The sequence below is a fragment of the Thioclava atlantica genome, from assembly GCF_000737065.1.
GTDB lineage: Bacteria > Pseudomonadota > Alphaproteobacteria > Rhodobacterales > Rhodobacteraceae > Thioclava > Thioclava atlantica.
Genome location: NZ_AQRC01000013.1, coordinates 55,753 through 111,916 on the forward strand (window position 1 = coordinate 55,753; position 56,164 = coordinate 111,916).

At 66.0% G+C, this 56,164-nt stretch carries 56 protein-coding genes (2 of these 56 running past the window's edge); 29 read left to right on the forward strand and 27 right to left on the reverse strand.

Annotated features, from left to right (window positions below; all coding sequences use genetic code 11):
- From DW2_RS14810 to DW2_RS14830, 5 genes are all read right to left on the reverse strand, one after another.
- Positions 1-122 carry the 5' portion of a Trm112 family protein gene (locus DW2_RS14810; protein ID WP_038147851.1) on the reverse strand. The gene continues 85 nt to the left of window position 1, outside the view, so 122 of the gene's 207 nt are visible here — the first part of the coding sequence; its start codon is at positions 120-122; its stop codon lies beyond the left edge, outside the window.
- Positions 119-757 carry an LON peptidase substrate-binding domain-containing protein gene (locus tag DW2_RS14815; RefSeq protein WP_038147852.1) on the reverse strand — a complete coding sequence of 213 codons (639 nt, stop codon included), beginning with the start codon at positions 755-757 and terminating at the stop codon, positions 119-121. Before DW2_RS14815 ends, DW2_RS14810 begins: the two co-directional genes overlap by 4 nt.
- Positions 758-784: 27 nt before the next feature.
- Complete coding sequence (locus DW2_RS14820) at positions 785-1,702, reverse strand: thioredoxin family protein (RefSeq protein ID WP_038147853.1); 918 nt, start codon at positions 1,700-1,702, stop codon at positions 785-787.
- A 94-nt stretch (positions 1,703-1,796) separates the two neighbouring features.
- Positions 1,797-2,585, reverse strand: a complete 789-nt coding sequence (locus DW2_RS14825; RefSeq protein WP_038147854.1) for an exodeoxyribonuclease III — start codon at positions 2,583-2,585, stop codon at positions 1,797-1,799.
- Between the two features lie 121 nt (positions 2,586-2,706).
- Complete coding sequence (locus tag DW2_RS14830) at positions 2,707-4,143, reverse strand: aldehyde dehydrogenase family protein (protein ID WP_038147855.1); 1,437 nt, start codon at positions 4,141-4,143, stop codon at positions 2,707-2,709.
- A gap of 163 nt (positions 4,144-4,306) precedes the next feature.
- On the opposite strand from DW2_RS14830, the gene DW2_RS14835 reads away from it, so the two are divergent.
- Both DW2_RS14835 and DW2_RS14840 read left to right on the forward strand, forming a co-directional pair.
- Positions 4,307-4,960 (forward strand): peroxiredoxin, encoded by a 654-nt coding sequence (locus DW2_RS14835; RefSeq protein WP_038147856.1) that lies wholly within the window; start codon positions 4,307-4,309, stop codon positions 4,958-4,960.
- A gap of 77 nt (positions 4,961-5,037) precedes the next feature.
- Positions 5,038-5,676 (forward strand): O-methyltransferase, encoded by a 639-nt coding sequence (locus tag DW2_RS14840; RefSeq protein ID WP_202900122.1) that lies wholly within the window; start codon positions 5,038-5,040, stop codon positions 5,674-5,676.
- A gap of 454 nt (positions 5,677-6,130) precedes the next feature.
- On the opposite strand, the gene DW2_RS14845 is transcribed toward DW2_RS14840, so the two are convergent.
- Positions 6,131-6,994: a glycosyltransferase family 2 protein gene (locus tag DW2_RS14845; protein WP_038147857.1), complete on the reverse strand. Its 864-nt coding sequence runs from the start codon at positions 6,992-6,994 to the stop codon at positions 6,131-6,133.
- Between the two features lie 78 nt (positions 6,995-7,072).
- A complete protein-coding gene (gene pnp / locus DW2_RS14850; RefSeq protein ID WP_038147858.1) occupies positions 7,073-9,217 on the reverse strand; it encodes a polyribonucleotide nucleotidyltransferase in 2,145 nt (714 codons plus the stop codon).
- A gap of 262 nt (positions 9,218-9,479) precedes the next feature.
- On the opposite strand from pnp, the gene DW2_RS14855 reads away from it, so the two are divergent.
- On the forward strand, positions 9,480-10,100 hold the full coding sequence (locus DW2_RS14855; protein WP_038147859.1) for an NYN domain-containing protein: 621 nt from the start codon (positions 9,480-9,482) through the stop codon (positions 10,098-10,100).
- 59 nt (positions 10,101-10,159) lie between these two features.
- Here DW2_RS14855 and putP read toward each other — a convergent pair whose 3' ends face one another.
- From putP to rbfA, 6 genes are all read right to left on the reverse strand, one after another.
- Positions 10,160-11,623, reverse strand: a complete 1,464-nt coding sequence (gene putP / locus DW2_RS14860; protein ID WP_038147860.1) for a sodium/proline symporter PutP — start codon at positions 11,621-11,623, stop codon at positions 10,160-10,162.
- A gap of 259 nt (positions 11,624-11,882) precedes the next feature.
- Positions 11,883-12,152 carry a 30S ribosomal protein S15 gene (gene rpsO, locus DW2_RS14865; protein WP_038147861.1) on the reverse strand — a complete coding sequence of 90 codons (270 nt, stop codon included), beginning with the start codon at positions 12,150-12,152 and terminating at the stop codon, positions 11,883-11,885.
- A gap of 253 nt (positions 12,153-12,405) precedes the next feature.
- Positions 12,406-12,936 carry a DUF1643 domain-containing protein gene (locus DW2_RS14870; protein ID WP_038147862.1) on the reverse strand — a complete coding sequence of 177 codons (531 nt, stop codon included), beginning with the start codon at positions 12,934-12,936 and terminating at the stop codon, positions 12,406-12,408.
- A gap of 81 nt (positions 12,937-13,017) precedes the next feature.
- Complete coding sequence (gene truB / locus DW2_RS14875; RefSeq protein ID WP_038147863.1) at positions 13,018-13,920, reverse strand: tRNA pseudouridine(55) synthase TruB; 903 nt, start codon at positions 13,918-13,920, stop codon at positions 13,018-13,020.
- A gap of 53 nt (positions 13,921-13,973) precedes the next feature.
- Entirely contained in the window at positions 13,974-14,738 is a 765-nt protein-coding gene (locus tag DW2_RS14880; protein ID WP_038147864.1) for a phosphodiester glycosidase family protein, read from the reverse strand.
- The gene (gene rbfA, locus DW2_RS14885; RefSeq protein ID WP_038147933.1) at positions 14,719-15,141 is read right to left on the reverse strand and encodes a 30S ribosome-binding factor RbfA; all 423 of its coding nucleotides are present in this window, start codon (positions 15,139-15,141) and stop codon (positions 14,719-14,721) included. Before rbfA ends, DW2_RS14880 begins: the two co-directional genes overlap by 20 nt.
- A gap of 124 nt (positions 15,142-15,265) precedes the next feature.
- Here rbfA and dapB point away from each other — a divergent pair, with 124 nt between their 5' ends.
- Positions 15,266-16,075, forward strand: coding sequence for a 4-hydroxy-tetrahydrodipicolinate reductase (dapB, locus tag DW2_RS14890; protein WP_038147865.1), 810 nt, complete (start codon positions 15,266-15,268; stop codon positions 16,073-16,075).
- Positions 16,076-16,171: 96 nt separating this feature from the next.
- On the opposite strand, the gene DW2_RS14895 is transcribed toward dapB, so the two are convergent.
- Positions 16,172-16,366 carry a DUF1674 domain-containing protein gene (locus DW2_RS14895; protein ID WP_038147866.1) on the reverse strand — a complete coding sequence of 65 codons (195 nt, stop codon included), beginning with the start codon at positions 16,364-16,366 and terminating at the stop codon, positions 16,172-16,174.
- An 80-nt stretch (positions 16,367-16,446) separates the two neighbouring features.
- Between DW2_RS14895 and DW2_RS14900 the strand changes: the two genes are divergently transcribed.
- The 10 genes from DW2_RS14900 (at position 16,447) to DW2_RS14945 (ending at position 28,937) form a co-directional block, all read left to right on the forward strand.
- Positions 16,447-17,718: an RsmB/NOP family class I SAM-dependent RNA methyltransferase gene (locus DW2_RS14900; RefSeq protein ID WP_038147867.1), complete on the forward strand. Its 1,272-nt coding sequence runs from the start codon at positions 16,447-16,449 to the stop codon at positions 17,716-17,718.
- Positions 17,719-17,804: 86 nt separating this feature from the next.
- Positions 17,805-19,526 (forward strand): heparinase II/III family protein, encoded by a 1,722-nt coding sequence (locus DW2_RS14905; RefSeq protein ID WP_051856143.1) that lies wholly within the window; start codon positions 17,805-17,807, stop codon positions 19,524-19,526.
- Between the two features lie 66 nt (positions 19,527-19,592).
- On the forward strand, positions 19,593-21,179 hold the full coding sequence (purH, locus tag DW2_RS14910; RefSeq protein ID WP_038147868.1) for a bifunctional phosphoribosylaminoimidazolecarboxamide formyltransferase/IMP cyclohydrolase: 1,587 nt from the start codon (positions 19,593-19,595) through the stop codon (positions 21,177-21,179).
- Between the two features lie 83 nt (positions 21,180-21,262).
- Entirely contained in the window at positions 21,263-21,742 is a 480-nt protein-coding gene (gene lspA, locus DW2_RS14915) for a signal peptidase II (RefSeq protein WP_038147869.1), read from the forward strand.
- Between the two features lie 71 nt (positions 21,743-21,813).
- Positions 21,814-22,365: a DUF3035 domain-containing protein gene (locus DW2_RS14920; RefSeq protein WP_038147870.1), complete on the forward strand. Its 552-nt coding sequence runs from the start codon at positions 21,814-21,816 to the stop codon at positions 22,363-22,365.
- Between the two features lie 89 nt (positions 22,366-22,454).
- On the forward strand, positions 22,455-23,837 hold the full coding sequence (locus tag DW2_RS14925) for a M16 family metallopeptidase (RefSeq protein WP_420340844.1): 1,383 nt from the start codon (positions 22,455-22,457) through the stop codon (positions 23,835-23,837).
- Positions 23,834-25,159 (forward strand): M16 family metallopeptidase, encoded by a 1,326-nt coding sequence (locus DW2_RS14930; protein WP_038147871.1) that lies wholly within the window; start codon positions 23,834-23,836, stop codon positions 25,157-25,159. Before DW2_RS14925 ends, DW2_RS14930 begins: the two co-directional genes overlap by 4 nt.
- Before the next feature lie 65 nt (positions 25,160-25,224).
- Positions 25,225-27,090, forward strand: a complete 1,866-nt coding sequence (gene mutL / locus DW2_RS14935; RefSeq protein ID WP_038147872.1) for a DNA mismatch repair endonuclease MutL — start codon at positions 25,225-25,227, stop codon at positions 27,088-27,090.
- Entirely contained in the window at positions 27,087-28,535 is a 1,449-nt protein-coding gene (locus tag DW2_RS14940) for a DNA recombination protein RmuC (RefSeq protein WP_238321341.1), read from the forward strand. The genes mutL and DW2_RS14940 overlap by 4 nt, the downstream gene beginning before the upstream one ends.
- A gap of 57 nt (positions 28,536-28,592) precedes the next feature.
- Complete coding sequence (locus DW2_RS14945; RefSeq protein ID WP_038147873.1) at positions 28,593-28,937, forward strand: DUF3775 domain-containing protein; 345 nt, start codon at positions 28,593-28,595, stop codon at positions 28,935-28,937.
- Positions 28,938-29,021: 84 nt separating this feature from the next.
- On the opposite strand, the gene DW2_RS14950 is transcribed toward DW2_RS14945, so the two are convergent.
- Positions 29,022-29,708 (reverse strand): response regulator transcription factor, encoded by a 687-nt coding sequence (locus DW2_RS14950; RefSeq protein WP_038147874.1) that lies wholly within the window; start codon positions 29,706-29,708, stop codon positions 29,022-29,024.
- Between the two features lie 141 nt (positions 29,709-29,849).
- On the opposite strand from DW2_RS14950, the gene ribA reads away from it, so the two are divergent.
- The 3 genes from ribA to DW2_RS14965 all read left to right on the forward strand — a co-directional run bounded on the left by ribA (position 29,850) and on the right by DW2_RS14965 (position 32,426).
- Positions 29,850-30,926: a GTP cyclohydrolase II gene (gene ribA / locus DW2_RS14955; RefSeq protein WP_038147875.1), complete on the forward strand. Its 1,077-nt coding sequence runs from the start codon at positions 29,850-29,852 to the stop codon at positions 30,924-30,926.
- On the forward strand, positions 30,926-31,444 hold the full coding sequence (locus DW2_RS14960) for a L,D-transpeptidase family protein (protein WP_038147876.1): 519 nt from the start codon (positions 30,926-30,928) through the stop codon (positions 31,442-31,444). The genes ribA and DW2_RS14960 overlap by 1 nt, the downstream gene beginning before the upstream one ends.
- Positions 31,445-31,691: 247 nt before the next feature.
- Positions 31,692-32,426, forward strand: a complete 735-nt coding sequence (locus DW2_RS14965; RefSeq protein ID WP_038147877.1) for a hypothetical protein — start codon at positions 31,692-31,694, stop codon at positions 32,424-32,426.
- Between the two features lie 165 nt (positions 32,427-32,591).
- On the opposite strand, the gene DW2_RS14970 is transcribed toward DW2_RS14965, so the two are convergent.
- The gene (locus tag DW2_RS14970) at positions 32,592-33,251 is read right to left on the reverse strand and encodes a YggS family pyridoxal phosphate-dependent enzyme (protein WP_038147878.1); all 660 of its coding nucleotides are present in this window, start codon (positions 33,249-33,251) and stop codon (positions 32,592-32,594) included.
- 97 nt (positions 33,252-33,348) lie between these two features.
- Positions 33,349-34,311 (reverse strand): porin, encoded by a 963-nt coding sequence (locus DW2_RS14975; RefSeq protein WP_038147879.1) that lies wholly within the window; start codon positions 34,309-34,311, stop codon positions 33,349-33,351.
- Positions 34,312-34,614: 303 nt separating this feature from the next.
- On the opposite strand from DW2_RS14975, the gene DW2_RS14980 reads away from it, so the two are divergent.
- The 5 genes from DW2_RS14980 (at position 34,615) to DW2_RS15000 (ending at position 40,577) form a co-directional block, all read left to right on the forward strand.
- On the forward strand, positions 34,615-35,169 hold the full coding sequence (locus DW2_RS14980) for a DUF3576 domain-containing protein (RefSeq protein WP_038147880.1): 555 nt from the start codon (positions 34,615-34,617) through the stop codon (positions 35,167-35,169).
- A 156-nt stretch (positions 35,170-35,325) separates the two neighbouring features.
- Positions 35,326-37,890 (forward strand): leucine--tRNA ligase, encoded by a 2,565-nt coding sequence (leuS, locus tag DW2_RS14985; protein ID WP_038147881.1) that lies wholly within the window; start codon positions 35,326-35,328, stop codon positions 37,888-37,890.
- Positions 37,877-38,371: an LPS assembly lipoprotein LptE gene (gene lptE, locus DW2_RS14990; protein WP_038147882.1), complete on the forward strand. Its 495-nt coding sequence runs from the start codon at positions 37,877-37,879 to the stop codon at positions 38,369-38,371. Before leuS ends, lptE begins: the two co-directional genes overlap by 14 nt.
- Positions 38,368-39,390 (forward strand): DNA polymerase III subunit delta, encoded by a 1,023-nt coding sequence (gene holA / locus DW2_RS14995; protein ID WP_038147883.1) that lies wholly within the window; start codon positions 38,368-38,370, stop codon positions 39,388-39,390. The genes lptE and holA overlap by 4 nt, the downstream gene beginning before the upstream one ends.
- Positions 39,387-40,577 (forward strand): TIGR03862 family flavoprotein, encoded by a 1,191-nt coding sequence (locus tag DW2_RS15000; protein WP_081875012.1) that lies wholly within the window; start codon positions 39,387-39,389, stop codon positions 40,575-40,577. Before holA ends, DW2_RS15000 begins: the two co-directional genes overlap by 4 nt.
- Positions 40,578-40,679: 102 nt before the next feature.
- Here the strand turns inward: DW2_RS15000 and DW2_RS15005 are convergent, their stop codons facing one another.
- On the reverse strand, positions 40,680-41,276 hold the full coding sequence (locus DW2_RS15005) for a glutathione S-transferase family protein (protein WP_038147884.1): 597 nt from the start codon (positions 41,274-41,276) through the stop codon (positions 40,680-40,682).
- A 157-nt stretch (positions 41,277-41,433) separates the two neighbouring features.
- Here DW2_RS15005 and DW2_RS15010 point away from each other — a divergent pair, with 157 nt between their 5' ends.
- Entirely contained in the window at positions 41,434-42,669 is a 1,236-nt protein-coding gene (locus tag DW2_RS15010) for an MFS transporter (protein WP_038147885.1), read from the forward strand.
- Here the strand turns inward: DW2_RS15010 and DW2_RS15015 are convergent.
- Positions 42,657-43,508, reverse strand: coding sequence for an SDR family oxidoreductase (locus DW2_RS15015; RefSeq protein WP_038147886.1), 852 nt, complete (start codon positions 43,506-43,508; stop codon positions 42,657-42,659). The two genes, DW2_RS15010 and DW2_RS15015, sit on opposite strands and share 13 nt — an antisense overlap.
- On the reverse strand, positions 43,505-43,798 hold the full coding sequence (locus DW2_RS15020; protein ID WP_038147887.1) for an Rdx family protein: 294 nt from the start codon (positions 43,796-43,798) through the stop codon (positions 43,505-43,507). Before DW2_RS15020 ends, DW2_RS15015 begins: the two co-directional genes overlap by 4 nt.
- Before the next feature lie 75 nt (positions 43,799-43,873).
- Between DW2_RS15020 and ade the strand changes: the two genes are divergently transcribed.
- From ade to DW2_RS15045, 5 genes are all read left to right on the forward strand, one after another.
- Positions 43,874-45,676: an adenine deaminase gene (gene ade / locus DW2_RS15025; RefSeq protein WP_038147888.1), complete on the forward strand. Its 1,803-nt coding sequence runs from the start codon at positions 43,874-43,876 to the stop codon at positions 45,674-45,676.
- Entirely contained in the window at positions 45,673-47,148 is a 1,476-nt protein-coding gene (locus DW2_RS15030; protein ID WP_051856147.1) for an AMP nucleosidase, read from the forward strand. The genes ade and DW2_RS15030 overlap by 4 nt, the downstream gene beginning before the upstream one ends.
- 131 nt (positions 47,149-47,279) lie before the next feature.
- Positions 47,280-47,567 carry an HU family DNA-binding protein gene (locus DW2_RS15035; RefSeq protein ID WP_038147889.1) on the forward strand — a complete coding sequence of 96 codons (288 nt, stop codon included), beginning with the start codon at positions 47,280-47,282 and terminating at the stop codon, positions 47,565-47,567.
- Positions 47,568-47,652: 85 nt separating this feature from the next.
- A complete protein-coding gene (locus DW2_RS15040; RefSeq protein ID WP_038147890.1) occupies positions 47,653-48,528 on the forward strand; it encodes a DMT family transporter in 876 nt (291 codons plus the stop codon).
- A 13-nt stretch (positions 48,529-48,541) separates the two neighbouring features.
- Complete coding sequence (locus DW2_RS15045; RefSeq protein ID WP_038147891.1) at positions 48,542-49,228, forward strand: NnrU family protein; 687 nt, start codon at positions 48,542-48,544, stop codon at positions 49,226-49,228.
- A gap of 12 nt (positions 49,229-49,240) precedes the next feature.
- On the opposite strand, the gene DW2_RS15050 is transcribed toward DW2_RS15045, so the two are convergent.
- The 3 genes from DW2_RS15050 to dapD all read right to left on the reverse strand — a co-directional run bounded on the left by DW2_RS15050 (position 49,241) and on the right by dapD (position 51,786).
- Positions 49,241-50,515 (reverse strand): lytic murein transglycosylase, encoded by a 1,275-nt coding sequence (locus DW2_RS15050; protein ID WP_038147939.1) that lies wholly within the window; start codon positions 50,513-50,515, stop codon positions 49,241-49,243.
- 85 nt (positions 50,516-50,600) lie between these two features.
- Positions 50,601-50,966 carry a hypothetical protein gene (locus DW2_RS15055; protein ID WP_038147892.1) on the reverse strand — a complete coding sequence of 122 codons (366 nt, stop codon included), beginning with the start codon at positions 50,964-50,966 and terminating at the stop codon, positions 50,601-50,603.
- Positions 50,959-51,786 (reverse strand): 2,3,4,5-tetrahydropyridine-2,6-dicarboxylate N-succinyltransferase, encoded by an 828-nt coding sequence (gene dapD / locus DW2_RS15060; protein ID WP_038147893.1) that lies wholly within the window; start codon positions 51,784-51,786, stop codon positions 50,959-50,961. The genes DW2_RS15055 and dapD overlap by 8 nt, the downstream gene beginning before the upstream one ends.
- Before the next feature lie 82 nt (positions 51,787-51,868).
- Here dapD and DW2_RS15065 point away from each other — a divergent pair, with 82 nt between their 5' ends.
- A complete protein-coding gene (locus DW2_RS15065; protein ID WP_038147894.1) occupies positions 51,869-52,693 on the forward strand; it encodes an LOG family protein in 825 nt (274 codons plus the stop codon).
- Between the two features lie 19 nt (positions 52,694-52,712).
- Here DW2_RS15065 and DW2_RS15070 read toward each other — a convergent pair whose 3' ends face one another.
- From DW2_RS15070 to DW2_RS15085, 4 genes are all read right to left on the reverse strand, one after another.
- A complete protein-coding gene (locus DW2_RS15070; protein ID WP_038147895.1) occupies positions 52,713-53,435 on the reverse strand; it encodes a gamma-glutamyl-gamma-aminobutyrate hydrolase family protein in 723 nt (240 codons plus the stop codon).
- Positions 53,432-54,391, reverse strand: coding sequence for an amidoligase family protein (locus tag DW2_RS15075; RefSeq protein WP_038147896.1), 960 nt, complete (start codon positions 54,389-54,391; stop codon positions 53,432-53,434). The genes DW2_RS15070 and DW2_RS15075 overlap by 4 nt, the downstream gene beginning before the upstream one ends.
- 58 nt (positions 54,392-54,449) lie before the next feature.
- Complete coding sequence (rlmN, locus tag DW2_RS15080; protein WP_038147897.1) at positions 54,450-55,631, reverse strand: dual-specificity RNA methyltransferase RlmN; 1,182 nt, start codon at positions 55,629-55,631, stop codon at positions 54,450-54,452.
- 130 nt (positions 55,632-55,761) lie between these two features.
- Positions 55,762-56,164 carry the 3' portion of an invasion associated locus B family protein gene (locus tag DW2_RS15085; protein ID WP_038147898.1) on the reverse strand. Its footprint extends 119 nt past the window's final position, so only the last 403 of its 522 coding nucleotides appear in the window; the start codon falls outside the window, past its right edge; its stop codon occupies positions 55,762-55,764.

Genomic DNA, 56,164 nt, shown 5'->3' on the forward strand with positions numbered 1-56,164 from the left:
ATCAGCTCCTGCTTCTCGGCGTCGTATTTCAGCACCGCATGGGTGATCGGGCAGACCAGAGCCTCGAGCATGTGCCGGTCGAAGAGCGGCTTTTCCGGCATCTCGTCTTCGGCATCGCTCATTGCAACTGCTCCTCTCCGCCGCCATGCAGCGCATATTCGATCAGGGTGACCAGCGTCTCGCGCCGGGTCGAGAGACAGGGCGCCTCGAGAAGCGCCTGCTTGTCTTCCGGCTCGAGCGGCAACAGCATGCCGAGCGAATTGATCAGCAACTCGTCATCCGCGTCCTTGAGGGCCTGCCAATCGGTATCAAGCCCCTGAGAGGCGAAGAACTTCGCCAGCAGGTCGAGGAACGTGTCGCGGTCGAAGCCCCCATCGTGCTCGGCCGGGCCAAGATCGCGCTCGAAGCCGGCCCAGGACACCTCGGCGCGGATATAGGGCGTGAACCCCTCCACCTCGCGCAGCAGCCGATAGCGCGAGATCCCCGAGAGGGTGATCATGTAGCGCCCGTCCTCGGTCTCCGAGAACCCGGTCAGGCGGCCCGCGCAGCCGATCGCGTTGAGATGACGCTGACCCTCGGGGCCCTTGAGCGGCTGGATCATTCCGATCAGCCGCGTCCGGGTCTTCATGCAATCCTCGATCATCTGCAGATAGCGCGGCTCGAAGATGTGCAACGGCAAACGGGCCCGGGGCAGCAGAAGTGCTCCGGGCAGGGGAAAGAGCGGGATCGTGTCCGGCAGATCGCCTTGCTTCAACATTCGCAAGGAACTAGCGCGCCCCTCGCCTCAGGCAAATATCATCGACGACAACCGGCGACGGCCCTTGGCAACGACCGGATCGTTCGGCTTGAGCGCATCGAAGATCTTGAAGAGCTGCGTCTTGGCCGCGCCCTCGTTCCACTCGCGATCGCGCCGGAACAGCTCGAGCAGCTGATCGACGGCCTCCTCGGCATCGCCCGCCGCATAGAGCGCCTGCGCGTAATCGAACCGCGCCTGATGGTCGTCGGGATCGGCCTCGAGCCTCGCGCCCAGATCGTCGAGCGGCCCCGCCTCCTCGGCCTGTTTCGCCAGATCGAGCTGCGCGCGCGCCGCCTCGACCGGAGCGGAGGTCGCGAGCGGCGCAGGCACGCCGGCCAGAGCCTGCTCGGCCTGATCGAGAGCGCCGGCCGCGACATGGGCACGGATCAGCCCGCCATAGGCAGCCGCGTTCTGGTCGTCTTCGCCGATGATCGCGGCGAAGGTTTCGGCAGCATCCGCCGCCGCCCCCTCGGCCAGCATCGCCTCGGCCGCCTCGAGCGCCTCGTCGAGCCCGCCGCTGGCGTCCCCGCCCGCGGCCTCGATCACCTTGGCCACGAATTTCTTGATCTCCGAGCCCGGCAGCGCGCCCTGGAACCCATCCACCGGCTGGCCCTGCCAGAAGGCATAGACGGTCGGGATCGACTGGATGCGCAGCTGGCCCGCGATCATCTGGTTCTCGTCGACATTGACCTTCGCCATGACGACCGCGCCCTTCGCGGCGTTCACCTCGGCCTCGAGCGCCGGGCCCAGCTGGCGGCACGGGCCGCACCAGGGCGCCCAGAAATCCACGATGACCGGGACTTCCTGCGACTTCTCGATCACCTCGGCCATGAAATTGGCCTCGGTCACTTCCTTCACGTATTCGCCTTTCGGCGCGGCGTTCTGATTACCACCAAGTTCCAGCATGTCCGTCTCCTCAGATGCGGAGGTTTCGTTCCCTATATGGACAGCCCCCGTCCAAACTCAATCCCGCGGGCTCGGCAGCTCCGCCGCCCCCCGTTCATAAATCGAAACTCGCGAAGACCGGCGCGTGATCGGAGGGCTGCTCCCAGCCCCGCACCGCGCGCAGGATCCGCGAGGAATGCGCCGCGTTCGCGATATCGGGCGTCGCCCAGACATGGTCGAGCCGCCGCCCCTTGTCCGCCGCGTCCCAGTCGCGCGCCCGGTAGCTCCACCACGAATAGAGCTTGCCCTCGGGGATGTCCTTGCGCGTCACGTCGACCCATTTGCCCGCATCCATCGTCTCTCCCAGATGCTCGACCTCGATCGGGGTATGCGAAACGATCTTGAGAAGCTGCTTGTGGCTCCACACGTCGTCTTCGCGCGGCGCGATGTTGAGATCGCCTACGAGGATCGCCTTCTCGGGCGTCTCGGCATGGAAATGATCCCGCATCTGCGTCAGGTAGTCGAGCTTCTGGCCGAATTTCTCGTTCACCTCGCGATCGGGCACATCGCCGCCCGCGGGCACGTAGAAATTGTGGATCGTCACCCCGTTCTCGAGCCGTGCCGCGACATGGCGCGCATGGCCGAGATCGGCGAAATCATGCGCTCCCACCTCTTCGAGGGGCAGCTTGGAGAGGATCGCGACGCCGTTATAGCCCTTCTGGCCGCGCGCAACCATGTGGGTGTAGCCAAGCGCGCGGAACACCTCGAGCGGGATCTTCTCGACCGGGCTCTTGCATTCCTGCAAGCAGAGCACATCGGGCATCTCTTCGGTCATCAGCTTGCTCACGAGCCCCTGCCGCAGCCGCACCGAGTTGATGTTCCAGGTCGCCAGCGTGAACGCCATCTCTCCCTCCAAATCCAAAAGCCGCGCGATAATGTCGAAGGGCGGCCGCCTGCGCAACCGCCCCTCTTCACCTAGATGAAAATACCCCGGGGGAGGCGCGGAGCGCCGGGGGCGGAGCCCCTTATTCGGCCCAGCCCGAGATCGACTTCACGTCGCAGAATTCCTCGATCCCCCAACGGCCGCCCTCACGCGCCCGTCCCGAGGCGCCAACGCCGCCGAAAGGCGCGCCCTTGCCGCGGTCCTGCCCGTTCATCTCGACCATGCCCGAGCGCAGCGCGCGCGCCAGCCGGTTGCGGCGGGCGCCGTCGCCGGACTGGACATAGTTGGTCAGGCCGTAGGGCGTGGCATTGGCCACCTCGACCGCCTGCTCCTCGGAATCGAAGGGCATGATCGACAGGACGGGCCCGAAGATCTCCTCGTTCATGATCGTCATCTCCGGCGTGCAATCGGCAAAGACCGTCGGCCGGACATAGAAGCCCCGATTGAGATGCTCGGGCCGGCCCGGGCCGCCCGCCAGAAGCGTCGCGCCTTCCGCGATCCCCGTCTCGATCAGCCCCTGGATCTTGTCGAACTGCGCCTTGTTGATCACCGGACCGATATGCTTGCCCGCTTCGCGGGGGCTTGCGACCTGGGTCTCTTCGGCGGTCTTGCGCGCGATCTCCACCGCGCGGTCATAGGCCCCGCGCTCGACCAGCATCCGGGTCGGCGCGTTGCAGCTCTGACCGGAATTCTGGAAGCAATGGCGCACGCCGCGCGCAACCGCGTCGTCATCCGCATCGGCAAAGACGAGGTTCGCGCCCTTGCCGCCCAGCTCCAGCGTCACGCGCTTGAGCGTGTCGGCCGCCGCCTTCGAGATCGCGCGGCCCGCGCGGGTCGAGCCGGTGAAGGAGATCATCTCGACATCGGGATGGGTCGAGAGCTGCGTGCCCACGCCGAGCCCGTCCCCATTGACGAGGTTGAACACGCCCTTGGGCAGCCCCGCCGCATCCACGATCTCGGCGAAGAGCAGCGACGAGAGCGGCGCTTCCTCGGATGGCTTGAGAACCATCGTGCACCCTGCGAGGATCGCCGGGATCACCTTCAGCGTGACCTGGTTCATCGGCCAGTTCCACGGCGTGATCAGCCCCACGACGCCCACCGCCTCATAGGAGATCATCGCGCCCGGCGTGCCGTCGCCCAGCGGATGCACCCAGTCGAATTCCTTCGCCGCGTCGATGAAGTTCGCGATGTGATAGGCGCCCGCGCCGCACTGGTTGCGGCGTGCGAGATCGATCGGCGCGCCCATCTCGAGGCTGATCGCCTGCGCCATCTCGTCGGCGCGCTCGTCATAGATCTTCGCGATCCGCTCCACGGCCGCGATCCGCTCGGCCGGATCCGTCGCGCGCCATCCCGGCAGCGCGGCCTTCGCCGCGGCCACGGCGGCATCGGTATCGGCCTGATCGCCCAGCGAGATCACCGCGCAGGGATCTTCCGTCGCTGGGTCGATCACCTGGTAATCGCGCGCCGCCTGCGGCGCGACCCATTGCCCGTCGATGTAGAATTCGCGCTTCTCGATCATTCTCGCCTCCAGCGTGTGTTCGCCGCGGAGCCTCTCACTCCCCCTGCGCAAGAGCAAGCCTTTGCATCGTGAAAATGAACTCCCCGCGATGCCGCTGGAAGGACCTGTCGCGATCGCCTATATCGCGTGTGAGCCAAATCTTTTCATCGACAGGAGGTTACCCATGGGCCTGCGCATCAACGACGTCGCCCCCGACTTCACCGCGGATTCGACCGCGGGCGAGATCAAGTTCCACGACTGGATCGGCGATAGCTACGCGATCCTGTTCTCGCACCCGAAGGACTTCACCCCGGTCTGCACCACCGAATTCGGCGCCGTGGCCCAACTCGCCCCCGAATTCGAGAAGCGCAACACCAAGGTGATCGGCGTCTCGGTCGATTCGGTGGAAGAGCACGTGAAATGGAAAGCCGATATCGAAACCGTCGCGGGCGTCCCGGCGAATTTCCCGATCATCGACGACACCTCTCTCGCCGTGTCGAAAGCCTATGACATGCTGCCCGCCGACGCCTACATGCCCGACGGCCGCACCGCCGCGGATTCGGCCTCCGTGCGCACCGTCTTCATCATCGGCCCGGACAAGAAGGTGCGGTTGACCATGTCCTACCCGATGTCGGTCGGCCGCAACTTCGCCGAGATCCTGCGCGCGCTCGACGCCGTGCAGGCCACCGATGGCGTGCCCTTCGCGACGCCCGCGAACTGGGTGCCCGGCCAGGATGTGATCGTCGCGCTCTCGGTCTCGACCGACGAGGCGAAGGAGAAATTCGGTGAGGTGGACGTGAAGCTGCCCTATCTGCGCACGGTGAGAGCGCAGGACTGATCTTCGCATCCCCTTTCGCATCGAGACGCCCCGGACTACCCTCCGGGGCGTCTTTCTTTTGTCAGGCCGTTTTCCAGATGACGCGCGATCCGCAGCCGCCAGCCTCCGAGCCCGAACTGACCTTCCCCGGGGAGGTGCGGGAGTACCTGCGCGGGGCGTATGAAAAAGCGCAGGTGATCCTGGAATATGGCAGCGGCGGCTCGACCCTCCTCGCCGCCCGCCTCGGCAAGCGGGTGACAAGCGTCGAATCCGATCCCGCCTGGGCAAGGATGATGCGCGCGTCGCTTGCCGCCGCCGAGCTCGAAGACCGCGCGCGGATCGTGCATGTCGATATCGGGCCGGTCGGCGACTGGGGCCGCCCGCTCGGGCCCGAAGCCTTCGCACGGTTTCACCGCTATCCGCTCGCGGTCTGGGACCGGGAGGATTTCGCGCATCCCGACCTGATCCTGATCGACGGCCGGCTGCGCGTGGCCTGCCTCGTCACCGCAGCCCTGCGGATCACCAGGCCCGTCACGATCCTCTTCGACGATTACGTCGATCGCCGGAAATACCACAAGGTCGAGCGGCTCGTGAAACCTGTCGAAACCGTCGGCCGCATGGCCCGCTTCGAACTCACCCCCGGCCTCGACATGTCTGACCACTGGAGCTGGGCGATCGGAGCGTATAGCGAGATCGCCCTGGCAGCTCCTCTGCCCCCGCGAGATGCTTCAGCGTGATGTAGCGTCCGCACCAACCTTGATCTGATCTCCGAACCTGGAACGCTCTTCGGCGTGGTTTTCCGGTTCCGCTCAGGGTTACGGGTTGGTGACATCGTCCGATTGTCTCAGCACGATCGGCGCCTTGTCAATGATCGCGGTGGCTCACTGGTCGCCGTTGTTGAATTCATCCCACACGTTCGAATTTTTCCCGCATCCTCAAGGGTCAGCAACCAATTCTGGTGCAGACATTCCGCCCGGAAGCCCTCATTTCTGAACGCGTTGTCAGTTGATTTTCGAGGACACGAGAAATCAGGGGTCGCACCTTGCTGATAGGTCCATCGGCCCATCTCACACGCGGCGATCTCGCTCCCTTGCTCGACGCGAATGGTCTATGGTGAGCCAGTCCATCCACAAACTAGCGTTTCACCTTCCAGAGTGGGGGCACCTTATCTCGGCACCCGCGCTCCACTTGTCAGCGACCGGAAAAATCGCCCGTCGAAATGCCCTTGTACCTCATATCTGAGACGCCCCTCAGGAAGGCAACCTGCTTCGCGCGTTTCCGCCGGGACAGGAGGTTTTCGGGCGACAGAAGCTGGCCGAGTGCGGCCAGGAAAGAGCCGAGAAACGGGTGCGGACGCCCGTGTTTCCTCAAGGCATAGACCCGGCTGCGCCCGAGATGGCGCGCCTTGAACCGCGCGCCTTCGACGCTGCGTTCCGAGGAATGCCCCTCTTCGTGAAAGACGACCGCCTCCCTGACGAAAAACAGCTTGCCCCGCTGCGCCAGCCTCAGGCTCAGATCGTCATCCTCGTGATAAAGGAATATCTTTTCGTCGAAGCCGCCCACCGCGTCGAACTCCGATCTGCGCACGAAAAACGCCGCTCCGGTCAGCACCGGCACCTCACGGTCCGTATCGGGCCAGCCGCGCGGCAGGTAGGCATCGCGGGGCAGCAGGACCGAGCGGCGCTTGAAATAGGCCCGGCCGTTGCGCCCCTTGATGCGCGGATTCATCGCGACGCAATCGGGGTAGCGCTCCGCGGCGGCGAGCAGAGCCTCGAGCGCGCCCTCTTCCAGTCGTGCATCCGGGTTCAGGAACAGCAAGAAGTCGCCATCGGCGCGCGCCGCACCGAGATTGCATCCTCCGCCGAAGCCGAGGTTTTTCTCGGAGCGGAGATACTGGCCCCCCGCCTTGTCGACGATGGTTTTCGTCGCCGCCGCATCGCGTGAGGCGTTATCGACCACGATCACCGGCACGTCGGCGGGCACCGAGGCCAGCATCTGCGGAAGGACCTCTTCGCTGTTATACGCGACGGTGACGATGGTAACCCGATTGGCCATGCCCTGGATGCCCCAAAGGTCTCAAATGAAAACGCCCGGGACCATAGCCCCGGGCGAACGCTTTGTCGAAAGCCGAGATCAGTCGGCCTTCTCTTCCTTCTTCTCCGGCGCGATTTCCTCGCCGGTTTCCTGATCGACCATCTTCATGCCGAGGCGCACCTTGCCGCGATCGTCGAAGCCCAGGAGTTTCACCTTCACTTCCTGACCTTCCTTGAGCACGTCGCTCGGGTGGTTCAGGCGCTTGTTGGCGATCTGGGAGACGTGGACGAGGCCGTCACGCTTGCCGAAGAAGTTCACGAAGGCGCCGAAATCGACCAGCTTCACCACCTTGCCGGTGTAGATCTGGCCTTCTTCGGGCTCGGCCACGATCGCGTGGATCATGTCGTAAGCCTTCTGGATGGCGTCGCCATTGGCCGAAGCGATCTTGATCACGCCGTCGTCGTTGATGTCGACCTTGGCGCCCGACACCTCGACGATCTCGCGGATCACCTTGCCGCCCGAACCGATCACTTCACGGATCTTGTCGGTCGGGATCTGCATCGTCTCGATGCGCGGAGCATGAGCGGAGAATTCCGAACGGCCCTCGGAGAGCGCCTTGTTCATCTCGCCCAGGATGTGCATCCGGCCGGCCTTGGCCTGCTCGAGGGCTTTCTCCATGATCTCCGGGGTGATGCCCGCGACCTTGATGTCCATCTGCAGCGAGGTGATGCCGTCCGCGGTACCCGCGACTTTGAAGTCCATGTCGCCGAGGTGATCCTCGTCGCCGAGGATGTCGGTCAGCACGGCCCAGGAACCGTCATCTTCCAGCACCAGACCCATCGCGACACCCGCGACCGCGGATTTCAGCGGAACGCCCGCATCCATCATCGACAGCGAGCCGCCGCAGACCGAAGCCATGGACGAGGAACCGTTCGATTCCGTGATCTCGGAGACGACGCGGATCGTGTAGGGGAAGTCGGTCGCGGCCGGGAGAACCGCCTGCAGCGCGCGCCAGGCGAGCTTGCCGTGGCCGATCTCGCGACGGCCGGGCGAACCCACGCGGCCCACTTCGCCGACCGAGTAGGGCGGGAAGTTGTAATGCAGCAGGAAGTTCGAGCGGAAGTTGCCATGCAGCGCGTCGATGATCTGTTCGTCATCGCCCGTGCCCAGCGTGGTCACGACCAGCGCCTGGGTCTCGCCGCGAGTGAAGAGCGACGAACCGTGGGTGCGCGGCAGGATGCCGGTCTCGGCCACGATCGGACGCACCTCGTCGAGCGCACGACCGTCGATGCGGCGGCCGTTCTTCACGACGTCGCCACGCAGCACGGCCGATTCGAGCTTCTTCATCGCGGTGCCGAGGGTCGGGTCCTCGAGCTGCTCCTCGGTGAGCTGAGCCTTGATCTCCGCCTTCGCGGCGGCCACGGCGGCGACACGCTCCTGCTTGTCGGTGATCGCGTAGGCGGCGCGCATCTTCTCTTCGCCGAGGCCTTTGACCACCTCGAGCATCGCCGAGTAATCCGGCGGGGTGAAGTCGAAGGGTTCTTTCGCGGCGGCTTCGGCGAGGTCGATGATCAGGTCGAGCACCGGCTGCATCGCTTCATGGCCGAATTTGACGGCGCCCAGCATCTCGGCTTCGGTCAGCTCGTAAGCTTCCGATTCCACCATCATCACGGCGTCCTTGGTGCCCGCGACAACGAGGTCGAGGCGCTGCTCGGGATTCTCGCGCAGCTTGGTCATGTCGTCGACTTCGGGGTTGAGGATGTATTCACCATCCGCAAAGCCCACGCGCGCCGCGGCGATCGGACCCATGAAGGGCACGCCCGAAATGGTCAGCGCGGCCGAAGCCGCGATCATCGCGACGACGTCGGGCTCGTTGACGAGATCGTGCGAGAGCACGGTACACATCACCAGCACTTCGTGCTTGAAGCCTTCCACGAAGAGCGGACGGCACGGACGGTCGATCAGGCGCGCCGTCAGCGTCTCTTTCTCGGACGGACGGGCTTCGCGCTTGAAGAAGCCACCCGGCACCTTGCCGGCGGCATAGTATTTTTCCTGGTAGTGAACCGTGAGCGGGAAGAAGTCCTGACCCGGCTTCGGCTCCTTGGCGAAGGTCACGTTGGCCATGACGCTCGTCTCGCCCAGCGTGGCGATGACCGAGCCGTCGGCCTGACGGGCAACCTTGCCGGTTTCCAGCGTCAGCGTCTCTTCGCCCCACTGGATGGATTTTTTAACAACATTGAACATCTAGCGTATCCTGTCTGGGAGCACTCACGGGCCCATCCCGTGTCTCCCGATTTGAATGGCGACCCCATTGCCGCCGCCCCCTCATCCTCTTGCACGCGCCCGGGGGCTCAAGGCGTCACGTCTCAGATGGGGGCGCCATACAGGAATTGAAGGGTTTTGGGAAGCGAAGAGTCCGAGAGGAGAAAATGGGGCCTTGCCCTATTCTGGCCCGATTGGCGGGACACGCTGAGGCATTGCAACAAGAATTCTCGGCCAAAGCCTCATGAGCAAACCGACAGCCCTTTATATCGACGGCGAGAACATGCCCGCCAGCTTCGCGCCACAGATCCTCAAGATCGCCTCTGGCGCCTTCGTTCGCCGCGCTTATGGGGACGTCACGCGGATCAAGAGTTGGAGCGATACGCCCTCGATCCGCCTCGTCCATTCGGGAACAGGCAAGAACGCGGGCGATGTCTTACTGGCGCTCGACGCGCTGGAACTTGCCTATGAAGGTCTCGCCGAACGGTTCGTCATCGCAAGCTCGGATGGCGACTTCACCCATCTCGCGACCCGCCTGCGGGAAAAGGGGCTGGAGGTGATCGGTGCAGTCGCGAGCAAGCCCCAACTTCAAGCATCGCCTTCGGCATGCGACCTGACGCTCGACCAGAAGATCAGGCAGGTCATCGCCCAGCACAGCAAGGAAGGTCGCGGCATGAAGATCGCGGATCTTTCGCTCGCGATGAAGCATACCCATGGCGTGTTGATCAGCAAGCTGCCCGAAAAGCGTTGGCGCCCCTATCTGGCTGGACGACCACACCTTTACGAGATCGATCCGAAAGGCCCGGAGGCTTTCGTTCGCTACCGACCCGAGGGATTTGCGCAAATGGTCGTCGCAGCTCGATAGAGCGACGCAAGACGCCCGCCCCTTTCGGGACGGGCGCTCTGAGTTTGCCGTGTCCGCGTTCAGTTCAGTGCGCGGAACTCGCCCCGGTCGGGGGTGATCAGGCTCACCCCCACGATCGCGGCGAAGGCGGCGATGAAGCCGGGGATGATCTCGTAGATGCCGGGCCCGCCCATGAAGGACGAATTGTAGCCAAGCGCGATCCAGACGATCACGGTGCCCGCGCCGACGATCAGCCCCGCCACGCCACCGAGACCCGTCATCCGTTTCCAGGTCAGTGACAGGATGATCAGCGGACCGAAAGCCGCGCCGAAGCCCGCCCAGGCGTTCGAGACGAGCCCCAGAACCTTGCTGTCGGGATTGCTCGCGATGATTACTGCCGCGATGCCGACGGCCATCACCGCCAGACGCCCCACCAGAACGAGCTGCCGGTCGCTCGCCTTGCGGTTCAGCACCATCCGGTAGAAGTCCTCGGTCAGCGAGGAGGAAGAGACCAGAAGCTGGCTCGACACGGTCGACATGATCGCGGCGAGAAGCGCGGCATAGAGGAAGCCGGTCACCAGCGGATGGAAGAGCAGGTTCGACAGGATGATGAAGATCGTCTCCGGGTCGGCCACGTTCAGACCGTTGCGCTCGGCATAGGCCCGTCCGAAGATCCCGACCGCGATCGCACCCGCGAGCGAGATCGCCATCCAGCCCATGCCGATATTGCGCGCCTTCGGCACATCCGCGACCGAGCGCACCGCCATGAAGCGCACGATGATATGCGGCTGACCGAAATAGCCGAGCCCCCAGGCCACCGCGGAAAGCCAGCCCACCGCGGTCAGGCCATGCGTCATCGACAGGTAATTCGGGTCGATCGTCGTCAGCCGGTTCGCGGCCTGATCCACGCCGGCGCCCTGCCCGGTGGTCAGGATCACGATCGGCATGATGACCAGCGCCAGCATCATGATGCAGCCCTGCACGAAATCGGTGAGGCTCACCGCGAGGAAGCCGCCGATCACGGTATAGACCAGCACGATGCCGAGGGTGAGGATCACGCCCGTCATGTAGCTGCCGCCGAAAGCGGAGGCGAAGAGCTTGCCGCCCCCCACGAGACCGGAGGCGGTATAGACGGCGAAGAAGATCACGATGATCACCGCCGAGACGAGCCGCAGAAGCGCCGCCTGGCTCGGGAAACGGTTGCCGAGAAAGCCGGGAATGGTGAGCGCATTGTCATAGCGCTCGGTCTGCTCGCGCAGGCGCGGCGCGACGATGATCCAGTTCAGAAGCGCGCCGACGAACAGCCCGATCCCGATCCAGTTCTGGGTGAGACCCGAGACGTAGAGTGCGCCGGGCAGGCCCAGAAGCAACCAGCCGCTCATGTCCGACGCCCCGGCCGAAAGCGCCGCGACCGACGGCGGCAGGCTGCGCCCGCCCAGCATGTATTCCTCGGAATTCGACGTGGACTTGCGCCACGCATAGACACCGATCGCCAGCATCAGCACGAAATAGAGCGCCAGACTGATCCAAACACCGATTTGCATGAACTCCTCCTCTGTTCAGTTCGCGCGGTTTTTTCACAAAAACCTGCAAAACCGAAGCAAGTTTGGGCGTTTTGACCGCCCAGCCCGCAACTTTGGTCTATTCGCATTTTTTGAGGAGTTATTTTGGCCGATCAGCGGCCGAATATGAGCAATTTGGCCCATTCGCCTTCTTGAATTTTCGACCTCGTTCCGGGGTCCGGAACGGAAAACGCCCGCCTCGGCGAAGAGGCGGGCGTTCGGAATTCCGATCAGGAAGGAATCAGCGACGCAGGCCGAGACGCTCGATCAGCGACTGGTAGCGGGCTTCGTCCTTGCCCTTCAGGTAGTCGAGCAGCTTGCGGCGCTGCGCGACGAGCATCAGAAGACCACGACGCGAGTGGTTGTCCTTCTTGTGCTCTTTGAAGTGCTCGGTGAGGTTGGCGATGCGCTTCGAAAGGATCGCGACCTGGACTTCCGGCGAACCGGTGTCGCCTTCCTTGGTGCCGTATTCCTTGATCAGCGCGTTCTTGTCTTCGACAGTGATCGACATCGGGATCTCCTTGATTGAGGGTTGGGGCACGAGCCGGGATGTCGTCCAGCAAGGTCCATAGCACCGCCCCGAGCAGGGCGGATGCGGGCATATAGACGCGAATCGACGTGAAGAAAAGCCTTATTTTGCAGAGCCACGCGGCGCCAACAGCCGTCGCCTGCCCGGCAGCGATAAGCCGGATATCCCCCACACTCGGGTCTTCCGCGTCACGACCGCGCGGATGACGACCCTCCCGCCTCGACCGCCGCCACGATCAGGGGGCCGCCAGCCCCCACGGCTCGGGCTGTCGATCATAGGCGATGTAGAGCGGATGTTTCGGCTCTCCAGCCTTGGTCAGCCCGAGATGGTGCAAATCGCGCCCGGTCGCGCGCAGCAGTTGCGCCACCGCTGCCCCGCGAGCGAGATGAGCGCCATGCGCGCCCCAGGCACAGATGATCCGGTCGCCGGAACCGCCCGCCCAGTCCAGGCTGTCGAGGATCGCGGCGTCATTCGCGGGCCCCACCGGATCGGGTTGCGCGCGCATCACCTTCGGATCCGTGGCGCGGTAGGCGAAGATGTTGGTCACCCGGAAGGCGCCGAAGCCCAGCGTGCGCGCCCGGCGTTCGCAGCGCTCGACGGTCGGGTCGTTCTGCACCTCGGTCGCAGTAGACGGGTTGAGCATGATGAAGAGCGCCCGCGGCCCAGCAGGGTCCCAGACGCGGGTCAGCAGATAGCGGTAGTGTTCGCAATCCGAATAGACCGCGACCGACGGCGCATCGCCCTTGACGTGTTCACGCGTGATCATCGCTCTCCCTTCCCTGTCGCCGCGCCCCTGGCCCCGGGGTCTCCTCCGGCGGGGATATTTGGACCAAGTCGAAGGGGCAGGTCAAAGATTGAAGACACGGCTCGGGTGAACCTCGCCGGATTTGTAGATCCCGACTGCCACCGGTTTGCCCTCGAAACTCACCCAGGCCTCCTCGCCCCAGTCCGCTTCGCCGGGCAGAACCATGCCGGGATTGCCGTTCCTGAGCCGCACCACCCCCTCGGGCGTCGCCTTGAGTTCGGGCAGATCGTCGAGCCCGAGTTCGAGCGGCAGCAGCTTCTCATCCAGTTCGGGCGTCTTCGCGAGCGCGTCGATCTCGTCGAGCCCGATCCCGTCGCTCGCCTCGAAGGGCCCCGACCATTCCCGGCGCAGCCAGAGCACATGCCCCAGACAGCCAAGCTCGCGCCCGAGGTCGCGCGCGATCGAGCGCACATAACCGCCCTTGCCGCACACCATCTCCAGCTCGACCGTATCGGCATCGGGGCGCGAGATCATCGTCAGGCTCTCGACATAGAGCGGGCGCGCGGCAAGCTCCATCTCCTCGCCCGCGCGCGCCAGCGTATAGGCACGTTCGCCATCGACCTTCACGGCGGAAAACTGCGGCGGAACCTGTTCGATATCGCCCTCGAACAAGGGCAGCGCGGCGCGGATCTCGTCATCGGTGGGCCGCTGATCGGAGGATTCGATGACCTCGCCCTCGGCATCGTCGGTCTTCGTCGCCTGTCCGAGCCGAACCTGGAACCGGTAGCATTTGAGCGCATCGGTGATGAAGGGCACGGTTTTCGTGGCCTCGCCGAGCGCGACCGCCAGAACCCCCGTCGCGGCCGGGTCGAGCGTGCCCGCATGGCCCGCCTTCTTCGCGCCCAGGGCCCAGCGGACCTTGTTCACGACCGCCGTCGAGGTGACGCCCGCGGGCTTGTCCACGATCAGCCAGCCGGAAATGTCGCGTCCCTTCTTGCGAGCCATGATGCCTCCTTTCGCCTTCGAGCCGCGCCTGCTAGCCCAAGCGGGCCTCTGCGTCAATTGGCGGGTGCACCCTCCGGCGCGCCGGGCGCGATCAGCGCCACGATCGGCCCCATCGGCAGGCCCAGATCCTCGCGTCCCTGCGACGGCACGGTGAGGCGCGAGACCTTGCCGTCGAAATAGAGCGCGTTGCGCGCGCCAAGCTCGTCGCGAAAGAGCCGCGCGAATGCATGGAAGGTCACGGGCTGATCGGAAATCGCGAACCAGGCCGTCTGCCCGTCCTCGGACACCCCCACCCCGTTTCGGATATGCTTCGACGTGCCGTCGGCGAGGAACTTCGGATGCAGGTCTCCGTCGATCACCAGCATCGGACCCGACTGCGAGGCATAGCGGCACGCAGGCGGATCGGCGGCGAAGGCGCGCGATTCGATCACCGCGAAGGTCTCGCCGATGCAGAAGACCCCGTTGGGCAGCAGCCCGAAATTCCCCGGCCCCTCCGAGGTGACGATCCGGTGTAGTTCCTGTCCGTCCTCGACGAAGAGCCCCACCGGCGCGCGATCGGGGTGATACATCCCCGCATTCATCGCGAAGACGAGATGCTCACCTGCGGGCACGAGTTCACTCAGCCGCTCCGGCGTGCCGATCAGATTGCCGTCGGGATCGTTGAGATACATCCGCAGATCGGCCCCGGCCGCCACCTCGCAGACCGTATAGCCCGCGCCGTCGAAGCTCAGGTCCCGGCAGGGCGCCTGCGCGAAGGCGGGCGCCGCGAACAGGGTCAGAAGCCCCGCGCAGGATATCTCAGTCCAGATCCTCGTCATCGTCCTCGCGCGCGGCAATGTCGCGCTGCACCGTTTCGTCGGAGAACAGCCGCCGTGTCTCGTCGAGACGGTCATAGGTCTCGTCGAGGCGGAAGCGCAGGTCGGGCACGTATTTCGAGGTCATTTCCTTGCCGAGAAGCCGGCGCAACTCGCCCTTGTTGCGCGCGAGCGCCGCGATCAGCTCCTCGCCATGCTCGCCGCCCAGCGGCGTGACATAGGCCGTCGCCACCTTGAGATCGGGCGAGCAGCGCACCTCGCCCACCGTGACCGAGATCCGGTTGAGATCGGGATCATGCACCTCGGCGCGCGTCAGGAGGTCCGCCAGCGTGCGGCGGATCAGCTCGCCCATGCGGAGCTGACGGTTCGAGGGGCCGGAGCCCGAAGAGAAGCGGTTCTTTGCCATGGCGCTCACATAGGGCTTCGGCGCCCGGCGCGCAACGGGGCGTTTCGTTTCCCGCATGCGCAGGGGGCTTTGCCAACTGGGGCCGCTCAGGCTAGATAGCGCCAAAATACGAAGGAGAGACCAGATGAGCGATCTGCCGGGCATCGTGATCACCGGGGCGTCGGGCCGGATGGGCCAGATGCTGATCCGCACCGTGAGCGACAGCGACAAGGCCCGCCTGGCGGGCGCGGTCGAACGCTCGGGCCATGAATGGGTCGGCCAGGATCTCGGCACAGCGATGGGCGGCGCCCCGAACGGCGTGATCGTGACCGACGATCCGCTCGAGGCCTTCTCCGGCGCCCAGGCGGTGATCGACTTCACCGCGCCGGCCGCGACGGTCGAATTCGCGAGGCTCGCCGCGCAGGCCCGCCTCACCCATGTGATCGGCACCACCGGCATGAGCGACGAGCATATCGCCGCGCTCAAGCCCTGCGCGCGCCATGCCGTGATCGTGCGGGCGGGCAATATGAGCCTCGGGGTGAACCTGCTGACCCAGCTGACCCGGAAGGTCGCCGCCGCGCTCGACGCGGACTGGGATATCGAGGTGATCGAGGCGCATCACAACAAGAAGGTCGATGCGCCCTCGGGCACCGCGCTGATGCTCGGCGAGGCGGCCGCGGAAGGCCGCGGGATCGACCTCGAGCAGAACCGCGAATCCGGCCGCGACGGGATCACCGGCGCACGCCAGCGCGGCGCGATCGGCTTCTCCGCGATCCGCGGCGGCGACATCGTGGGCGAGCACGACGTGCTCTTCGCGGGCCTGGGCGAGCGGATCGTCCTGCGCCACGTCGCCACCGACCGCGCGATCTTCGCCCGCGGCGCGCTCAAGGCCGCGCTCTGGGGGCAGGACAAGGCGCCCGGCGAATATGACATGATCGACGTGCTCGGGCTCTGATCCCGGGCCCTCTTCCTCTTGATCGAAATATCCCGGGGGTGAGCCCGGCACGGGCGAGGGGGCGGCGCCCCCTTCCCGGTCGATCCGCCGCGCGGCTCAGAAATCGATCGCGATGCCCTTTTTCTCCCAGTCGCCATAGCGCACGGGTTCGGGGCCGTCGCGGCCACCCAGCTCGCTCGGCAGGTCGAGGGCCTTGGCCTTCCTGCGGCGCTCCTCGGCCTCGGCCAGCGCGCGGATCGCCTCGGGTGGCAGCTCGCGGGTCTCTTCGGGCTTTTCGGACTGATCGGACATCGGTCGCTCTTCCTTGTCTGGGGATCGGGGCATGATATAGGCCGCAGCCAGACCCGCAACAAGCCGAAGGGGCGCAGCCCATGTCCAGACCCGATACCGCGCGCCGCGCAGCCCTTGGCCTGATCATCGGCGTTCTCGAGGACCGCGAGAGCCTCGCCGAGCAGATCGCCGCCGAGGCGCTCGACGGGCTGGAGCCTTCCCAGCGCGCCCGCGCCCAGCGCCTCGCCACCACCACGCTGCGCCACATGGCCCGTGCCGACCGCATCCTCAAGCCGCATCTGCGCCGCCGCACGCCGCCCGATGTCATGGCGCTGTTGCGGCTGGCGACGGTCGAACTGCTCGAAGAAGGCCAAGCGCCGCACGGGGTCGTCGATGCCGCGGTGACGCTGGTGAAATCCGCAGGCCCCAGGGTGCGCAGCTTCGCGGGACTGGTGAATGCGGTGCTGCGCAAGGTGGCCGAGGAGGGCGCGCGATGGGCCGAGACCCCCGCCCCCGAGATGCCGGGCTGGCTGCGCGGCCGGGTGATGTCGGCCTTCGGCAAGAAGGCTGCCCAGGCGATGGAGGCGGCGCATCTCGCGGGCGCGCCGCTCGATCTGAGCGTGAAGGCGGACCCGGCCGACTGGGCGGAGCGGCTCGGGGCCACGCTTCTGCCCACCGGCTCGCTGCGCCTCTCAGATCCGGGCAAGGTCTCGGATCTGCCGGGCTTCGAGGCGGGCGCATGGTGGGTGCAGGACGCCGCCGCGGCGCTTCCCGCGAAGCTGCTCGCCCCCGCGCCCGGCGCCCGCGTGCTCGACCTCTGCGCGGCACCGGGCGGCAAGACGCTGCAACTGGCCGCGGCCGGCGCCGACGTCACCGCGCTCGACATTTCCGAGACGCGCCTCGAGCGGCTCGCGGAAAATCTCGACCGGACCGGACTCTCGGCGGAGATCGTCGCGGCCGACGCGCTGGAATGGGAGCCCGATGCGCCTTTCGACGCGATCCTGCTCGACGCGCCCTGCTCGGCCACCGGCACGATCCGCCGCCATCCCGACCTGCCCTTCATCAAGGACGGCGCCTCGATCAAGCCGCTCTTCGCCTTGCAGGAACAGCTTCTCGACCGCGCTCTGGGCTGGCTCAAGCCCGGCGGCACCCTGGTCTACGCGACCTGCTCGGTGCTGCCCGAGGAGGGCGAGGCGCAGATCAAGGCTGCGCTCGAACGCCACGCGGATCTCACCGTGATCCGTCCCGACCTGGAGGGGATCGAACCCGGCTGGATCACCGCGGAAGGCGGCTTGCGCCTGCGCCCCGACTACTGGCCCGAGCGCGGCGGCATGGACGGGTTCTACATGGCGCGGCTGCAACGCTCCGGCTGAACCCGCATCCGGGCCGGTGACAGGCACCGCGGCCATGGCTAACCTCGTCCCATTCCCCGGCAGAAGGGTGGTTCGAGCGACAGGGTATGGGCAGGGACATTTCCGGATCGACCGCGCGGCTTGGCACCGCGCTCAACCGGCTCGCGGCGGCGCGGGCTGGACGTTCGCGTCCGGCGACGGGTTTCGTCAGCCAGCCGGAGCCGCGCACCATCGGCTCCTTCGCCAAGGGGCGCCAGCTCATTCAGGGCAATTTCCTTTTCGCGGGTTTCCTGATCCAGGGGCCCGGCGTGGCGATCTGGGATCTGCCGATGCCCGATCCCGCCTTCGAGGAGGCGTTGCAAGGCTGCGGCTGGCTCGATGATCTCGCCGCACTGAGCGATCGCGAGGCCCGGTTGCGCGCGCAGGACTGGGTCTTCGGCTGGATCGACCGCTTCGGCGCAGGTCACGGGCCGGGCTGGACCCCGGACCTGACCGGACGGCGCGTGATCCGCTGGATCAACCATGCGATCCTCTTGCTCAACGGCCGCGACCGCGCGGATTCGGACCGGTTCTTCCGCGCGCTCGGCCAGCAGACGATCTTCCTGTCGAAACGCTGGGCCAGCGCCGCACCGGGCCTGCCGCGCTTCGAGGCGTTGACCGGGTTGATCTTTGCCGGGCTCGCCCTGACCGGGATGGAGCGCTATGCCGAGCCTGCGATCTCCGCGCTGATGGGCGAATGCGCGCGGCAGGTGGACTCCGAGGGCGGCATCGCGACGCGCAACCCCGAGGAACTGCTCGAGGTTCTCACCCTGCTCACCTGGGCCGCGGAGGCGCTTCAGATCGCAGGCCGCACGCCTCCCGCGCCGCTTCTCGAGGCGATCGCGCGGATCGCGCCCACCCTGCGCAGCCTGCGCCACACCGATGGCGGTCTGGCCCGGTTCCATGGCGGCGGCGGCGGCAAGGAAGGGCATCTCGACGCCGCCCTCTCGGCGACCGGCATTCGGGGCGTGCGGCGTGAACCGGTGGCGATGGGCTTCGTGCGGATGCAGGGCGGACGCAGCTCGCTCATCATCGACGCGGCCCGGCCGCCGCGCGGCGCGGCCTCGGCCAATGCCCATGCCTCGACGCTGGCCTTCGAACTTACCTCGGGCCGCAGGCCGATGATCGTCAATTGCGGCTCGGGCGCACAGTTCGGGCGCGACTGGCACCGCGCGGGCCGGGCGACGGCGAGCCATTCGACGCTCTCGATCCACGGCTATTCCTCTTCGCGGCTCGGCCCGGAACGGCTCTTCGGCCGCGCCCCGCGCGCCTTTCTCGACAAGACGCCGCCCAATGTCTGGATCCGGCCCGATGACAGCTCGGAGACGGGAATGATCTTCGGCCATGACGGCTATGCTGAAACCCACGGCATGACCCATATCCGAGAACTCGATCTCAGCGTGGACGGGCGCGAGCTGCGCGGGCGCGACACGCTCGGCGCGATGACGACCGGCGATATCGCCCGGTTCAACCAGATCTTCGAACATGAAGGCCTGCGCGGCATCCCCTTCGACATCCGCTTCCATCTCCATCCCGATTGCGACGCGACGCTCGACATGGGCGGCCACGCGGTCTCGGTCGCGCTGCGCTCGGGCGAGATCTGGGTCTTCCGCCATGACGGGGTCGCCGATCTGGCGCTCGAACCCTCGGTCTATCTCGAAAAGGGACGCATCCGGCCGCGGCCGAGCCTCCAGATCGTGCTTTCGAGCCGGGTTCTCGATCGCATGTGCCAGATTGGCTGGACCTTTTCGCAAGCACGCGATAACCCCACGGCCATCCACGCGCCCTGACCTTGGGGCAGATCCCGAGGCCGAAGCAGGGCGCCCCCTGACACGTGTCTTGCAAGGAGCTGCCCCTTGACCCGTCCGATCCCCCTCACCCGTGCGCTGATTTCCGTTTCCGACAAGACCGGTCTGGTCGAATTCGCCCAGTCGCTCGCGGCGCGCGGCGTCGAACTGCTCTCGACCGGGGGCACCGCGAAGACGCTGCGCGAGGCGGGGCTGAGCGTGCGCGACGTCGCCGACGTGACGGGCTTTCCGGAAATGATGGACGGCCGGGTGAAGACGCTGCACCCGAAAGTGCATGGCGGTCTTCTGGCGCTGCGCGACAACCAGGAGCACCTCGCCGCGATGGAAGCCCACCAGATCGAGGCGATCGACCTGCTGGTGGTGAACCTCTACCCGTTCGAGGAAACCGTGGCGAAGGGGGCCGACTACGCCGATTGCATCGAGAATATCGATATCGGCGGGCCGGCGATGATCCGCGCGGCGGCCAAGAACCATTCCTTCGTCGCGACCGTTGTCGATGTCGAGGATTACGACGCGGTTCTGGCCGAGCTGGACGCGAATGACGGCGCGACCTCCTACCCGTTCCGCCAGCGCCTCGCCCAGATCGCCTATGCGCGCACCGCCGCCTATGACGCGGCCGTCTCGACCTGGATGGCGGGGGCCATCGGCGAAGAGGCGCCGCGCCGCCGCGCCTTCGCGGGTCAACTCGCGCAAACCCTGCGCTATGGCGAGAACCCGCACCAGCAGGCCGCCTTCTACCTCGACGGCACCAACCGTCCGGGCGTGGCGACCGCCAAGCAGCTTCAGGGCAAGGAACTGAGCTACAACAACATCAACGACACCGATGCCGCGTTCGAACTGGTCTCGGAATTCGGCACCGAGAAACCGGCCGTCGCGATCATCAAGCACGCCAACCCCTGCGGCGTGGCGACCGGCGAGACCGTGATCGAGGCCTATAAACGCGCCTTCGATTGCGACCGCACCTCGGCCTTCGGCGGCATCATCGCACTGAACCAGACCCTCGACGCAGCCACCGCCGAAGAGATCACCAAGATCTTTTCCGAAGTCATCATCGCGCCCGCCGTGGACGAGGCGGCGAAAGAGGTCATCGCGAAGAAGAAGAACGTCCGCCTGCTGGAAACCGGCGGCCTGCCCGACACCACCGCGCCGATCACCACCTATCGTCAGGTCGCGGGCGGCTTCCTCGTGCAGGACAAGGACAATGGCGTGATAACCCTCGACGATCTGAAGGTCGTGACCGAGCGTCAGCCGAGTGAGCAGGAGCTGAAAGACCTTCTGTTCGCGTGGAAAGTCGCCAAGCACGTCAAGTCGAACGCGATCATCTACGTCAAGGACGGCGCGACCGTCGGCGTGGGCGCGGGCCAGATGAGCCGCGTCGATTCGACCCGGATCGCCGCGCGCAAGGCCGAGGACATGATGGACGCCTGCGGTCTGGCCGAGACCCCGACCAAGGAGTCCGTCGTGGCCTCGGATGCGTTCTTCCCCTTCGCCGACGGCCTGATCACCGCGGCCGAGGCGGGCGCGACCGCGATCATCCAGCCCGGCGGCTCGATGCGCGATCAGGAAGTGATCGACGCGGCCAACGAGCGCGGCCTCGCGATGGTCTTCACCGGAATGCGCCATTTCCGCCACTGATCTGACGGGCTGAGCGCAGAGCCCGGCAATCGCCGGGCATCGCGTGGCCCGCGGGAACGAAACGCGAGAGGAGCGTCGGACGAATGCGTCTTGCAGCGAAAGTGGCGGCGGGAGTTCTGCTCCTCGATCAGGCCACGAAATACATCGTGGTGCAGAAGATGGAGCTCGCCCGGCTTGGCGCGATCGAGGTCCTTCCGCCGTTCCTCAATTTCCGCATGGCCTGGAACCGGGGCGTCAATTTCGGCCTGTTTTCCGGCGAGACCGACGTGACCCGCTGGGTGTTGATCGCCGTCGCCTTCCTGATTTCGGGCTGGGTCTGGTTCTGGATCGCGCGCGAGCCGCATGGACGCGCGGTTCACATCTCCGCGGGTCTGCTGGTGGGCGGCGCCCTGGGGAATGTGGTGGACCGGCTCGTCTACGGGGCCGTCGCCGATTTCCTCAACATGTCGCTGCCCGGCTGGCAGAACCCGTTTTCGTTCAACGTGGCCGATGTGGCGATCTTCCTCGGCGCGGTGGGGCTTGCCCTCTTTACCGGCAGGGACCATCGGCGGGAGCGCGAATGACACGGTTTTCGCTGGTGACGCCGCCGCTTTGTTGCGCTAAGACGGGGGCGGAACAGGCAAGGGGGTTGTCCATGCAGGCTCGGATCGGCACGCTCGGAATCGCGTTCGCTGCGGTTTTGACGCTGGCGGCCTGCGGCAATGGCCGTGAGCCGCAGCTGATGAATCTGCGCTCCTCCCATCAGGGGCCTGACGAATTCAGCGTCCTGCCGACCAAGCCCCTCGAGATGCCCAAGGACCTGGCTTCGCTGCCCACGCCCACGCCGGGCGGCAAGAATCTGACCGATCCCACGCCCAAGGCCGATGCCGTGGCCGCGCTCGGCGGCAATCCGCGCCGCCTCGACGAAACCGGGCAGGTCCCGGCCGCGGACGGGGCGCTTCTGGCCGCGGCCAGCCGCTACGGCACCCAGCCGGGTATCCGCCAGACCCTCGCGGCCGAGGATTACCAGTGGCGCAAGGATCACGACGGGCGCCTGCTCGAGCGGGCACTGCAGGTCTCGGTCTATTATAAGGCCTACAAGCCGATGGAGCTCGACCAGTCCGCCGAGCTTGAGCGCTGGCGTCGTCTCGGCGTCGTGACGCCCGGAGCACCGCCCTCCGGCGCCGCCCAGAAAGCCGTGAAGTAATCCACCCCATCACGAGAGCGTCACAGAGCTTTGCGCTCGGCGCGCGAATGCTTATTTTGTGCGCAACCGTATCTTGGAGGAGTTGGGCAGTGCGCGCGTTTCTTTTGGCCTTGCTGATGCTGGTGGGTCTGACCCCCGCATTCGCGGGGAATGTCTCCACTTTCGAACTCGCGAACGGCCTGAAAGGCGTCGTGATCGAGGATCACCGCGCCCCGGTCGTGGTGCACATGGTCTGGTACAAGGTCGGCTCTGCGGACGAGAAGCGCGGCAAGTCCGGCATCGCCCATTACCTCGAGCACCTGATGTTCAAGGGCACCAAGACGATGGCACCGGGCGAGCTGTCGAAGGTCGTCGCCGCCAATGGCGGCTCGGACAACGCCTTCACCAGCTACGACTACACCGCCTATTTCCAGCGCATCGCCGCCGACCGCCTGCCGCTCGTGATGAAGATGGAAGCGGACCGGATGCGCAATCTCCAGATCTCGCCCGACGATGCGAAGACGGAATTGCAGGTGATCCTCGAAGAACGCGCGCAGCGCACCGATTCCAACCCTTCCTCGCTGTTCACCGAGCAGGAGCGCGCCGCGCAGTTCCTCAACTCCCCGTATGGCACGCCGGTGATCGGCTGGCGCAAGGAGATGGAAGGGCTGACCCGTCAGGACGCGCTCGACTGGTACCATGAATATTACGCGCCCAATAACGCGGTCCTCGTGGTTGCGGGTGACGTGAAGCCCGAAGAGGTGAAGGCGCTGGCCGAGAAATATTACGGAGTGCTCAAGCCGACCGAGGGCCTCGCGCCGCGGATGCGCCCGCAAGAGCCCCCGCAACGCGCCGCGCGCCACATCACCTTCAAGGACGACCGGATCGCCCAGCCCTATCTGGTGCGCTCCTATCTCGCGCCCGAACGCAATCCCGGGGACCAGAAACGGGCCGCGGCGCTGACCGTGCTCGCCGAAATCCTCGGCGGCAATCAGGCGACCTCGGTGCTCGGCCGCAAGCTGATCTACGGCAACGGGACCGCGATCTACGCCTCGAGCTACTATGACGGGATGTCGATCGACCCGACGACCTTCAACATCTCGGTGATGCCCGCGAAGGATGTGGGCCTCCCCGAAGCGGAAAAGGCGCTCGACGCGGCGATCCAGCAGTTCCTCAAGGATGGGATCGACCCCGAACAGTTCGCCCGGATCAAGACCCAGGTGAAGGCCGCCGAGGTCTATTCGCGCGACAACACCCAGGGGCTCGCGCGCCGCTACGGTGAGGCGCTGGCCTCGGGCTTCTCGGTGAAGGACGTGGAGAGCTGGCCCGACGTTCTGATGTCGGTCAGTGAGGAGGACGTGATGTCCGCCGCCCGCGATCTCTTCAAGCCCGAGGATTCGGTGACCGGCTATGCCGAGCGCACCGCCGATGCGGTCGGCCCCGTCACCGCGCCCGCAGCACCGCCTTCGACCGCGCAGGAGGTCACCCAATGATCCATACCCGTTTCGCCCTGGGCACGCGGCTGATGCTCGCGACGCTCTTCGCACTCGTGCTCGCATTGCCTGCCCGCGCGATCGAGATCCAGGAAGTCACCTCGCCGGGCGGGATCAAGGCGTGGCTCGTCGAGAATCACGACATTCCCTTCACCGCGCTCGACATCGCTTTCAAGGGCGGGGCGAGCCTCGACGCGCCCGGCAAGCGCGGGGCGATCAACCTGATGACCGCGACGCTCGAAGAGGGCGCGGGCTCGATGACCAGCCAGCAATTCGCGGAAGGGCAGGAAGCCCTCGGCGCGCAGTTCAGCTTCGATGTGGGCGACGATTCGCTCGATGTCTCGGCGCAGATGCTCTCCGACAATCGCGACAAGGCGGTCGATCTGTTGCGTCAGGCGCTGATCCATCCGCGCTTCGACCAGAGCGCGATCGACCGGGTGCGCGCTCAGGTCCTGTCGATCATCGCCTCGGACAAGACCGACCCGAATTCCATCGCCGCCGAGACCTTCCGCAAGATCGCCTATGGCGATCACCCCTATGGCAGCTCGCTCAACGGCACCGCCGAGAGCGTGAAGGGCCTCACGCAGGAAGACCTGTTCGCGGCGAAGGACCGGGTGATGAGCCGCGATCACATGGTCGTCTCGGCGGTGGGCGACATCACGCCCGAGGAACTCGGGCCGATGCTCGACAAGCTGCTGGGTGACTTGCCGGCGAAAGGCGCTCCGATGCCGGCTCCGGTCACGCCGAAGCTGTCCGGCGGGGTCACGACGGTCGATCTCGACAGCCCGCAATCGGTGGTGATCTTCGGCCAGAAGGGCATCGCGATGAGCGATCCCGACTTCTTCCCCGCCTTCGTGCTCAACCAGATCCTCGGCGCGGGCGGCTTCTCGTCGCGGCTGATGGACGAGGTGCGCGAGAAGCGCGGGCTGACCTATGGCATCGCCTCCTATCTCGTCGACAAGGACCTCGCCAAGACATGGCAGGGCAGCTTCGCCTCGGCCAACGAGAAGGTCGCGCAGGCGATCTCGGTGGTGAAGGAGCAATGGCAGAAGGCAGCTACCGGGCAGGTCACCGACAAGGAGTTGCAGGACGCCAAGACCTACCTCACCGGCGCCTATCCGCTGCGCTTCGACGGCAATGGCCGGATCGCCGGGATCCTGACCGGAATGCAGCTCAACGGCATGCCGCGCAGCTATATCGACACCCGCAACGACAAGGTGAACGCCGTCACCAAGGCGGATATCGAGCGCGTCGCCAAGCGCATTCTCGACCCGAAGGACCTGACCTTCGTCGTGGTGGGCCGCCCCGTCGGGCTGAATTGATTTTGCTGGGGATAGCTTGCGCGAATCTGTTGGGTTGACCCATTCGCCATGCTATCCCTTGTGGAATGAACCAACACCACCGCAATATAGGCGCGAACGAACGCCCCGTCATTCGCCAGCTTGACGACGCCGCCGCGAACCGGATCGCGGCGGGTGAAGTTGTCGAGCGGCCGTCTTCCGCGGTGAAGGAACTGGTGGAGAATGCGCTCGATGCCGGGGCATCCCGGATCGAGGTCGATTACGCCGATGGCGGCAAGACCCTGATCCGGGTCCGCGACGACGGCTACGGGATGACGGCCGAGGATCTGCCGCTGGCGCTCTCGCGCCATGCGACCTCGAAGATCGACGGCTCGGACCTCCTCAACATCCACACCTTCGGCTTTCGCGGCGAGGCGCTGCCCTCTCTGGGCGCGGTCGGGCGGCTCACCATCACCTCGCGGGCGCAGGGCTTTGACGCCGCGCAGATCACCGTCGCGGGCGGCCAGATCGGCCCGGTGAAGCCCGCCGCCCTCAATCGCGGCACCGTGGTCGAACTGCGCGACCTGTTCTTCGCGACACCCGCGCGGCTGAAATTCATGCGCTCCGACCGGGCCGAGGCGCAGGCGATCGCCGATGTGCTCAAGCGGCTGGCGATGGCGGAGCCCTTCGTCAGCTTCACCCTCACCGATGTCTCGAACGGCAAATCGCGCGAGATCTTTCGCGCCGATGCCGAACAGGGCGAGCTTTTCGACGCGCTCTCGGCCCGGCTGGGCCGGGTGATCGGGCGGGCCTTCGCCGACAATTCCGTGCGCATCGAGGCCGAGCGCGAGGAGATCCGCCTGACCGGGTATGCGGCGCTGCCCACCTATTCGCGCGGCGCAGCGGTCGAGCAGTTCCTCTTCGTCAACGGCCGACCGGTGCGCGACAAGCAGCTGATCGGCGCGCTGCGGGCCGCCTACATGGATTTCCTCAGCCGCGAGCGCCACCCCGCCGCCTGTCTCTTCATCACCTGCGAACCCGAGCGCGTGGACGTGAACGTGCACCCCGCCAAGGCCGAGGTGCGGTTCCGTGAGGCGGGCACGGTGCGCGGGCTGATCGTCACCGGGCTGCGTCATGCGCTCGCGCAAGCGGGGCATCGGGCCTCCTCGACCGTGGCGGAGGCGACGCTGGGCGCGATGCGCCCCGAGCCGGGCCCGGAGCAACCGCCGCGCATCTACCAGATGGACCGGCCGAGCCTCGGGGCCCTGCGCTCGTCCTACTCGGCGCAGGCGCCAACCAGCCCGCCGATCTTCGAGGAGCCTGCCCCGCGCTTCGACTATGCACCTTCGGCCCGTGCCGAAGCCCCGGCCCCGGCGGAACCCGGGCTGACCGAAAAGCCGCTCGGCGCCGCCCGCGCGCAGGTGCATGAGAATTACATCATCGCGCAGACGGAGACCGGGATCGTGATCGTCGATCAGCACGCCGCCCATGAGCGTCTGGTCTACGAGAAGCTGAAGACGCAGATGTCCGAGAACGGCGTCGCGGCGCAGGCACTTCTGATCCCCGAGATCGTGGAACTTTCGGCAGGCGACGCGACGCTGCTGCTCGATCATGCCGAGGCCCTCTCGCGGCTGGGCCTGACGATCGAACCCTTCGGCGGCTCGGCCATCGCGGTGCGCGAGACCCCGGCCGTGCTGGGCGAGATCAATGCCGAGGCGCTGTTGCGCGACGTGCTCGACGAGCTTTCCGACCTGGGCGACAGCCAGCTCGTGCAGGCGCGGATCGAGGCGGTACTCAGCCGCATGGCCTGTCACGGCTCGATCCGTTCCGGCCGCCAGATGCGCGCCGACGAGATGAACGCGCTCCTGCGTCAGATGGAGGCCACGCCCCATTCGGGCCAGTGCAACCACGGCCGTCCCACCTATGTGGAACTGAAACTGAGCGATATCGAAAGGCTCTTCGGGCGCACATGATCCAGATCGGCGACATCACCCTCAATCTGAGCGACCCGCTGGTGCAGATGCTGCTGGGCGCGGGCGTTCTGATGCTCGCATTCGCGGGCCTCTGGCTTGCCGTGCGGCGGCGGCTGGCTGAGGCACGCGAGGACCTGGCCGAAGCGGCGCCCTACCGCGAGGAGGCGCAGAACCTGCGCGAGGCGCTGGCGGCCTCGGAGGCGGCGGCCGAGCGACTGCACGAGGTCGAGGAAGAACTGTCGCGCGCGCGCTCTCAACGCGATGCCGAATACCGCGCGCGGGTGGAGAAGAGCGAGGAGCTCAACAGCCTGCGGCGCGAGCATCAGGCCCGGCTCGAAGAGTTGCGCGGGATGAAGAAGGAGATCGAGGATCGGTTCTCCTCGGTGGCCTCGGGTGTGCTGCAGAAGAACTCGGAGACCTTCCTCAGCCTCGTCTCCGAGCGTTTCAAGGCGCATGAGAAAACCGCGCAGGAAGAGCTTGAACGCCGCCGCGAGGCGATCGAGCATCTGGTCAAGCCGCTCAACCTCAAGCTCAACGAGTTCGGCGAGCAGATCCAGCTGATCGAGAAGGCCCGCAACGAGGCCTATGGCGCGATTCACAGCCAGGTGCGGTCGCTGGCCGAGGGGCAGGCCCATCTCGGGCAGGAGACCCGCAAGCTGGTGCAGGCATTGCGCGCGCCCAAGACCCGTGGCCGGTGGGGCGAGATGCAGCTGCGTCAGGTCTTCGAGATGGCCGGCATGAGCGAGAATGTCGATTTCCATCTCGAGCATCACATGACGACCGACGAGGGCGCGCGCCGCCCCGACGCGATCGTCCATATCCCCGGCGGCAAGAGCATCGTCATCGACGCGAAGACCCCACTCGAGGCCTATCTCGACGCGCTCGAGGCCGAGACCCCCGAACAGCAGACCGCGGCCCTTGCCCGTCATGCCCAGCATGTGCGCCAGCACGTGAAGACGCTCGCGTCGAAATCCTATCAGGCGCAACTGGCCGAGACCCCCGATTTCGTCGTGATGTTCATCCCCGGCGAAACCTTCGTCGCGGCCGCCGCCGAGGCCGATCCCGGGCTCATCGAATACGCCTTCCAGAACAAGGTGCTGATCGCGAGCCCGACCACGCTGATGGCGCTGGTGAAGGCGATCGCCTATGGCTGGCAGCAGGAGAAGATGGCCAAGAACGCGGTCGAGGTGCAGAAGACCGCGCACGAGCTCTACGAACGCCTCAAGACCTTCGGCGGCCACATGGACAGCGTCGGTCGCGCCCTCACCCGCTCGGTCGAGAGCTACAACAAGGCGGTGGGCTCGCTCGAGAGCCGCGTCCTGCCCTCGGCCCGCAAATTCGAGGCGATGGGTGTGGTCGCCGACGAGGGCAAGCTCGACACGCCCTCGCTCGTCGACAGCCACCCGCGCGCCCTCTCGGCGCCGGCCCTTACCGAAGAAGAGTGATCACGGCTCTTGCGCAGGCCTCGCGCCGCGGCGAAACTGTCCCAAAGGGAGGGAAACATGCTCACCATCAGCCCGGCCAAGATCGCCCATGTCATCATCCGCGCGCGGAAGTTCGACGCCGACGTGCCCGGCTCCGGTCAGGCACGAGAGCTGCGCGCCTTCATCGCCGCGCTCAACGAGGATGAGAAAGCCGCCCTGACCGCCGTGATGTGGATCGGGCGCGACACGTTCGACCCCTCCGAACTGGAAGAGGCGATCGCGACCGCCAGGGCCGAAGCGACCGCCCCCACCGAAGACTACCTGTTGGGAATCCCGATGCTTTCCGATCATCTCGAGGATGGCCTCAACGCGCTCGGCATCTCGCTGGAGGAAGCCGAGGAAGACATCTACCCCTCGGTCTGATCACCGCTCCGCCGGAATGACAAAGGCGGCCCCCGGGGGGCCGCCTCTTCTCGCGTATCGAAGCTCCCGACACGGAGCGCGGGATCAGGCGACCAGCCGATAACCGCCCGATTCGGTCACGAGCAGACGCGCGTTCGAGGGATCGGGCTCGATCTTCTGGCGCAGGCGGTAGATATGCGTCTCGAGCGTGTGGGTCGTCACCCCCGCATTGTAGCCCCAGACCTCATGCAGCAGCACGTCGCGCGGCACCACGCCATCGGTGGCGCGGTAGAGGAACTTGAGGATGTTGGTTTCCTTCTCGGTCAGGCGGACCTTCTTGTCCTTGTCGTCCACCAGCATCTTCATCGCCGGCTTGAACGTGTACGGGCCGAGCTGGAAGACGGCATCCTCAGATTGTTCATGCGTGCGCAGCTGGGCGCGAAGGCGGGCCAGAAGGACCGGGAACTTGAAGGGCTTCGTGACGTAGTCATTCGCGCCCGAGTCGAGCCCGAGGATCGTATCGGCATCGGTGTCATGCCCCGTCAGCATGATGATCGGACATTTGACGCCCTGCTTGCGCAGCTTCTTGCACAGTTCGCGCCCGTCGGTATCGGGCAGGCCCACATCGAGCACCACCAGATCGTAAAGCGCCGATTTCGCCTTATCCACGGCCTCATGGCCATTGCCGGCTTCGTGGACGTCGAAATCATCCGTCGCGATCAGCTGCTCGGCCAGCGCCTCGCGCAGGTCCGCATCGTCATCGACGAGAAGAATTTTTTTCAATGCCGCCATTTCCTTGCCTCCACTTGCATTTTCCGCATAGCTGTTGCGCGCTGGCGGACATGGCAAGGGAAGTGAAACCTAGCTCACGCGGACGTGTCAAATAGCGGCGAGATATTTCAATTTGTTACAAGCAGGACTATCTGGAACGCCATGAACGGCGACTTCACCCTCGGGCCGAGCCCGGCCGAACGACTCAATCGCGCCCGCGCCGATATGCGCATGGGGCTGCCGGTTCTGATCTCCGATCACCTCGTCGCCGCGGTCGAGACCCTGAGCCCGGAGCGTCTCGCGGCGCTGCGCGCGCTCGGACCGCTGACCCTGTGCCTCACCGCGCGGCGGGCAGGCACGCTCAAGGCGCGGGTCTATGACGCGGATGTCGCCCGGATCCGGATGCCCGACGATGCCGACCTGCTCTGGCTCCGGGCGCTGGCCGATCCCGCCGACGATCTGCGGGTGCCGATGAAGGGCCCGCTCGAGGCGCTGCGCGGCGGCGATGCCGATCTCGCACGGGCGGGGATCAGGCTCGCGAAATCGGCGCAGCTCCTGCCGGCGGCGCTGATGGTCGCCGCCCCCGATCCCGCGCCTGACGGGCTCACGCGTGTCGCCGCGCGCGAGGCGCTCGAGGCGGCCGACATTCCGCAGGCCTTCACCCCCGTCTCCGCGGCCCGCGTGCCGATGCGCGCGGCAGAAGCCGGGCGGCTCCATATCTTCCGGCCCGACGACGGCGCAGAGGAGCATTACGCGATCGAGATCGGCCAGCGCGACCGCTCGAAACCGGTTCTCGCCCGGCTTCACTCGGCCTGTTTCACCGGCGATGTGCTCGGATCGCTCAAATGCGATTGCGGCCCCCAGCTCGACGCCGCGCTGACCCTGATGGGGCATGAGGGCGCGGGCATCCTGCTCTATCTCAACCAGGAGGGGCGCGGCATCGGCCTGGCCAACAAGATGCGCGCCTACAGCCTGCAGGATCAGGGCTTCGACACGGTCGAGGCCAATCACCGGCTCGGCTTCGAGGATGACGAACGCGATTTCCGGATCGGCGCGGCGCTGTTGCGCAAGCTCGGCTTCTCCCGGGTTCGGCTGCTCACGAACAATCCCGCCAAGGTCGCGATGCTCGAGGCGAACGGAATCGCGGTGACCGAGCGGGTGCCCCTCAAGGTCGGCATGAGCCGCCATAACGAGGCCTACCTCGCCACCAAGGCCGCGAAATCGGGGCATATCCTGTGATGCGGCTCACGCCCAGGGGGCTTCTCTTCCGCGGCCGCCGCTTCCCGGTCGAGATCGGCCGCGGCGGCATCACGACGAACAAGCGCGAAGGGGACGGTGCGACGCCCGCCGGGTGCCTTCATGTCCTGCGCATGCTCTACCGCGCCGATCGTCTGCCCGCCCCGCAGCCCTGGGCCGAGCCCATCGGCCCGCGCGATCTCTGGTGCGACGCCCCCGATCACCGCGACTACAACCAGCGCGTCGCGGCGCCCTTCACCGCCTCGCACGAGACCCTGCGCCGCGCCGATCCGCTCTATGACATCGTGCTGGTCACCGATTGGAATTACCCGATCGCCACGCCGGGCCGGGGCTCCGCGATCTTCCTGCATCAACGGCGCCGCCAGACCTGCCCCACCGCCGGCTGCCTCGCCTTCCGCCGCGATCACCTGATCTGGATCGCCGAACGCATCGCGCCCGGAGAAGCCCTGGTGATCCCGGAGCTCTCGGTTGCGAGAAAATTCCCGGGGTCTGGGGAATAAGCTATTCATCGAGTGCGCCGATACCGTGCGCGGCAGGGAGCCTCGGATTGAACAGCGCGTGCCCGTGGAACGCGCGACCGGAATGAGGTTAACCTTCGCAATGCGATTATGCGAGCGGCGATAAACCTCAGAGCATTGCACAAGCGTGGAACCCCTCCTTCCCGACGCGCCGAGCTTGGCGTCGAAGGATTAACCTCACGATAGAAAATGGTTCTCTGCCCCGTAACACCGAGGGAAAAGACAGACCATGCGCAAAAAGCCAGGGCGACTCAGACGATTTCTTTCTTTGAATCAGCACCGGAAGCGGTGGGGCGCAAAGGCATTTTCGTCCGGCTCCACGAACTGGGCAGCGTTGAAGGAAACAATCATCGACGCGGGGGATCCGATTCAAACCCGAGGATCACACAAGGCGATCGAACGTCACCTCGAGAGTCTGCGCAGAGAATTTTCCGGTCAGTCCGAATTGCTGCTCCGCCACGCCGAACTCATCGTATTGATCAGGCGGGCATATGACCTTCGCACCAGCTATGCTCAGTTTCGCGATCTCTGGTTCAAGGAAGGGGATTTCCTCCGCGAGAAGCTCAACATCCGCTGGCTGGTTTCTGCGACCGATACCTTCGCCGATCACGATCCTGACATGGCGATCCGTGCGGTCGCGATGTTGACCTCTTCCCTCGCCATCACGATCATGATGTCGGAAAGTGAACGATATCTGACCCATGCGAACGAGGCCATCATCGACCAGGCGCGGGTGGAATATCTGCAGCACAACCTTGTCCCGTTGTTCGAAGGCCTGTCCGGTTTCACCGTTGGCACCGACGACACTCTGCGCAACATGGTCTGGCGCATGGAGCCGTTCATGAAAGTCGAACCCGTCGGGCCGATCTTGCGAGAGGTGTGGGAGCGTTTCCAGAACGAGGACACCGTCTTCGCACGCTTCCGGGCTCTGCACGTTCGCGACAGGACCAGTTGGTGGTCTTGAACATGCAGGACATGCGAGGCGGGAGCGCGCAGGCGGGCTGAGGCCGACGCCCCGCCCTGAGCTGGTCGCGCCCATCTCGCGACGGAAAACCTTCGGGCCAAACTGACCTGACTCAGCCCTCAATGCCCACCGCTGACGGCAACAGCGGGAAGCTCGAAGGCGTGGTTAGCTCCCCGAATAGTCCCGCGCGCCGAAGATTGCCGATCCGACGCGCACATGGGTCGCGCCCGCCGCGATCGCGGCCTCGAAATCCGAACTCATCCCCATCGACAGCCCGTCGAGCCCGTTGCGCGCGGCCATCTCGGCGAGCGTCGCGAAATGGGGAGCCGGATCCTCGGCCTCGGGCGGGATGCACATCAGGCCCACAACCGGCAGATCCATCGCGCGTGTATCGGCAACGAAAGCGTCGAGATCCTCGGGCAGAACCCCCGCCTTCTGCGGCTCACGCCCCGTATTGACCTGAATGAAAAGATCGGGCGAGGCCCCGCGCGCCTGTGCCAGAGACCCGAGCTTCTTCGCCAGCGACGGCCGGTCGAGCGTGTGGATCGCCTCGAAGAGCTCCACCGCGAGCTTGGCCTTGTTCGATTGCAGCGGCCCGATCATGTGGACTTCGCAACCGGGAAATTCCTCGCGCCAGGCGGGCCATTTGCCCTGCGCTTCCTGCACGTAATTCTCGCCGAACAGCCGATGGCCTTCGCGCAGAACCGCCTCGACACGTTCGGCCGGCTGCACTTTCGACACCGCGATCAGCTTCACCGAACCGGGTGCCCGCCCGGCCTGTCTCTCGGCCTCGGCGATCCGCTCTCGAATATCCCTGAGTCCCATCATGCCCTCCTTTGGCGGGGGACAAGAAACACCGGCGCGGCGAAAAAGAAAAGAGCGGGCGCAAGGCCCGCTCTTCCCGTCGTTCTGTCCCGAAGGATTAGAACGAGAACTTGATGCCGAGGTCGGCCTGGGTGTCGGTGCCAGCGATGTCGCTGTCAGCCACACCACCGACGACCGAGGCGCCGCCGCCCAGATCGTAAGCAGCGCCGATACCGTAGGCGGTGCCGTTGGTGCCGTCGGTGGCTTCCGCGTAGTTCACGTAGCCGTTGACGGTGGTCGCGCCGAAGACCGACGAAACGCCGATGCCGTAGGCTTTGTCGAGGTTGTTGCCGCCGCTGCCGTCAGCGTAGTAGGCTTTCACAGCGGTGTTGCCGAAGGTCGCGGTGCCGACGATCTCGCCCTGTTTCCAGTTCTGACCGGTGGTCACGTCGACGATTTCGTAGCCGGCGCCGATGGTGTAGTCGCCCATCGTGTAAGCCGCGGCCAGAGCGTACTCTTGGTTGTCCGAGGTCGAGACAGCTTTGCCGTCCGAAGCCGAAGCCGCCACCGAGAACGCACCGAAGGTGCCGGTGTAGAGCAGGTTCGGGCCGGTGTTGGCCGTCGAACCCACGACGCTGCCGCCGTTGTCGCCGGTCAGGTACGGGATTTCGTTGGCACCCATGTTGTTGCGCGAAGCACCAACCGAGAGACCCGAGATGTTGCCGAGGCCAGCGCCGTCGAGGTCGGTGTAGCCGACTTCAGCCAGATCGCCGAACAGAGCTTCCGAAGCGCCCACAACGTCGCCCATCGACACTTTGCCGAACGCGCCCGAGATGTAGACCGAAGCCGAGGTGCCCGAGGTGGCGTTGGTAGCCTGATCAGCGCGGACCGAACCGCCGAACTCGAGGCCACCGTCGGTCTGACCCGACATGGTGAACTTGGCGCGGATGCGGCTGTTGAAGTTCCAGTCGGAACCGTTGTACATCACACCCATACGGCCGTCGCCGCCAACCGAAACCTCAGCGGCAGCAACGCCAGCCGAGAGCACGAGAGCGGTCGTCGCGAAGAGAACCTTTTTCATCGTTTTCCCTCATTGTCTTACAGATAACCCCCAACTCAGGGAGATCCGAATTGGGTATGCGGTTCTTTTCCCCTCACACCCGCGGCATTGCAACTCAAAGCGCCTCCCCCTCCGGAATAGCCCCTGCGATGGTGCAGACTTGCCACAGTCCTTTGTGACAGCCTCCGCAAATGAACTTCGATGTCTCAAAGGCTTCGCGCGCGGTCGCCCGGGGCGAGATCCGGAAAAACCTTGTGGGCCATGGGGGCATCGGCTAGAGAAAAGGCAAGTTTGAAGGACGCAAGCCGACGGGGGCAGCTTCGCATGACCACCAGACATCTTTTGACGAGCACCGCCGTTCTGGGCCTCTGCCTTACTCTCGCGGGATGCGGGAACGGCACCTCCAGCGGCAGACTTTTCTCCTGGGGCGGCGCGACGGCGGCGAATGCAAACCAGCAAAATGCCAATCAACTCAGCCATGTGGCAGGGGAGAACACGGCCGTCATCGACCGGAACACCCCGGCGGTCCGGAAGAAATCGACCCTTTGGGATCTGTTCAGCGGCAACGGCGATCCGAACATCACCGTCGAGGTGAACAAGTATCTCTGGCAGGCCTCGCTCGACGTGCTCGACTTCCTGCCGATCCAGGAGGTCGATCCCTTCTCCGGCGTCATCGTGACCGGCTACGGCACCCCGCCGGGCGGTGGCCGCGCCTATCGCGCGACGGTCTATGTCACCGATCCCGCGCTCGATGCGCGCTCGCTCAAGGTCTCGCTGCGCACGCGTTCGGGCGCCGTCTCCGCCGATACGCAGCGCGCCGTGGAGGATGCGATTCTCACCCGTGCGCGCGAATTGCGAATCCGCGATTCCAAGCTCTGATCCGATCGCGTCCGCGCGATATTCCAGATGCGTCGATCCCCGCCCGAGCCTGCCTCCGGCGGGGATATTTATGTCCCGATGACAGCGGCGGCTGGACCTTGGCCCCGTGCCCAGTGTAGCAAGCACGCGCAGAATTCGACGTGATGGGGGCCTGACATGGCACGCTACGAACCGAGCCAGAGCGAGACGAAATGGCAAGAGGCCTGGAACGAGGCCGATCTCTTCGCCGCGCGCCGCGATCCGACCAAGCCGAAATACTACGTGCTCGAGATGTTCCCCTACCCTTCGGGCCGCATCCACATGGGCCATGTGCGCAACTACACGATGGGCGACGTGGTCGCGCGCTACAAGATGGCCAAGGGCTTCTCGGTGCTGCATCCGATGGGCTGGGACGCCTTCGGGATGCCCGCCGAGAACGCCGCGATGGAACAGGGCGGCCACCCCAAGGACTGGACCTACGGCAATATCGCCGTGATGAAGGACCAGATGAAGCCGCTGGGCCTGTCGATCGACTGGTCGCGCGAATTCGCCACCTGCGATCCCGACTATTACGGCCAGCAGCAGGCGATGTTCATCGACATGCTCGAGGCAGGTCTGGTTTATCGCAAGAACGCGGTGGTGAACTGGGACCCGGTCGACATGACCGTGCTGGCCAATGAACAGGTGATCGACGGCAAGGGCTGGCGCTCGGGCGCCGAGGTCGAACGGCGCGAGCTGACGCAATGGTTCTTCAAGATCTCGGATTACGCCGAGGAGCTGCTCGAGGCGCTCGACAATCTGAAGGACTGGCCCGAGAAGGTGCGCCTGATGCAGGCCAACTGGATCGGCAAGTCGCGCGGGCTGCAATTCGCGTTCTCGACGGTGGACGCGCCCGAGGGCTTCGACCGTCTCGAGGTCTACACGACGCGGCCCGACACGCTGATGGGCGCAAGCTTCGCCGCGATCTCGCCCGATCATCCGCTGGCCAAGCATCTCGAGCGCCACGATCCCAAGATCGCGGAATTCGTTGCGCAATGCCGGGCGGGCGGGACCACCGAAGAGGCGATCGAAACCGCCGAGAAGCTGGGCATGGATACCGGGATTCGGGTCCGCCACCCGCTCGACACCGAGTGGGAACTCCCAGTCTATATCGCCAACTTCATCCTGATGGATTACGGCACCGGCGCGATTTTCGGCTGTCCGGCCCATGACGCGCGCGATTTCGAATTCGCGACGAAATACGGATTGCCGATCACGCCGGTCTTCGAGCCGCTCGAGGGCGAGTACCCGGAGGGCGAATATGTCCCGCTGAAATCCGAGAAGGTCCGTTATGTCCGCGGTTTCGCGGGCGACGAGATCCAGACCGGCGAAGAGGGTGTCGCCACAGCCATCGCGTTCTGCGAAGAAAACGGCATCGGCCAGGGCGTGACCAAGTTCCGCCTGCGCGACTGGGGCCTGTCGCGCCAGCGCTACTGGGGCTGCCCGATCCCGGTCGTGCATTGCGAGAGCTGCGGTGTCGTTCCCGAGAAGAAGGAGAACCTTCCGGTCGAGCTGCCCTATGACGAGGGCGGCAAGCCGATCGATTTCGGGGTTCCCGGCAACCCGCTCGACCGCCATCCGACCTGGCGCGACTGCGCCTGCCCGAAATGCGGCGCGCCCGCCAAGCGCGAAACCGACACGATGGATACCTTCGTCGATTCGAGCTGGTATTATGCGCGGTTCACCTCGCCCCATGCGGCGACGCCGACCGAGGCGGCCGAGGCCGAATACTGGATGAATGTCGATCAGTATATCGGCGGCATCGAGCACGCGATCCTGCACCTGCTCTATTCGCGCTTCTTCGCGCGCGCGATGCACAAGACCGGCCACCTTCCCCCGAAGGCGATCGAGCCCTTCAACGCGCTCTTCACGCAAGGGATGGTGACGCACGAGATCTACCTGACCCGTGACGCGAAGAACCGCCCCGTCTATCACCTCCCCGAAGAGGTGGACCGCGAGGCCGGAACGCTGCGCGCGACCGGTGAGAAGGTGGAGATCATCCCCTCGGCGAAGATGTCGAAATCGAAGAAGAACGTCGTCGATCCGATGAACATCATCGCCGAGTTCGGCGCCGATACCGCCCGCTTCTTCGTGATGTCCGACAGCCCGCCCGAGCGCGACGTGGAATGGACCGCCGCCGGCGCCGAGGCGACCGCGAAATTCCTCGCCCGCGTTCATCGCATCGCGGACGAGATCGCCACCTCGGACGCGCCCGCGAACGAGGCCGAGGATCTTGCGCTGATGAAGGCCACCCACAAGGCGGTGGACGAGCTCACGAAATCGATCGAGGGCTTCGCCTTCAACAAGGCGGTGGCCACGCTCTACGGTCTGACCAATACGCTGTCGAAATCGAAGGCCGGGACGGACGCCAAGCGCGACGCGATGAAGCTGATGGCACAGCTGATGGCGCCGATGGTGCCGCATCTGGCCGAGGAAGTCTGGTCGATGCTGGGCGGCGATGGGTTCGTGATCGCGGCCCCCTGGCCCGAGGCCGATCCCGCCCTGCTGGTCGAGGATTCGGTGACCCTGCCGATCCAGATCAACGGCAAGCGCCGCGCCGAGATCTCGGTGCCCAAGGACATGCCGAAGGAAGAGGTTGAAAAGCTGGTTCTCGCGGACGAAGCTGTCGTCAAGGCGTTGGCCGGTGGCCAGCCCAAGAAGCTGATCGTTGTGCCGGGGCGAATCGTCAATGTGGTCATCTGACCGGAGAACCTTCCTGCGTCTCGCGGGCGTCTTTGCGCTCGCGGGCTGCGGTTTCACCCCCGCCTACGGCCCGCAGGGCGGCGCGGCCAAGCTGCTCGGCGGGGTCGAACCCGACGCGCCCGAAACCCGCGACGCCTTCGAACTGGTTCAGCACCTCAAGGCCCGGCTCGGCCCCGCCGATCCGCAGCGCTACCGCCTGAGCTACACGATCTCGACCGAGGCGATCGGCGAGGGTATCGCGCCCGACAACTCCACGACCCGCTACCAGCTCAACGGCCAGATCGATTACACCCTGCGCGATGCGGCAAGCGACGCCGTGCTGCTGACGGGGCGGGTGAACTCCTTCACCTCCTGGTCCGCGACCGGCACGGTTCTGGCCTCCGATGCCGCCCGCGAAGACGCGCATCGCCGGCTGATGCGGATCCTCGGTGACCAGATCGTCACCCGCTTGCTGGCCCAAGCCTCGAGCCTGCCTCAATGAAACTGACCGGCGTCGCAGCGACTCGCTATTTCGCCAAACCCGAACCCGAGCGCACCGGCCTGCTGATCTTCGGGATGGATGCCATGCGCGTGGCCCTGCGCCGCCAGGAGGTGATCGCCGCGCTGATCGGACCGCAGGGCGAGGAAGAGATGCGCCTGAGCCGCATCGCGGGGGCCGATCTGCGCAAATCCCCCTCGCTTCTGCTCGATGCGATCAAGGAGGTCGGCTTCTTCCCCGGCCCGCGCGTGGCCTTTCTCGAGGACGCGACCGATGCGGTGGCCGATGCGGTCGCGACCGCGCTCTCCGAATGGCGCGAGGGCGATGCGCAGATCGTGGTCACCGCCGGGTCGCTCACCGCGAAATCGAAGCTGCGCAAGGCCTTCGAGAGTCACAAGAACGCCTATTGCATCGGGATCTATGACGATCCGCCCTCGCGCGAGGAGATCGAGGACATTCTGCGCCGCGCCGGTCTGCGCGATATCTCGGCAGAGGCGATGACCGATCTCGTGGCGCTCTCGCGCGCGCTCGATCCGGGCGATTTCCGCCAGACGGTCGAGAAGATCGCGCTCTACAAGTTTGGCGACGACAGCGCGCTGAGCCCCGCGGATGTCGCCGCCTGCGCGCCCTCCTCGGTCGAGGCGGGCGTCGATGACGTGCTCGCCATCGTGGCCGAGGGCCGCGCCCCCGAGCTTGGCCCGGTGATGCGGCGGCTCGAGAGCCAGGGCGTGCAGCCCGTGCAACTCGCCATCGCCGCGATGCGCCATTTCCGTGCGCTTCACGCGGCCGCCTCGGACCCGCAGGGCCCCGGCTCCGGCATCGCGCGCATCCGCCCCCCCGTCTTCGGCCCGCGCCGCGACCGGATGCAGCGGCAGGCGCAAAGCTGGGGCATGTACAAGCTCGAGACCGCGTTGAAGGAACTGGTCGAGGCCGATCTGACCCTGCGCTCGGCGAGCCGCGCCCCGCAGATGGCGGTGATGGAGCGCGCGCTGATGCGGCTCGCGATGCTGGCACGGCGGTGACGAAGGCGGTGAAAGAGGCGCTCGTCATCGGCGGCGGCCCGGCCGGAATGATCGCCGCCGAGGAACTCGCCCGCGCAGGCCTCTCCGTCACGCTGGCCGAGGCGAAACCGACGCTCGCGCGCAAATTCCTGATGGCGGGCAAGTCCGGGCTGAACCTGACCAAGGACGAGCCGATCGAGGCGTTTCTCGCCCGTTATTCGCACCCCCAGATCGCCGGGATCACCCGCGCCTTCGGCCCCGACGCGGCGATGGAGTTCGCCCGCGGCCTCGGTGTCGCGCTTTTCACCGGCTCCACCGGCCGCGTCTTCCCGGTCGAGATGAAAGCCTCGCCGATGCTGCGGGCCTGGACGAAACGGCTCGCCGATCTCGGCGTCACGATCCGCACGCGCTGGCGCTGGCAAGGGTTCGAAGGAGATGGCTTCGTCTTCGACACACCAGACGGTCGGCGGATCCTCGCACCCGATGTCACGGTCCTCGCCTTGGGTGGCGCGAGCTGGCCGCGCCTGGGCTCGGATGCCGCGTGGGTACCATGGCTCACCGCGAAAGGCGTCACCATCGCCCCGTTCCAGCCCTCCAACATGGGCTTCGCGATCGACTGGTCAGCCCATATGACCGACCTCCTCGGCCAGCCGGTGAAGGGCGCGGCGCTCATCACGCCCACCCGCCGCACCCGCGGCGAATTTGTGATCTCGGCGCGCGGGATCGAAGGCGGCGGCATCTACGAGATCGCGTCCGAACTGCGCGACGGCGCCTCCCTCGCGCTCGACCTCGTCCCCGATCTCTCGCTCGAGGATCTCGCCGGACGTCTCGCCCGCATTCCACCGAAACAGAGCCTGAAGAACCGACTGCGCAAGGGGGCCCGACTCGACCCGGTCAAGCTCGCCCTCGCTCTCGAATGGGGCCGCCCCCTGCCCGCCGAACCGCACGAGCTCGCCGCGCGGATCAAGGCGCTGCCGGTCCCGCTCGGCCCGCCGCGCCCGCTCGAGGAAGCGATTTCCAGCGCCGGGGGGATCGCCTGGGACAGCCTCTCGGACGAGCTCCAGCTCACCGCGCTCCCCGGCGTCTTCGCGGCGGGGGAGATGCTCGACTGGGAGGCGCCCACGGGCGGCTATCTCCTCACGGCCTGCCTCGCCTCGGGACGCCATGCCGGCCAAGCCGCCGCGAAAAGGCTGCTCTCTTCCTCTTGATCGAAATATCCCGGGGGAGTCTGTCGAAAGGCAGACGGGGGCAGCGCCCCCTCTTTGGGCGTTCGTTGTCGCCGTCCGGCGGTGGATAGCGTGGCGCCGTCTCTACCCGTCGCGCTTCGCCACGGCCCGCTTGTAGGCCGGACGCGCCCGCATCCGCGCGTGATACTCGCTCAGCCGGTGCTCGACGATCGGGAATTTCGCCATCAGAGCCCAGTCGAGGCAATGAGCGAGGATGATGTCGGGGACCGTCAACTCCTCGCCCATCACGAAATCGCCTTCGCTCATCCGGTGAATCAGCGTGTGCTGGGACCGCTCGAACTCCCACCGCAGGCTGTTCTTTATTCCCGACAGCCGCAGCTCCTCGGGGAGGATGAAACTGTGGCGCGCGGCGGTCCAGAGATTGGCGTCGAACTCGTCGAGCAGGAATTGCGTCAGGCTGTCCTGGCGCGCCCGGTCGAGCGTGCCCGGCTTGTGGGTCAGGCGCCCATGCGCATCCGAGAGATAGGTGATGATCGCGGTCGAATCGGTGATCGGCGTGCCGTCGACGACAAGCACCGGCACCTTGCCCGCCGGGTTGAAGGCCACGACATCCTCCGAGCGCGGTGCCGCCCGCACATGCTCGTAGTCCAGCCCGAGTTCCTCGAGCATCCACAGCACCCGCAAGGTGCGCGAACCGACCGTTCCGATGACCGTGTACATCCTGTCTCCCCGTCTGTTTGGCGGCATTGGGCCATGACTGGCCGGGGGGTGCAAGTCGCCCGCGCGATTGTGACCGCGACAAGCCCGTTATTGACCTGTGGCCCGCGCGCGGCAATATCCGCCCGATGCGGAGGGGAGATCCGCCGGGAGACTCGACATGACCCAGACCCGATTGTTCACGCCGGTCCTGATCGGCGGCGCCGTGATCTTGATGCTGAGCTTCGCCATCCGCGCGAGCTTCGGCGTCTTCCAGATCCCGATCGCCAGCGAGTTCGACTGGCCGCGCGCGGAGTTCTCTCTCGCGATCGCGGTGCAGAACCTCGCCTGGGGCATCGGCCAGCCGATCTTCGGGGCGATCGCCGAACGTTGGGGCGACCGGCTTGCGATCGTGCTGGGCGCGCTGACCTATGCGGCCGGCCTGATCCTGTCCTCCTTCGCGATCCATCCCGAACAGCACCAGCTCTTCGAGATCCTCGTGGGCTTCGGCATCGCGGGCACCGGGTTCGGGGTGATCCTGGCCGTCGTCGGCCGCGCCAGCTCGGACGAGAACCGCTCGCTCGCGCTCGGTGTCGCGACCGCGGCGGGTTCGGCCGGTCAGGTCTTCGGCGCGCCGATGGCCGAACTTCTGCTCGGTCATTTCCCCTGGCAGACCGTCTTCGTGATCTTCGCCGTGGTGATCCTCGCCTCGCTCGCTTTCCTGCCGCTGATCCGCGCCCCCGAACGCGCGAGCCGCGAGGAGCTTGCCGAGAGCATGGGCGCGGTCCTCATGCGCGCCTTTCGCGATCCGTCCTACACGCTGATCTTCCTCGGCTTCTTCTCCTGCGGCTACCAGCTGGGCTTCATCACCGCGCATTTCCCCGCGATGGTGACCGAGATGTGCGGCGCGGTGCCGCCCGGCTCGCTGCTGGCGGGTCTCGGGATCGAGACGACCTCGGCGCTCGGCGCGGCGGCGATCTCGGTGATCGGGCTGGCCAATATCGCGGGCACGATCTACGCGGGCTGGGCGGGCAAGCGCTGGTCGAAGAAATACCTCCTCGCCGGGGTCTATTTCCTCCGCACCATCGTCGCGGGCGCCTTCATCCTCACGCCCATGACCCCTGCGACGGTGCTGATCTTCTCGCTCGCGATGGGGGCGCTGTGGCTGGCGACCGTGCCGCTGACCTCCGGCCTCGTCGCGCATATCTACGGGCTGCGCTACATGGGCACGCTTTACGGAATCGTCTTCTTCTCGCATCAGGTCGGCGCCTTCCTCGGCGTCTGGCTGGGCGGGAAGCTCTACGACATCTACGGGGATTACACGCTGGTCTGGTGGGTCGGCGTCGGCGTGGGAGCCTTCTCGGCGCTCGTCCACCTTCCGGTGCGCGAGAAACGGGTCGAGCTTCAGCCTGCCTGATCGAGCATCGCCCTCAGCCCCGCGCGGTAATCGGGATAGCGTAGCGAGATCCCGAGATCGCGCTTGATCTTGTCGTTTCGCACCCGCTTGCTCTCAGCATAGAAACTGCGCGCCATCGGGCTCAGATCGGCCTGATCGAAGGGCACCTCGGGCGGCAGCGGCAGGCCGAGCAACTCGGCGGCATAGGCGATCACGTCCTGCGGCGGTACGGGGTCGTCATCGCAGAGATTGTAGACCGCGCCCGGATCGGGGGCCTCGATGGAGGCCAGCAGCACCTGCGCGATATCCTCGACATGGATCCGCGAGAAAACCTGCCCCTCCTTGATGATCCGCCGGGCGCTGCCTTGGCGGACCTTCTCGAACGGCCCGCGACCGGGGCCGTAGATCCCTGCGAGCCGGAAGATATGCAGCGGGAGCCCGTGCGCGGCGGCCAGCGCCCCCCAGGCCGCCTCGGCCTCCACCCGCGCCTGTCCGCGCGCCGTGGAGGGCGATAGGGGCGTCGCCTCGTCGACCCATCCCCCCGCGTGATCCCCATAGACCCCGACGGTGGAAAGATAGCCCACCCAGTCGAGATGCTGCGCCGCAGCAATCGCCTCATGCTGCGCAGCGAGAACCGGGTCGCCATCGGGGCCGGGGGCCACGGATGTCAGCAGATGCGTCGCCTGATCGAGCGGCAGATCTCCGCCATCCCAGATCAGCGGCTCGACCCCTTCCCCGCGCAATGCCGCGGCCTTCTCGGGGCTCCGCGTCGTCCCGATCACCCGCCATCCGCGCGCGAGCAGATGCGGGGCCAGCGCGCGTGCCGAATAGCCGTGGCCGATGGAGAGCAGCACCTTCATTTCGACCCCCTGTCGATATGGCCGAGATCCCGGCCCGGTTCCATTCTGTCGCGCAGACGCCACTTGATCTCCGCCGCGTCCGGGAACCCGCCGTCGCGTCTGCGCTCCCAGATCGTCTCGGATCCCGGACAGATCTCGTAGACACCGCCATGGCCCGGGTTCAGCGCGACCTCGCCCGGTTCATCTCCGAAGGTGGAGAGCCGTTCCTGCGCCATCCAGCCCGCACGCAGCAGCCAGTTGCAGCCGGTGCAGTAGGTGATCGTCACACGCGGTTCAGATGGGTCTGTCATGGGAAAGATGTAGCGCCGCCGCGCGCGTATAACAACGTCTCTTGAACCTTCCTGCATTGGGTGACAGGCTGCGACATGGCACTGAAGAACAAGATCAAATCCTGGCCCGAAGCCGCGCCGCGCCTGATTGCCGTGGCTGCCGGGCGCGAACCTGCCGACCTCGTGATCCGGGGTGGCAAATGGGTCAATGTCCACTCCCGCGAAGTGCTCGACGGATACGATATCGCCGTGGCCGAGGGCCGGTTCGCCGCCATCGCGCCAGACCTGTCGGACAGTATCGGACCCGAGACCGAGGTCATCGAGGCCGAGGGGCGCTACATGGTGCCGGGCCTGTGCGACGCGCATATGCATATCGAGTCGGGCATGCTGACCCCCGCCGAATTCGCCGCCGCTGTGATCCCGCACGGCACCACGACCATGTTCACCGACCCGCATGAGATCGCGAATGTGCTCGGCCTCGAGGGCGTGCGGATGATGCATGACGAGGCGCTGATGCAGCCCGTGAACATCTTCACCCAGATGCCGTCTTGCGCGCCCTCCGCACCGGGGCTCGAGACGACCGGTTTCGAGATCACCCCCGAGGACGTGGCCCAGGCGATGACATGGCCCGGCATCATCGGTCTGGGCGAGATGATGAACTTTCCCGGCGTGATCGGGGCCGATCCGAAGATGCTGGCCGAGATCGCCGCGACCCAGACCGCGCAGAAGACCGTGGGCGGGCATTACGCATCGCCCGATCTGGGGGCGCCCTTCCGGGCTTATGCGGCAGGCGGGCCCGCCGACGATCACGAGGGGACCTGCGAGGCTGACGCCATCGCACGGGTGCGTCAGGGCATGCGCTCGATGATGCGGCTGGGCTCGGCGTGGTATGACGTGGAGACCCAGATCACCGCCGTGACCGAAAAGGGTCTCGACCCGCGCAATTTCATTCTCTGCACCGATGATTGCCACTCGGGCACGCTGGTCCATGACGGGCATATGAACCGCGTCTATCGCCATGCGGTGGAGTGCGGGGCCGATCCACTCGTGGCGCTGCAGATGTGCACGATCAACACTGCCACGCATTTCGGGCTGGAACGCGAGCTGGGCTCGATCACCCCTGGACGCCGCGCCGATCTGATCCTGACTTCGGACCTCGCGACACTGCCGGTCGAGCAGGTGATCGCGCGCGGGGTGACCGTCGCGAAGGATGGCGAGCTTCTGACCGAGTGCCCGCATCTCGACTGGCCCGAAAGCGCGCGCAACACCGTGCATCTGGGCAAGACGCTCACCGCTTCCGATTTCGAGATCGACGCCCCCGAGGGCGCCAACACGGTGACCGCCCGCGTGATCGGCGTTGTCGAGAACCAGGCGCCGACCAAGGCGCTGACGGCGGAGCTGACCGTGACCGATGGACTCGCCCAGCCGGATGCGGAGAAGGACATCGCCCAGATCGCGCTGGTCGAGCGGCATCGCGGCACCGGCGGGGTGACCAACGGGTTCGTCTCGGGCTTCGGCTACAAGGGCCGCATGGCGATGGGCTCCACCGTCGCCCATGACAGCCACCACATGATCGTCGTGGGCACCGACCGCGAGATGATGGCCGCCTGCGCCAACCGTCTTGGCGAGATGGGCGGCGGGGTCTCCGTCTGGAAGGACGGGGCCGAGATCGCCTCGGTGCCGCTGCCGATCGCCGGTCTGATGTCGGACGATCCGGCCGAAACCGTCGCAAGCCGCGCCGGGCGCATGGTCGAAGCGATGGCAGAATGTGGTTGCCGCCTCAACAACGCCTACATGCAGCATTCCCTGCTCGCGCTCGTCGTGATCCCGGAGATCCGGATTTCGGATCTTGGGCTGGTGGACGTGACGCGCTTTGAACTGACGGACCTTTTTGAATGAACAAGACCCTGGACATAATCAGCCCCGAGGCAAGGCCCTCCGAAACCTTCATGGATGCCGAGGCTGCGGTTGCGCGGCTCGAGGAACTCTATGGCGAAGCGACGGCCTTCCTGCTCGACAAGTTCAACGAGACGCTGGCGAGCGGCAAGGCACTGGCCCGCTTTTGCGCCTATTACCCCGAGGTGCGGATCTCGGTCACCTCGCATACGAAATCCGACAGCCGCCTGAGCTTCGGCCACGTCGCCCTGCCGGGCACCTACACCGCCACGATCACCCGGCCGGATCTGTTCCGAAACTACCTCACCCAGCAGTTGGGGCTTCTGATCCGCAATCACGGCGTCCCGGTTCAGATCGGCGTGTCGCAAACGCCGATCCCGGTGCATTTCGCCGTCGCCGCCCATCCGGAAGTGACCGTACCGCAGGAAGGGGTGCTCGATTTCAGCCTGCGCGACGTGTTCGACGTGCCCGACCTCGCCGGGATGAACGACGATATCGTCAACGGCAGCGCCGGCCCCAATCCCGACGGCTCGGGCCATCTTGCGCCTTTCACCGCACAGCGCGTCGATTACTCGCTCGCCCGGCTCTCGCATTACACCGCGACCGCGGCGGAGCATTTCCAGAACCACGTCCTCTTCACCAACTACCAGTTCTACGTGGACGAGTTCGAACAGGTCGCGCGGCACATGCTGGCGGATCCCTCGAACGGCTACACGAGCTTCGTCGCGCCGGGCAACCAGGAGATCCACGACCCGCAGGAGGACATTCCCGGTCTCGCGAAATTGCCGCAGATGCCGGCCTATCACCTCAAGCGGCCCGACGGTCAGGGGGTCACGCTGGTCAATATCGGGGTAGGCCCGTCCAACGCGAAGACCGCGACCGATCATATCGCGGTGCTGCGCCCCCATGCCTGGCTGATGGTCGGGCACTGCGCGGGCCTGCGCAATTCGCAGCAACTGGGCGATTTCGTCCTCGCCCATGCCTATCTGCGCGAGGATCACGTCCTTGATGACGACCTGCCCGTCTGGGTGCCGATTCCGGCGCTCGCCGAGGTGCAGGTCGCCCTTCAGGAAGCGGTCGCCGAGGTGACCAAGCTCGAAGGCTACGAGCTGAAGCGGATCATGCGCACCGGCACCGTCGCCACGATCGACAATCGCAACTGGGAGTTGCGCGACCAGTCCGGCCCGGTCCACCGTCTGAGCCTCTCCCGCGCGGTGGCGCTCGACATGGAAAGCGCGACGATCGCGGCCAACGGGTTCCGCTTCCGCGTGCCCTACGGCACCCTGCTCTGCGTCTCCGACAAGCCGCTCCACGGCGAGTTGAAACTGCCCGGGATGGCGACGGAATTCTACCGCACGCAGGTGGCCAATCACCTGCTGATCGGGATCCGCGCGATGGAGAAACTTCGCGAGATGCCGCTCGAGCGGATCCATAGCAGGAAATTGCGTAGCTTCGAGGAAACAGCCTTCCTGTGACGTAGGAAAATCGTCAGGAAACCGGGAAAAGGGCTTGCCATGCTCAATAAAAACGTGTCGAACATGGCCCACCAACCGTGAGATGCGGACGAAATTGACCCCGGAGCAGCGGGGCGAAGAGAGGAACGAAAATGTCGAAACCGATGACCAAGACCCAGTTGGTGGCAGCGATCGCCGAGGCGATGGATGCCGACAAGAAGACCGCTTCGGCCGCGCTCGACGCGATCACCGAGATCGTCACCAAAGAAGTGTCCAACGGCGGCGCCGTCACCCTGCCGGGCATTGGCAAAGTCTACTGCCGTGAGCGCCCCGAGCGCATGGTCCGCAACCCGGCCACCGGCGAGCAGATGCAGAAGCCGGCCGACAAGCAGGTCAAAGTGACCGTTGCCAAGGCGCTCAAGGACAGCGTCAACGCCTGATAGGCCCTCTCTTCCTGGATGAGGGACAGAAGCTTCGAGGGCGCCCACGAGAAATCGGGGCGCCCTCTTTCGGTTCGGAGGATACATGGATCTGCGCGCGATCGGAATGGGGCTGGCCTTCGCCGTGATGTGGTCATCGGCCTTCACCTCGACCCATATCATCGTAGCCGAAGCTCCGCCGCTCGCCGCCCTCTCGGTCCGGTTCCTGATCTCGGGCGCAATCGGCGTCGCACTGGCTCTCGCCTTCGGTCAGAGCTGGAAGCTGAGCCGCGCCCAGTGGCGTGCCACGATCATCTTTGGGTTGTGCCAGAACGCGCTCTATCTGGGCTTCAACTGGGTCGCGATGACGAAGGTGGAGGCCTCGGTCGCGGCGATCATCGCCTCCACCATGCCGCTGATCGTGGGGGCCCTCGGGTGGATCGTCTTTCGTGACCGGATCCCGCCGCTCGGCATGGCGGGGCTCGTCGCGGGCTTCGGCGGCGTCGCGATCATCATGGGTGCGCGGCTTCAGGGCGGAGTGGACCCGGTCGGGCTTGCGCTCTGCGTCGCGGGGGCCCTCGCCTTGGCGGTCGCCACCCTCACCGTGCGCGGCGCGAGCGGCGGTGGCGGCGGCGTCCTGATGATCGTCGGCCTCCAGATGCTGGTCGGCGCGGCGAGCCTCGCGGTGGTCTCCCTCCTGACCGAACATCTCTCCGTGGCCGTCACGCCGAAACTGGCGCTTGCCTTCACCTATACGGTTCTCGTGCCCGGCCTGATGGCCACCTGGGTCTGGTTCCGGCTGGTGGGGCGGATCGGCGCGGTGCGCGCGGCCACGTTCCATTTCCTGACCCCCGTCTTCGGCGTCGCGATCGCGGCGCTGGTGCTGGGCGAGAAGCTCGACTGGCACGACGCGCTCGGCGTCGCGGTGATCGCGGGCGGCATCCTCGCGGTGCAGATCTCGAAGCAGGAGGCGCGCCGCTAGGCGCTCGGGGATTATGGGCGGATGGGGTGAGTTCATCGCTGCGGGGCTGCTCTTCCTCGCATCGCATGCGATCCCCTCGATGCCGCAGCTCAAATCCGGCTTCGTGCGCGTGCTGGGGCGGCGCGGCTGGACCCTGAGCTTCGCCCTGCTTTCGACGGTGCTGTTCTTCTGGCTGATCTTCGCGGCAGGTCGCGCTCCCTATGTGGAACTCTGGCCGCAGACGGCCTGGGCGCGCTGGCTCGTGAACATCGCGATGCCGGTGGCGATCCTGCTCGGGAGCTTCGGCGTCGCGGCGCCCAATCCCTTCGCCTTCGAAGGCCGCGCGATGGGGTTCGACCCGTCCCGCCCCGGCATCGCGGGGCTCACCCGCCAGCCGCTTCTCTGGGCGATCCTGATCTGGTCGGGCGCGCATCTGATCGCCAACGGGGATCTCGCCCATGTCATCCTGTTCGGGGGCTCGGGCCTTTTCACCCTGATGGGCATGCGCATGATCGAGGCTCGCAAACGCCGCCTCCGGGGGGCGGAGGAATGGCGGCGGCTGGTGGCCCATACCGGGCTGGTGCCGGGCACCGCGCTGATTTCGGGACGCTGGCGGCCGCGCGGGCTCCCCGCGGCCCTGCGGCTCGCCATCGCGCTGGCGATCTGGGCGGCGCTCTACCACCTGCACCCGGTCGTGATCGGCGTCAGCCCGCGGCCCTGACCGCCACGGCCCCTAGCTTTTGCGCAGCACCTGCAGAAGCTCGAGCGTCGCATATCCATCCGGCGGCAACCCGCGCGATTTCTGATAGGCCACGATCGCCTCGGTCGTGTTCGCGCCGATCTTGCCATCGGTCCCCTGCGTGTCGAAACCGGCCGCGGTGAGCCGCTCCTGCAGTTCGACCTTCTGATCGCTCGAGAGCGGCTTTCCGGTGCGCGGCCAATCCTGCACGAAAGGCCCCTTGCCCTTGAGCCGGTCCGAGAGGTGACCGACCCCGATCACATAGGCATCGGCGGAATTGTAGCGCGAGATCGCCCGGAAATTCCCGAAGATCATCAGCGCCGGCCCCTTCGCGCCCGCAGGCAGGAGGATCGACGCCGAGCCATAATTGGGCACCATGCCGCCGGTGGCCGAGCGCACGCCGAGCGTCGCCCAGTCCGACGGGCTCTTGCTCACTCCCTTGCCGGTCAGACCGTAATTGAACCCCGGCGGCAGCGTCACCTCCACGGCCCATGGCTGCCCCTTCGACCAGCCCGAGCGCGCCAGATAGGCCGCGGTCGAGGCCAGGGCGTCGGTCGGGTCCTCCGACCAGATGTCGCGCTTGCCATCGCCGGTGAAATCGACCGCATAGGCGAGATAGGAGGTCGGGATGAATTGCGTGTGGCCCATCGCCCCCGCCCAGGAGCCGGTCATGTGGCGCGCATCCACATCGCCATCCTGGATGATCCGCAGCGCGGCGATCAGCTGCTTGGCGAAGAACGAACCGCGCCGCCCGTCATAGGCAAGCGTCGCGAGTGCCGGGATGATCGCCGTGCTGCCGCGATGGGCGCCGTAGCGGCTCTCCATGCCCCAGATCGCGACCACGACCTCCTTCTCGACGCCGTAACGCCGCTCGATGCGGTCCAGGGTCGGGCCGTAACGCCGCAGCATCTCCTGTCCATTAGCCACCCGCTCGGGCGAGACCGCGCTGTCGAGATAGTCCCAGATCGCCCGGGTGAACTCGGCCTGGTACCGGTCGCGCTCGATCACCTTCGGATTGTAGCGGATCCCGGCAGTGGCGCGGCGCCAGGTGGTGTCGGAAATACCTTCGGCCAGAGCGCGTTTCCTGAACCCGGCGAGCCAGGCCTCGAAACGGGCCTCGGTCGCGGCATCGGTGGCGGGGATGGGATCGGCCACGGGCGCTGCCCCTCTCGGCATCGGCCTGGGCGAGGATTCGGGCGGATCGGCACATGCCGCCAGCCCCGAAAAAGCCAGGAATGTCAGTGGGATAATTTTTCCAGAATATGTCATGCTGCTGCCCGCGGTTCTATGCCCTTTGAGCATCAGTCTATCAACGCGCGGGCCCGTTTCAACGGGCGTGATCGGCACCGGCGATTTATTGCAGCGGCGTCTTGTCGTCGCCGTAGAACGGGGTCATCTGCGCCACGATCACCGAGTTCTCGTCGAGCGCGCGCTGCATGAGCTCGCGCTCATCCTCGCCGATCTCGTGACCCTGCTTCTCGCGCTCCTCGAGCGTGCCGTAGCCGGTGACGTCGAGAGGCGCGAGCTCCGCCTGCTTGAGGATCGCCACGGTTTCACGCACCGCCTCGGCCTCGTCCACCCCGCTCGCATAGCAGAGCAGCCCCGCGCCCGACGCGCCTTTCGGCAAGCCGTCACCCGGCGCGCGGCCGACCTCGACCAGCAGGGTATAGACCTGCTGGCGCGAGGGTTTCTTCGCGGGTTTTTCCGGAACGTCAGTCACGCAGCAGCTCGTTGATGCCGGTTTTCGACCGGGTCTGCGCATCCACGCGCTTCACGATCACCGCGCAATAGAGGTTCACGTTGTTCTTCGAGGGCATCGAGCCCGAGACCACGACCGAATAGGGCGGCACTTCGCCATACATCACTTCGCCGGTCTCGCGATCGACGATCTTGGTCGATTTGCCGATATAGACGCCCATGCCGAGGACGGAGCCTTCGCGCACGATGCAGCCCTCGACCACCTCGGACCGCGCGCCGATGAAGCAGTTATCCTCGATGATGGTAGGGCCGGCCTGCATCGGCTCGAGCACGCCGCCGATCCCGACGCCGCCCGAGAGGTGCACGTTCTTGCCGATCTGCGCGCAGGACCCGACGGTGGCCCAGGTGTCGACCATCGTGCCCTCGTCGACATGGGCGCCGAGGTTCACGAAGGAGGGCATCAACACCACGCCTTTCGCGATATAGGCGGATTTGCGGACGATGCAGTTCGGCACCGCGCGAAAGCCTGCGGCCTTCCACTGGGTCTCGCCCCAGCCCGCGAACTTGCTGTCGACCTTGTCCCACCAGGTGCCGCCCTGCGGGCCGCCTTCCTGCATTTCCATGTCCTTCAGGCGAAAGCCCAGCAGCACCGCCTTCTTGGCCCATTGGTTGACATGCCAGTTGCCGTCGGCCTGTTTCTCGGCCACCCGCAGCGTGCCGCTGTCGAGCGCGTTCAGCGTGTCCTCGATCGCCTCGCGGGTCTCCCCCTTGGTGGCGGGGGTGATCGTGTCGCGGGTCTCCCAGGCGGCTTCGATCGCGGCTTCCAGCGCGGCGTTGGACATGTCGGTCTTCCTCTTTCAGGTGGCCTTTACGGGGTACAGGCTATAGTTGGAGTTTGCAGATCGCGCAATGAGCAGGACCCCCATGAAGGACGATACGACGCACCCTTTCCGTCATTCGCACGAGGATGCGGCGGCGGCGGACCGGATTCCCGATACCCCGCAGACACGCGCCCCGGCCTACCGGCTCGCCTTCACCGATGTCGATTTCATGATGCGCGAGGAGCTGCGCCCGGTGCGCCTGCAGCTCGAACTGTTGAAACCGCAGATGATCATGGACGAGCGCGGGATCGAGAGCACGGTCGTGATGTTCGGCGGCGCCCGCATTCCCGCCCCCGAGCGCCGCGAAAGCGCGAGAACGCCCTTCCTTGCCGAGCTGTCACGCTATTACGAGCAGGCGCGCCTCTTCGCGACGGCGATGACCCGGCGCTCGATGGAGAGCTACGGACGGGAATTCGTGATCTGCACCGGCGGCGGCCCCGGCGTGATGGAGGCGGGAAATCGCGGTGCTCACGAGGCGGGCGGGCAGTCGATCGGCCTCAACATCGTGCTCCCGCACGAACAGGCCCCCAACGAGTTCGTCACCCCCGATCTCAGCTTCAACTTCCACTATTTCGCGATCCGGAAGATGCATTTCCTGATGCGCGCAAAAGCCGTCTGCGTCTTCCCGGGCGGGTTCGGCACGCTCGACGAGATGTTCGAGGCGCTGACCCTGATCCAGACCCACCGCATGGCGCGGATCCCCTTCATCCTCTTCGGCCGCGAATTCTGGAACGAGATCATCAACTGGGAACGCTTGAAAGAGGCGGGCACGATCTCGCCCGAGGATGTGGAGCTGGTGAGCTTCGTCGAGACCGCCGAGGAGGCCGAGGCGGTGATCGACGGATGGGATTACACCGGTTGCGGATGATCCCGGTCCGGGGGAAGGCTCACCTTCCCGAACGGGCTTCGGCTTCCGCATTCACCTCGGGCAGCTGCGCGCGGTGCTCCGCCCGGGCCCGCGCCGCCGCCACGAGCGCACGGAAAAGCGCGCGCTGCCGGGAGGCATAGGTGAGATATTCGGGGTGCCACTGAACGCCGAGCGCGAAAGGCTCCTCGACCCGTTCGACCGCCTGCACCATGCCGGAAATGTCGCGCGCGGCGATGCGCAGCCCTTCCCCCAGCAGGTTCACCGACTGGCTGTGAAGCGCATTGACCCGCATCGGATCGGTCCCCGCAAGCGCGGCGAGGCGGGTGCCATATTCGACGCGAACATCCTTGCGCGGCAAGATGGTGGTGATCCGGCGCGCCTCGTAATGGCCATAGGCATCCTGATGGAGCGTGCCGCCAAGCGCGACATTGATCATCTGCGCCCCGCGACAGATCCCGAGCACCGGCTTGTCCTGGATCATCGCCTCCTCGACGAGGCAGCGCTCAAGCTCGTCGCGCGCAGGGTCGAGCACCGCGGACTGGACCAGATCGCCGCCATAGAGTTCGGGCGAGATGTCATCGCCGCCGCCGACGATGATGCCGTCGACATGGGCCACCTCCGCGCGCCGGTCGGCGACCCAGCGGACCGAACGCCCGCCCGCCATCCAGACCCCGGCCGCGATGAAGGGGTAGACCCGCCACCCGGTGCGGCGCGAGGTCGAGATGCCGATCAGGGGCCTCATGAGAGCCCGGCCTCGTCCAGCAGCGCGCCGCAACGCGCGACCCAGCGGCTGCCCAGAATCTGGACGCCCGATTTCTCGGCCAGCCATTCACGACAGAGCGTCTCGAGAAGCTGCGGCCGGGCCGCGATCGCCTCGACCAGCCACCAGCGCTGCCATTCCGTGTCGAGCGACCAGTCAGGGTCGTCGATCCGGCAATCGGGCAGCCGGAAATGGAAGGTGGGCCGCGGCGAGACCGTGCCACCCCTGCCCTCTTCCGGCGCGATCAGGTCGGGCCGCAGATGGATGAAGACCGGCAGCATATCGAGCCCGTGATTGCGCGACAGCGTATGCGAACGGTAGGTCATGATGACGCGTTCGAGCGAGGCGTCGGGCCCAAGACGCGCGAGATCGCCGATCAGCCGTTTCGGGAAGGGCGCGGTGAAGGGCAGCAATTCCCGCGTGCGCTCGATCGGATGGATCGCGCGCATCCACTCCTCGATCAGCGCATAGGCAAGAAGCGGGCGCACGATATCGCGATCCTGTGCGCTTGCGATCTCCGGATTGAGATGAAGCCCGAAACCGTAGAGCAGCGAGCGACCCGTTCCCTCCGCACCTTCGCTGCGCAGCAATTCAATGAATTCCGAGAGTTGCATAAGCCCGTCGCGGGTGAGCGGATCGGTCACGATCTCGACGGGAATGACTTCGCGGCCGATCTTGAGCCCGAGGGCTGCGAGCGCCACATCGGCATGCTTGCGCAGGAAGATGTCGAGATACACCTTCAGATCGCCGATCCGCGTGCCGCGCACCTCCCAGTCGTCGCCCGAAAGGCGGCGCGCCTCCCCCCCGAGATGGCGCGCGGCGAGGCGGGCGATTTGTTCCTCGGTAAGACCCCCGAGTTCGATCTCCACACCGGTGCGACGCTCTCGGCCGTCAGCGGTTTCGGCTATGGGCAGGAGTGCGATGGCCTCTCGCGTCATGCTGTCTCCGGCTGATTATCCCTCGGGAAACAATGCCGACGCATGAGGGCGGGTTCCTTCAGAGGCCGGCCTCGGCATTGATCTCGGCGCGGGTCTTGCGGGCCCGGTCGGTGGCGGATTTGAGCTGCCCGCAGGCGGCCATGATATCCTCGCCGCGCGGCGTGCGGATCGGCGAGGCATAGCCCGCCTTGTAGATGATATCGGCGAAGGATTCGATCCGCTCCCAATCGCTGCGCTGATAGGGGGCGCCCGGCCATTCGTTGAACGGGATGAGGTTGATCTTGGCGGGGATGCCCGAGATCAGCTTCACCAGACGCCGCGCATCCTCGTCGCTGTCGTTCACATCCTTCAGCATCACATATTCGAAGGTGATCCGTTCGGAATTCGACAGCCGCGGGTAGTCGCGCAGCGTATCGAGCAGGGTCTCGATATTCCATTTCTTGTTGATCGGGACGAGCTTGTTGCGCACCTCGTCGGTCGTCGCGTGGAAGGAGATCGCGAGCAGACAGCCGATCTCTTCGGCGGTCTTGGCGATCTCGGGCACGACGCCCGAGGTCGAGAGCGTGATCCGGCGGCGCGACAGCGAGATCCCCTCGCCATCCATCACCACCTGCATCGCGTCGCGGACATTCTCGAAATTGTAGAGCGGCTCGCCCATCCCCATCAGGACGATGTTCGACACGAGGCGGGTCTCTTCCTTGGGCTGGCCCGGTTGCGGCCATTCCTCCAGATCGTCGCGCGCGACCATCACCTGCCCGACGATCTCGCCCGCGGTCAGGTTGCGCACGAGCTTCTGCGTGCCGGTATGGCAGAACGAGCAGGTCAGAGTGCAGCCCACCTGGCTCGAGATGCACAACGTGCCGCGGCTTTCCTCGGGAATGTAGACCGCCTCGACCTCGTGCCCACCCGCGATCTTCAGAAGATACTTCCGGGTGCCATCCATCGAGACCTGTTTCGACACGATCTCGGGCACAAGGATCTCGAACCGCTCGGCCAGCATCGCGCGGTAATCCTTCGCGAGGTTGGTCATCTGGGCGAAATCGCGCACCCCCCAGTGATAGATCCATTGCCAGATCTGCCCGACGCGCATTTTCGCCTGCTTCTCGGACGTGCCCGCCTCGATCAGGGCGGCGCGCAGCTGGTCGCGGGTGAGACCGACGAGGTTCACCTTGCCGCCCTCGGGCAGCTTGCGCGGGATCGTGTGCACGTCTTGCGTGATCGGAGCCGAAGGCTGGGTCATGGCGCGTTTCCTTGATTGAAGCGCTTCATATAGGAGATTCGGCCCTGCGATAACAGGGGGTATGCGCAATCGCCGTACAGGCGAAAGCCCCGGCGGAAGACCGGGGCTCCGAGCGTGGATCACGCGGGGCTTACTTGCAGCGTTTCTCGGCTTCGTCGGTCGCGGCGGTGAAGCCCATCAGCGAGAAGGTGTCCTGCGTCTGGGTGCCCCGGCTCGAATGGCCCGTGAGCGTCACATCCGCACCCGCCTTGAGCGCCGCGACGATCTTCGCGTCATCCTCGGGCGAGCCCGCCCATGCGCCTTCCCCGTCGGTGAACAGCGTGAATTTCTGCCCGCTCACATCCATCTCGACGGTCGACCCGTTCTCGAAGGGATAGCCGCCCATGAAGGAAATCTCCGGCGCCTTTCCGGGCCGGTAGGTAATGAAGAGCAGGATGTCGCCGCGGCGCACCTGCACTGTCTTCCCGTCCTTCGTGTTGACCGTCTTTTTCGGTTTCGACACGCCCCAGCACTCCTTGGGGTTGTCGTCGACG

Coding starts and splice junctions, on each gene's coding strand:
- DW2_RS14940 (WP_238321341.1), top strand. CDS start 27,087: ATGATCCAGATCGGCGACATCACCCTCAATCTGAGCGACCCGCTGGTG.
- dapD (WP_038147893.1), bottom strand. CDS start 51,786: ATGTCCAACGCCGCGCTGGAAGCCGCGATCGAAGCCGCCTGGGAGACC.
- DW2_RS14830 (WP_038147855.1), bottom strand. CDS start 4,143: ATGATCGAGAAGCGCGAATTCTACATCGACGGGCAATGGGTCGCGCCG.
- DW2_RS14900 (WP_038147867.1), top strand. CDS start 16,447: ATGTCCAGACCCGATACCGCGCGCCGCGCAGCCCTTGGCCTGATCATC.
- DW2_RS15045 (WP_038147891.1), top strand. CDS start 48,542: ATGGGCGGATGGGGTGAGTTCATCGCTGCGGGGCTGCTCTTCCTCGCA.
- DW2_RS14965 (WP_038147877.1), top strand. CDS start 31,692: ATGCGCAAAAAGCCAGGGCGACTCAGACGATTTCTTTCTTTGAATCAG.
- DW2_RS14905 (WP_051856143.1), top strand. CDS start 17,805: ATGGGCAGGGACATTTCCGGATCGACCGCGCGGCTTGGCACCGCGCTC.
- DW2_RS14895 (WP_038147866.1), bottom strand. CDS start 16,366: ATGTCCGATCAGTCCGAAAAGCCCGAAGAGACCCGCGAGCTGCCACCC.
- DW2_RS14870 (WP_038147862.1), bottom strand. CDS start 12,936: ATGATCACGCGTGAACACGTCAAGGGCGATGCGCCGTCGGTCGCGGTC.
- DW2_RS14880 (WP_038147864.1), bottom strand. CDS start 14,738: ATGACGAGGATCTGGACTGAGATATCCTGCGCGGGGCTTCTGACCCTG.
- DW2_RS14855 (WP_038147859.1), top strand. CDS start 9,480: ATGAGCAAACCGACAGCCCTTTATATCGACGGCGAGAACATGCCCGCC.
- DW2_RS14835 (WP_038147856.1), top strand. CDS start 4,307: ATGGGCCTGCGCATCAACGACGTCGCCCCCGACTTCACCGCGGATTCG.
- DW2_RS14820 (WP_038147853.1), bottom strand. CDS start 1,702: ATGCTGGAACTTGGTGGTAATCAGAACGCCGCGCCGAAAGGCGAATAC.
- DW2_RS14840 (WP_202900122.1), top strand. CDS start 5,038: ATGACGCGCGATCCGCAGCCGCCAGCCTCCGAGCCCGAACTGACCTTC.
- DW2_RS14960 (WP_038147876.1), top strand. CDS start 30,926: ATGCGGCTCACGCCCAGGGGGCTTCTCTTCCGCGGCCGCCGCTTCCCG.
- holA (WP_038147883.1), top strand. CDS start 38,368: ATGAAACTGACCGGCGTCGCAGCGACTCGCTATTTCGCCAAACCCGAA.
- DW2_RS15020 (WP_038147887.1), bottom strand. CDS start 43,798: ATGACAGACCCATCTGAACCGCGTGTGACGATCACCTACTGCACCGGC.
- DW2_RS14920 (WP_038147870.1), top strand. CDS start 21,814: ATGCAGGCTCGGATCGGCACGCTCGGAATCGCGTTCGCTGCGGTTTTG.
- DW2_RS14825 (WP_038147854.1), bottom strand. CDS start 2,585: ATGGCGTTCACGCTGGCGACCTGGAACATCAACTCGGTGCGGCTGCGG.
- rbfA (WP_038147933.1), bottom strand. CDS start 15,141: ATGGCAAAGAACCGCTTCTCTTCGGGCTCCGGCCCCTCGAACCGTCAG.
- lspA (WP_038147869.1), top strand. CDS start 21,263: ATGCGTCTTGCAGCGAAAGTGGCGGCGGGAGTTCTGCTCCTCGATCAG.
- mutL (WP_038147872.1), top strand. CDS start 25,225: ATGAACCAACACCACCGCAATATAGGCGCGAACGAACGCCCCGTCATT.
- DW2_RS15005 (WP_038147884.1), bottom strand. CDS start 41,276: ATGTACACGGTCATCGGAACGGTCGGTTCGCGCACCTTGCGGGTGCTG.
- DW2_RS14945 (WP_038147873.1), top strand. CDS start 28,593: ATGCTCACCATCAGCCCGGCCAAGATCGCCCATGTCATCATCCGCGCG.
- DW2_RS15015 (WP_038147886.1), bottom strand. CDS start 43,508: ATGAAGGTGCTGCTCTCCATCGGCCACGGCTATTCGGCACGCGCGCTG.
- DW2_RS14950 (WP_038147874.1), bottom strand. CDS start 29,708: ATGGCGGCATTGAAAAAAATTCTTCTCGTCGATGACGATGCGGACCTG.
- DW2_RS15030 (WP_051856147.1), top strand. CDS start 45,673: ATGAACAAGACCCTGGACATAATCAGCCCCGAGGCAAGGCCCTCCGAA.
- ade (WP_038147888.1), top strand. CDS start 43,874: ATGGCACTGAAGAACAAGATCAAATCCTGGCCCGAAGCCGCGCCGCGC.
- DW2_RS15050 (WP_038147939.1), bottom strand. CDS start 50,515: ATGACATATTCTGGAAAAATTATCCCACTGACATTCCTGGCTTTTTCG.
- DW2_RS15065 (WP_038147894.1), top strand. CDS start 51,869: ATGAAGGACGATACGACGCACCCTTTCCGTCATTCGCACGAGGATGCG.
- DW2_RS14930 (WP_038147871.1), top strand. CDS start 23,834: ATGATCCATACCCGTTTCGCCCTGGGCACGCGGCTGATGCTCGCGACG.
- DW2_RS15070 (WP_038147895.1), bottom strand. CDS start 53,435: ATGAGGCCCCTGATCGGCATCTCGACCTCGCGCCGCACCGGGTGGCGG.
- rlmN (WP_038147897.1), bottom strand. CDS start 55,631: ATGACCCAGCCTTCGGCTCCGATCACGCAAGACGTGCACACGATCCCG.
- rpsO (WP_038147861.1), bottom strand. CDS start 12,152: ATGTCGATCACTGTCGAAGACAAGAACGCGCTGATCAAGGAATACGGC.
- DW2_RS14970 (WP_038147878.1), bottom strand. CDS start 33,251: ATGGGACTCAGGGATATTCGAGAGCGGATCGCCGAGGCCGAGAGACAG.
- DW2_RS14815 (WP_038147852.1), bottom strand. CDS start 757: ATGTTGAAGCAAGGCGATCTGCCGGACACGATCCCGCTCTTTCCCCTG.
- pnp (WP_038147858.1), bottom strand. CDS start 9,217: ATGTTCAATGTTGTTAAAAAATCCATCCAGTGGGGCGAAGAGACGCTG.
- DW2_RS15035 (WP_038147889.1), top strand. CDS start 47,280: ATGTCGAAACCGATGACCAAGACCCAGTTGGTGGCAGCGATCGCCGAG.
- DW2_RS14980 (WP_038147880.1), top strand. CDS start 34,615: ATGACCACCAGACATCTTTTGACGAGCACCGCCGTTCTGGGCCTCTGC.
- DW2_RS15075 (WP_038147896.1), bottom strand. CDS start 54,391: ATGACGCGAGAGGCCATCGCACTCCTGCCCATAGCCGAAACCGCTGAC.
- lptE (WP_038147882.1), top strand. CDS start 37,877: ATGTGGTCATCTGACCGGAGAACCTTCCTGCGTCTCGCGGGCGTCTTT.
- ribA (WP_038147875.1), top strand. CDS start 29,850: ATGAACGGCGACTTCACCCTCGGGCCGAGCCCGGCCGAACGACTCAAT.
- DW2_RS14845 (WP_038147857.1), bottom strand. CDS start 6,994: ATGGCCAATCGGGTTACCATCGTCACCGTCGCGTATAACAGCGAAGAG.
- DW2_RS14975 (WP_038147879.1), bottom strand. CDS start 34,311: ATGAAAAAGGTTCTCTTCGCGACGACCGCTCTCGTGCTCTCGGCTGGC.
- truB (WP_038147863.1), bottom strand. CDS start 13,920: ATGGCTCGCAAGAAGGGACGCGACATTTCCGGCTGGCTGATCGTGGAC.
- DW2_RS15040 (WP_038147890.1), top strand. CDS start 47,653: ATGGATCTGCGCGCGATCGGAATGGGGCTGGCCTTCGCCGTGATGTGG.
- DW2_RS15010 (WP_038147885.1), top strand. CDS start 41,434: ATGACCCAGACCCGATTGTTCACGCCGGTCCTGATCGGCGGCGCCGTG.
- leuS (WP_038147881.1), top strand. CDS start 35,326: ATGGCACGCTACGAACCGAGCCAGAGCGAGACGAAATGGCAAGAGGCC.
- putP (WP_038147860.1), bottom strand. CDS start 11,623: ATGCAAATCGGTGTTTGGATCAGTCTGGCGCTCTATTTCGTGCTGATG.
- dapB (WP_038147865.1), top strand. CDS start 15,266: ATGAGCGATCTGCCGGGCATCGTGATCACCGGGGCGTCGGGCCGGATG.